Consider the following 56,218-nt stretch of genomic DNA (forward strand, 5'->3'; position numbering starts at 1 on the left):
GCCTGGAGGAACAGAATACGATATTAAAAAAGGCCACTGCGCTCTTGATGTCCGACTCGCTGAACGGTTCACGATAGTTGCCAGACTGAGCGACAGCCACACGGTCGTCAGCCTGTGTTCTGCTCTGGGAATACACCGCAGCAGTTACCGATACTGGCGAAAACGACGTGATACGGTTAATCCGGCGCGAGTCAGGCTGTGCAGCGAAATACGCCGGGCGTGGAATCAGAGCCGCAGCTCAGCAGGGGCGCGCACTCTGGCTGACATGCTGACCCAAAACGGCGTCCCGATGAGCCGTTACCGTGCGGGGCGTCTGATGAAACATCTGAACCTGAGCAGTTGCCAGCCTGGAAAACATCAGTACAAAAATGCCCGTCAGGAGCATACCTGCCTGCCGAATCTGCTTGAGCGCCAGTTCGCTGTGCCCGAGCCAGATCGGATATGGTGCGGAGATATTACGTATATCTGGGCAGGAAATCGCTGGTGCTATCTGGCGATCGTTATGGATCTTTTTGCCCGCAGGGTTATCGGCTGGAGTCTGTCAGCGCATGCCGATACCGCACTGATAAGCAACGCTCTGCGGATGGCTTATTAGACGCGTGGTCAACGGCATGATGTTATGTTCCATAGCGATCAGGGCAGCCAGTATACCGGTCTGAAATATCAACAACTTTTCTGGCGTTACAGAATTAAACAAAGCGTCAGTCGGCGAGGAAACTGCTGGGATAATAGTCCCATGGAACGCTTCTTCCTCAGTCTGAAAACAGAATGGGTACCGGTGAATGGTTACGCAGGCAAGGACGAAGTCCGACAGCAAATTAATGGTTACATATTGAACTACTACAACAGCGTCAGACCTCACTATTATAACGGTGGGTTGGCGCCGGAAGAGTCTGAGAACAGGTACCATTTTTACTGTAAAACCGTGGCCAATATTACTTGACCACTACAATAATAGATATTATATAGAGTTATCACACCTAAACGGGCATATTCATGATGTCCTGATAGGCCGCCACCAGCTTATTGCGCACCTGCACACCCATCTGCAATGAAACTGAAGATTTCTGTAAATCGACCATCACATCATTCAGGCTGATGCCCGGCACGCCCAGCTCGAAGTTCTGCGCCTGTTGACGCGCAGCCTGCTGGGTATCGCTGATTTTACCCAGCGCGGCGGTCAATTCACTGGCAAAACTGACTCCCTGCGGTACGCTATTCTGCCCGTTATTTCCCGCCTGAATCGCCATCGCCTGCATCTGTTGCAGTACGCCTTCAATACCCTGAATCGCCATCTTTTCCTCAATACTATCGTGATCGCCAGGCGCTATTTCACCCTGTACTTCTCCAATGCTGCACACCCTAACACAGCGATTTTTACTTAAAGCGGTTAATTAGCTGCAAAAAACCCGGCTTATCGGGCAATCAGAATCATCTGATAAGACGAATAATGGCCTGCCCAGAAATGGGAGCGCCGCTATTGAGAAAAGATGTGTATCAGGGAGTCTGTTTTGTCACATAACGCTATCCATACCGTTCGTCAGCACGCCAGCGCGCGTCGCCGCCTGAACGCCAGCGAAGGATACCGCCAACCATGAGTGCCTCGTTATCCGCCGGCGAAAGCCGCGACAACGGCCTGCAGGCCATCTGGAGCCGTCTGCGCGCCAATCCAAAAATACCGCTGCTGGTCGCCGCCTCCGCCGCTATCGCCATTATCGTCGCGCTGCTGCTGTGGGCGAAAAGCCCGGATTATCGCGTGCTGTACAGCAATCTGAACGATCGCGACGGCGGCGCTATCGTCACCCAGCTGACGCAGATGAACATCCCCTACCGCTTCGCCGAAAACGGCGCGGCGCTGATGATCCCGGCGGAGAAAGTGCATGAAACCCGTCTGCGCCTGGCGCAGCAGGGGCTGCCGAAGGGCGGCGCCGTTGGCTTCGAACTGCTGGATCAGGAAAAATTCGGCATCAGCCAGTTCAGCGAACAGATTAACTATCAGCGCGCTCTCGAAGGCGAACTCTCACGCACTATCGAGTCGCTGGGGCCGGTGCAGAATGCGCGTGTGCACCTGGCGCTGCCGAAACCCTCGCTGTTCGTCCGCGAGCAAAAATCCCCTTCCGCCTCTGTCACCCTGACGCTGCAGCCGGGTCGTGCGCTGGATGATGGCCAAATCAACGCTATCGTCTATATGGTATCGAGTAGCGTCGCCGGCCTGCCGGCGGGCAACGTCACCGTGGTCGATCAGGCCGGACGCCTGCTGACGCAGTCCGACGGCACCGGACGCGACCTCAACGCCTCGCAGCTGAAATATGCCAACGAAGTGGAAAACGGCTATCAGCGACGCATTGAAACCATCCTGGCGCCGGTGGTCGGCAGCGCCAACGTTCGCGCTCAGGTGACCGCACAGATCGATTTCGCCTCTCGCGAGCAGACCGACGAACAGTATCAGCCGAACCAGCAGCCCGAGAAAGCGGCGATCCGTTCGCAGCAAACCAGCAGCAACGAGCAAATCGGCGGGCCGCAGGTGGGCGGCGTCCCTGGGGCGTTATCCAACCAGCCGAGCGCGCCGGCCACCGCGCCGATTGAAACCGCTAAACCGGCGGCCAATAACGCCAACAACGCGACCAACACCCGTAGCGCCGCGGCCAACAGCGGCCCGTTAAGCACCCGACGCGACGCCACCACCAACTACGAACTCGATCGCACGATCCGCCATACCCAACAAAAAGCCGGGACGGTGGAACGTCTGTCGGTCGCCGTGGTGGTGAACTATAGCCTCAACGCCGACGGCAAAGCGCAGCCGATGAGTAAGGAACAACTGGCGCAGATTGAAGCGCTGGTGCGCGAAGCGATGGGCTACTCAAGCACCCGCGGCGATAGCCTGCAGGTGGTCAATACGCCGTTTACCGACAATCAGATGACCGGCGGCGAGCTGCCATTCTGGCAGAGCCAGGCGTTTATCGATTTGCTGCTCGAGCTGGGACGTTACCTTCTGGTGCTGCTGGTCGGCTGGGTATTGTGGCGCAAGCTGATTAAGCCACAGCTGCAGCAGCGTCAGGCCGCACAGCAAGCTGCGGTCGCCGCCGCCAGCGCGCCGGTCGCTAAAGCAAACGACAGCCATAAACCAAGCAATGAGGAGCTGGCGCTGCGTCGTAAATCGCAGCAGCGCGTCAGCGCAGAAGTCCAGAGCCAACGCATCCGCGAACTGGCGGATAAAGATCCGCGGGTCGTCGCTCTGGTAATCCGCCAATGGATGAGTAACGAACTATGAGCCTGACCGGAACCGATAAAAGCGCCATTTTACTGATGACGCTGGGCGAAGACCGCGCGGCGGAGGTGCTCAAGCACCTCTCCTCCCGCGAAGTCCAGCTTTTGAGCGGCACCATGGCCGGCATGAGCCAGGTCTCGCATAAACAGCTCGGCGAGATCCTGTCTGAATTTGAAGACGATGCCGAACAGTTCGCCGCCCTGAGCGTCAACGCCAGCGACTATTTGCGTTCGGTGCTGGTGAAAGCGCTGGGCGAAGAGCGCGCCGCCAGCCTGCTGGAGGATATCCTCGAATCCCGTGAAACCACCTCCGGGATGGAAACACTCAACTTTATGGAGCCGCAGAGCGCCGCCGATCTGATCCGCGATGAACACCCGCAGATCATCGCCACCATCCTGGTACACCTCAAGCGCGGCCAGGCGGCGGATATTCTGGCGCAATTCGATGAGCGCCTGCGCAACGACGTGATGCTGCGTATCGCCACCTTCGGCGGCGTACAACCAGCGGCGCTGGCGGAGTTGACCGAAGTGCTCAACAACCTGCTCGACGGCCAGAACCTCAAGCGCAGCAAAATGGGCGGAGTGCGTACCGCCGCCGAGATTATCAACCTGATGAAAACCCAGCAGGAAGAAGCCGTTATCGACGCGATGCGCGAATACGATGGCGAGCTGGCGCAGAAGATCATCGACGAGATGTTCCTGTTCGAAAACCTGGTGGAGGTCGACGATCGTAGTATCCAGCGCCTGCTGCAGGACGTGGACAACGAATCGCTGCTGATTGCTCTGAAGGGCGCCGAGCAGCCGCTGCGCGAGAAGTTCCTCAAAAACATGTCCCAGCGCGCGGCCGATATTCTGCGCGACGATCTCGCCAACCGCGGGCCGGTGCGCATGTCGCAGGTGGAAAACGAACAGAAAGCGATTCTGCTGGTGGTAAGACGGCTGGCGGAGAGCGGCGAAATGATCATTGGCGGCGGCGAGGACACCTATGTCTGATCGCATTAATTCCATGCCCTGGCAGCCCTGGTCGCTCAACGACCTTGGCGACGCGGCGCCGGCTTTCGAACCGCCGCTACCGACGTTGGATAACGAAGCCTTGCAGCCTGACGCTCAGGCGGAATTGCAGCAGCAGCTTGCCGCCCTGCGCGTACAGGCCGAGCAACAAGGCCAGCAATCCGGTTATGCCGATGGTCAGCAAAAAGGCTATGAAGCCGGATTTCAGCAGGGGCTTGAGGAGGGTCGCCAGCAGGGGCTGCTGGAAGCACAGCAGCAGCAGCAGCCGCTGACCGACCACTGGCAGCAGCTGGTGAGCGAGTTTCAGCACACCCTTGACGCGCTCGATTCGGTCATCGCCTCACGCCTGATGCAGCTGGCGCTGACCGCCGCGAAACAGGTGCTTGGCCAGCCTCCGGTCTGCGACGGCACCGCCCTGCTGACGCAAATTCAACAGTTGATCCAGCAAGAGCCTATGTTCAACGGCAAGCCGCAGCTGCGCGTACACCCGCAAGATTATGAGCGCGTTGAGCAGCAGTTAGGCACCACCCTCAGCCTGCACGGCTGGCGGCTGCTGGCGGACGGCGATCTACACCCCGGCGGCTGTAAGGTCAGCGCCGAAGAGGGCGATCTCGACGCCAGTCTCGCCACCCGCTGGCATGAATTGTGTCGCCTCGCCGCGCCGGGAGCGCTGTGATGACCGCCCGTCTCGGCCGCTGGCTGAATTCGCTTGAAGCGCTGGAACAGCGTATCGCCCGAACGCCGACCGTGCGACGCTACGGTCGGCTGACCCGCGCCACCGGCCTGGTGCTGGAAGCCACCGGCCTGCAGCTGCCGCTCGGCGCGACCTGCCTTATCGAACGCGACGGCGGCGACGGTGTGCAGGAAGTGGAAAGCGAAGTGGTCGGCTTTAACGATCAGCGGCTGTATCTGATGCCGCTGGAAGAGGTCGAAGGGATTGTGCCGGGAGCGCGGGTTTACGCCCGCAGCGCGGCGGACGGCCAGCACGCCGGTAAACAACTGCCATTGGGCCCGGCGCTGCTGGGACGCGTGCTCGACGGCGGCGCCAGGCCGCTTGACGGCCTGCCCGCGCCGGAAACCGGCTATCGCGCGCCACTGATTACCGCGCCGTTTAACCCGCTGCAGCGTACCCCTATCGAGCAGGTGCTGGACGTCGGCGTGCGCACCATCAACGGCCTGCTGACCGTTGGACGCGGCCAACGTATGGGACTGTTCGCCGGCTCCGGCGTCGGTAAAAGCGTACTGCTGGGCATGATGGCGCGCTACACCCAGGCCGACGTTATCGTCGTCGGCCTGATCGGCGAACGCGGCCGGGAAGTCAAAGACTTTATCGAGAATATTCTCGGCGCCGAAGGCCGCGCGCGTTCGGTGGTGATCGCCGCCCCGGCAGATGTATCGCCGCTGCTGCGCATGCAGGGCGCCGCTTACGCCACCCGCATTGCCGAAGATTTTCGCGATCGCGGCCAGCACGTGCTGCTGATCATGGATTCGCTCACCCGCTATGCGATGGCGCAGCGCGAAATCGCGCTGGCGATCGGCGAACCGCCGGCTACCAAAGGCTATCCGCCCTCGGTATTCGCCAAACTGCCGGCGCTGGTTGAACGCGCGGGCAACGGTATCAGCGGCGGCGGTTCGATCACCGCCTTCTATACCGTGCTCACCGAAGGGGACGATCAGCAGGATCCGATCGCCGATTCGGCACGCGCGATCCTCGATGGTCACGTGGTGCTGTCCCGACGTCTGGCGGAGGCCGGTCACTACCCGGCCATCGATATTGAAGCCTCGATCAGCCGCGCGATGACGTCGCTTATCGATGACGAACATTATCGCCGGGTACGCACCTTTAAACAGATGCTGGCCAGCTTCCAGCGCAACCGCGATTTGATAAGCGTCGGCGCCTATGCCGCCGGTAGCGACCCGCTGCTGGATAAAGCCATTACCCTGTATCCGCAAATGGAGACCTACCTGCAGCAGGGAATTTTCGAGCGCTGCGGTTATGACGAAGCCTGCCAGCAGCTACAGCAGTTGATTGTATAACGCCATCGGAGACGCCACGCGATGAAAGCACAGTCCCCTTTGATTACCCTGCGCAATCTGGCCCAGGAGGCCGTTGAACAGGCGGCGCAGCGCCTGGGTCAGGCGCGTCAGGCGCAACAGGCCGCCGAGCAACAGCTGACGATGCTGCTTAACTATCAGGACGAGTACCGGCAGAAGCTCAACAGCACCCTTTCCGGCGGCATGGAAAGCTCGCGCTGGCAGAACTACCAGCAGTTTATCGCCACTCTCGAACAGGCCATCGAACAACAGCGCCAGCAGCTGCTGCAGTGGGGGCAAAAGGTGGATCACGCCGTGAAGCAGTGGCAGGACCATCAGCAGCGGCTGAACGCCTACGACACCCTGCACACACGCGCGCAAAACGCCGAGCTGCAGTTGGAAAACAAACGCAATCAAAAATTGATGGATGAGTTCGCGCAACGCAGTACACAAAGGAATACCGCTTCATGAATCTCAATGCTTTGCCCGCCCTTAGCCTGCACGGCGACGCCAGCGCCCTGCCGGATCTGGCGCTCGATGACGTTCAGCTGTCGTCGGCCTTCGCGCAACTGCTTGGCGCGCGCTTCACGCCCGCGCCAAGCAGCACGCTGCCGCCCGCTGCGCTGAGCGCCGACGATGAAAGCGCCCCGCCGCTAAGCCGTAACCAGCTTAACCAACTGCTGGCCGCGCTCGGCGAACGCGGCGCGCTGCTGGTCAATGCGCTACCGGCATCGGCGGAAAACGCCGTCGACGCGACAGTGAAAAAAGAGGATGCCGACACGGATACGCCGCCGCTCAGCGAGGCGAAAACCGTAGATCCGGCGACGCTGCAGGCGCTGTACGCCATGCTGCCGGCGACAATCGTCGCTCAGCCGCCGCAGACGGCGCTACCGCAGGATCAACAACCTGCGCTTACCGGCGATAAAGCCGCGCTCCGTATCGGCAACGCGACTACTCAGGATATCGGGAATCTGCCGCCAGGCGAGCCGGCGGCGAAATTGCAGCAGGGCACGGATCCCCTTAGCGGGCAAAATCTGCCTTCCCCTGTCGCGCAGGCCGCGACCACGCCGCAGCACGATATGGCCGAACGCCCGGCGGAGAATGCTCCAGCGCAGCCAGCCGCCGTCGCTTTCGCCGCCGCCAGCCCCAGCCAAAGCGCCACGCCCGCCAATGCGCTGGTAACCGCGCCGCCGACGCCGCAGCTTAATGCCCAGCTCGGCAGCCCGGAATGGCAGCAGGCGCTGAGCCAGCAGGTGCTGATGTTCCATCGCAACGGCCAGCAGAGCGCCGAACTGCGCCTGCATCCGCAGGAGCTGGGCGCGCTGCAGATCACCCTACAGCTCGACGATAAACAGGCGCAGCTGCATATCGCTTCCGCACACGGTCAGGTACGCGCGGCGGTCGAGGCGGCGATGCCGCAGCTACGTCACGCGCTGGCGGAAAGCGGAATCAACCTCGGTCAGAGCAGCGTTGGCGGCGAGGCAACGCCGCAATGGCAGCAGCAAAACGGTAATGGTGAAGGCCGCGCCAGCTACGCGGAACGCCACGGCGGCGGCAACGATGGCGCGCCGATTGAGCCAGTCATCGCCCCGGCAGCCCTGCAGCGAATGGCCAACCAGCTCAACGGCGTCGATATTTTCGCCTGAGGGGCGCTAAACGGCCAATCTGGCCCCCATTTGCCCGTTTATTCCGGCTATTGCCTCGCGCGTTAGCCGCGATAATACCTTTATATGTCATACGTGCGGCGCCGCCGCGCGTGATGCCCGTCAGCAACGCGGCGGGCGGAACAACAGGAATTTGATTTGGCTATGTCTCAAAACTCCCTTCCGGCAACCGCGCCCAAACGTCCCTTACTGATCATCCTGCTGACGATCGTCGCCGTGGCCGCCTGCGCAGCCGCAGGCTACAGCTGGTGGCTGCTGCAACAGCGCGACAGCGGCGCGCAAACCGCCATCGAAAAGGAAAAACCGCCCGCGCCGCCAGTATTTATGCCGCTCGATACCTTCACCGTCAATCTGGTGACCCCGGACAACGATCCGGACCGCGTACTGTATATCGGCCTGACGCTGCGCCTGCCGGATGAAGCAACCCGCCGCCAGCTTAATGATTTTCTGCCGGAGGTGCGCAGCCGCCTGCTGATGCTGCTCTCGCGTCAGGAGGCCGGTCATCTGGCCAATGAGCAGGGCAAGCAGCAGCTGGTCGCGCAGATCAAAGAGACGCTGAGCGCGCCGCTGGTTAAGGGACAACCGAAGCAGGTGGTCAGCGATGTGCTGTTCACCGCCTTCATACTGCGGTAATCACCATGGGCGATAGCATTCTTTCACAGGCAGAGATCGACGCCTTGCTCAACGGCGACAACACGGGCGACGAGCCCGAGACGGTTGTCGGCGGTAAAGAGAGCGAGGTTAAGCCTTACGATCCGAATACCCAGCGCCGCGTGGTGCGTGAACGCCTGCAGGCGCTGGAAATTATCAACGAGCGTTTTGCCCGGCAGTTCCGCATGGGATTGTTCAACCTGCTGCGCCGCAGTCCGGACATCACCGTCGGGCCGATTAAAATTCAGCCGTACCACGAGTTTGCCCGCAACCTGCCGGTGCCGACCAATCTTAATCTGGTACACCTGAACCCGCTGCGCGGCACGGCGCTGTTCGTCTTCGCGCCGAGCCTGGTATTTATCGCCGTCGATAACCTGTTCGGCGGCGACGGGCGTTTTCCGACCAAGGTCGAAGGCCGCGAATTCACGCCCACCGAACAGCGGGTCATCAAACGCATGCTGCGCCTGGCGCTAGACGCCTACGGCGACGCGTGGAGCGCAATCTATAAGATTGACGTCGAATACGTGCGTGCGGAAATGCAGGTCAAATTCACCAACATCACCACCTCGCCGAACGATATCGTGGTGACCACGCCGTTCCAGGTGGAGATTGGCGCGCTAAGCGGCGAATTCAATATCTGTATTCCGTTCGCCATGATTGAACCGCTGCGTGAACTGCTGACCAATCCGCCGCTGGAGAATTCCCGCCAGGAAGATAGCCAATGGCGCGAAACGTTGGTCAAGCAGGTGCAGCACTCTGAGCTGGAGCTGATTGCCAACTTCGTCGATATCCCGATGCGCTTATCGAAAATACTTAAGCTGCAGCCTGGCGACGTTTTACCGATAGATAAACCGGATCGCATTATCGCCCATGTCGACGGCGTGCCGGTGCTGACCAGCCAATATGGCACCTTAAACGGGCAGTACGCCCTTCGTGTTGAACACTTGATTAACCCTATTTTGAATGCTCTGAGTGAGGAACAGCCCAATGAGTGATCCTAAGCAACCGTCTGGCGCAGGAAAGGAATCCGTAGACGATCTGTGGGCTGATGCGCTTAATGAACAGCAGTCGTCTGAAAAATCCAGCGCCACCACCGATGGGGTGTTCAAATCGCTGGAGGCCCAGGATGCGCTCGGCAGCCTGCAGGATATCGATCTGATCCTCGATATTCCGGTGAAGCTGACCGTTGAACTGGGGCGCACCAAAATGACTATCAAAGAGCTGCTGCGCCTGTCGCAGGGATCGGTTGTCGCGCTGGATGGCCTGGCGGGCGAACCGCTGGATATCCTGATCAACGGCTATCTGATAGCCCAGGGCGAAGTGGTAGTGGTGGCCGATAAATTCGGCGTGCGTATTACCGATATCATTACCCCGTCCGAACGTATGCGTCGGTTGAGCCGCTAATGACCGCCCCCGTTACCGTGCAGGCCAGCCAACCGGTTACCGAACCGGCAATATCCGGCGGCTCGGCGCTCATGCAGGTGAGTAGCGCGCTCGGCGCGATTCTGCTCCTGATCCTGCTGGCCGGTTGGCTGTTCCGCCGCCTCGGCTTTGCGCCGCAGGCGCGCGACAGCCGGCTGCTTAACCTGCGCGCCAGCAGCCAGGTTGGCCAGCGCGAGCGCGTGGTGGTAGTGGAAGTCGATAATACCCTGCTGGTGCTGGGCGTTACCGCCCAGCAGATCACCCCGCTTCATCAGTACCCGGCGCCGCCGCGCGATGAAGATACTCCGGCGGTCACGCCTGCGAACGACTTCCGCCAGCTGATGCGCAACGTCCTCAACCGCCCGGAAAAATAGCCATGTTCCCTACTCTGTTCGCTTGTCTCCGCCGTCGGGCGCCGTGGCTCGCCGCCGCGTTACTGCTGCTGAGTCCTGCCGCCTTCGCACAGCTTCCGGGGCTTATCAGTCAGCCGCTGGCCAACGGCGGCCAGAGCTGGTCGCTGCCGGTGCAGACGCTGGTGCTGCTGACCTCGCTGACCTTCCTGCCGGCGATGCTGCTGATGATGACCAGTTTTACCCGCATTATCATCGTATTGGGTCTGCTGCGTAACGCGCTGGGCACGCCTTCCGCGCCGCCGAACCAGGTGATGCTCGGGCTGGCGCTGTTCCTGACCTTCTTTATCATGTCGCCGGTGTTCGACAAGGTCTATGAGAACGCCTACCTGCCCTTTAGTCAGGACAAAATCGGCCTTGATGCGGCGCTGGATAAAGGCGCGCAGCCGCTGCGCGAATTTATGCTGCGCCAGACCCGCGAAAGCGACCTGGCGCTGTACGCTCGCCTGGCCAACCAGCCGCCGCTGGCCGGGCCGGAGGCGGTACCGATGCGTATTCTGCTGCCCGCCTACGTCACCAGCGAACTGAAAACCGCTTTCCAGATTGGTTTTACGGTGTTTATTCCGTTCCTGATTATCGATCTTGTGGTCGCCAGCGTGCTGATGGCGCTAGGGATGATGATGGTGCCGCCGGCGACGATCTCGCTGCCGTTTAAGCTAATGCTGTTTGTGCTGGTGGATGGCTGGCAGCTGCTGCTCGGCTCGCTGGCGCAGAGCTTCTATTCCTGAACCGCCGGAGAACAATCATGACGCCGGAATCCGTGATGGCCATTGGCACCGAAGCGATGAAGGTTGCCCTGGCGCTGGCCGCACCGCTGCTGCTGGCGGCGCTAATCAGCGGGCTGGTGGTCAGCCTGCTGCAGGCCGCCACCCAGATTAACGAAATGACCCTGTCGTTTATCCCCAAAATTCTCGCGGTAGTGGCGACGATTATTATCGCCGGGCCGTGGATGCTGAACCTGCTGCTGGACTATATGCGCACGTTATTCAGCAACCTGCCTAATATTATCGGCTAGCCGTGATCCCCTTTGACAGCGCCCAGCTTAGCGAATGGCTCAGCCAGTATTTCTGGCCGCTGCTGCGTATTCTGGCCCTCATCAGCACCGCGCCGGTGCTGAGTGAAAAGCAGATAAGCAAAAAGGTGAAAATCGGCCTCGGCGGCCTGATTGCAATACTGATCGCCCCAACGCTGCCCGCCAACGCGATCCCCATTATCTCTGCTGCCGGTTTATGGCTGGCGGTTCAGCAGATCCTGATCGGCGCGGCGCTGGGGCTGACGATGCAGCTGGCCTTCGCCGCGGTACGCCTCGCCGGCGAAGTCATCGGCATGCAGATGGGGCTATCGTTCGCCACCTTCTTCGACCCCAGCGGCGGCCCCAATATGCCGGTGCTGGCGCGGCTGCTGAACCTGCTGGCAATGCTGCTGTTTTTAAGCTTTGACGGCCACCTGTGGCTGATCTCGCTGCTGGCCGACAGTTTTCATACCCTGCCGATCCAGAGCCAGCCGCTAAACGGCAACGGTTTCCTGGCGCTCGCCCAGCTGGGTTCGTTAATCTTTATCAACGGCATGATGCTGGCGTTACCGCTGATTTGTCTGTTGCTCACGCTCAATATCGCCCTGGGTCTGCTCAACCGTATGACGCCGCAGCTATCGGTATTCGTGATCGGGTTTCCGGTGACCATGACCTTTGGCATTATGACCCTCGGCATGATGATGCCGATGCTGGCTCCCTTCTGCGAACATCTGTTTGGCGAAATGTTCGATCGCCTGGCGGCCGTTATCGGCGGTATGTCGTTTTAACCCTGCCGTTATTTCCCTCTTTTTCGCCGGACAAAATGGCAATAAAACCCGTTTACTGGGATAAAAGCCTGGAAAAACGTTTTTATTGCTACTAAGGCCCGAATATTCATAGCGGCTTGAATTAAAAAATAGCCACCCTACAATAAAGCCTGAATTTAATTGTTAGTGAATTTTATTTTTTAGAAAATCAAAACCTCGGGAAACGCAGAATATTTTCCTGCGTGGGTTTAGTGCATCTTTAATAAAATAAGGAGCGACATCATGATTAAGGCGAAAGGTAACCGTATAGCGCGGCGCATATTAGGCCTACCCCACTGGGAAAGTAACCGATTTAAAATCGTGCTGGCCGACACCGCCGCTGGCGGAAAATGGAAAGTGGTGAAGAAAAAGAAATAATCCTGACTGGCAATTGAGCTATCCGCAACATAATTGCACATTGCTGTAGCCCCGGTAAGCGCTAGCGCCACCGGGGATTTTGAGGCCACCCACACCGGCAGTTTCAGCAAGCATGGTGAATAAATTAAAGGCAGGCCGCACTGTTATCAGTGTGCAACTTTTTTAAGGGTTTTTCCCGGACGCGGCGCGTTGCGCCTTCTCCGGGCTACCAAATCGCAAAGCGCAGTAGCCCCGGTAAGCGGCAGCGCCACCGGGGATTTTGAGATCTCCAGCACCAGTAGTTCCGTAGGTCGGGTAAGGCGCTAGCCGCCACCCGACAAAAATATTCCTGCTGGTTTCCATTCTACATTTGACCATAGAAGATATAGATATTGCCTGGTTCGGAAAAATAAAAGAGTTAATAATATCGTCAAGGAAAAACAACTCCTCTTTACTCTATAATTACTTTCTTTAAACGAATACACTCACACAGCCTGACGCAACGCCCGAATTCCTTTTCCAGTCTGACGTCGCAGCAGCGCAAGCAGCGTTGACACCTCCGAATAACCCACGTCAGCGGTAATCGACTCTATATCTTTCCCCTCGGCAAGCAGCTGCTTTACTCGCTCGATCCGTAATTGCTGAAAAAAAGCCAACGGTGATTTACCCAGCGCGACCTCCGTTCTGCGCTGCAAGGTGCGTGGATGCACGTTAAGCGCGCCGGCAGCCGCCTGCAGGGAAAATCCCTGCGCCAGATGCGCCCGCGACCAGTGCTCAAAGCGGTTTATCAGGTCATCGACATGCGGAGAATAACCTGCCGGCGAGCGGGAAACCTGAGGTTGGCGTGTACCACCCGCCATCGCTGTTATAAGCAAATCCGCAAGCGGCGGGCTGCTCTGGCGAATCAGCCACAGCGCCAGCTCCACATGACCCATCATAGCGCCGGGAAGGATTGGCGGCGCCGCATTGAGCCATGACGTTGTGGCGGCCTGTTCATTGAGCAAACGGCTATCAGCCAGGATGAAGGTATTTAAACAGGCCGCGGCAATTTTAACGCCGTTCTTCGCCATGTTTTGCAAAAACCGCTTAGCGTCAGCAATATCGTGCCAGCCATCCGGTGGCGATTGTCGTGCGTGAACATTGAGCGCCGGTACCACAATCCAGTCAGGAGAATCCAAACCCGATGCCTGATGGGCAGGAATACTCAGCCCATGGGCTGATTTAACCTGCCCGGTCATTGCAATCATCTGTACCTCAAAGCGAGAAATATTCATGCTCTGGCGTCGCGCCATATCATTGGCCGCGGCGAACGTATCCAGCAACGTCGCTAAGCCGGTATCGAACACGCCATCCAGAGTCAGAATATTTATCTTCATGTCGTTAATGGTATTAAAATTGTCATTTTTGCATATGGTTCTATTTTAACCTTAGCCATAGACTTTCCTCTATCGCTATTAATTACCAGAGTCAATTGCCATGAAAAATAATCCTGAACTGATTATCCTTACGTTAATTTGTCTGCTAACGGTTATGATGTGGATCCCCTATATTATTGCCAGAGCCACGCGTGCTAACGCCGCGTCCGCAGCGGGGAGTGCTCATTCGCAATCAACCGGTCCAGCGCCCTGGGTGCAACGTGCGCAAAAGGCGCATGCCAACGCGGTAGAAAACCTGGTTATTTTTGCCCCACTGGTGGTGGTCGCCGCGTTGCTTAACGTCAATAACGCCATAACGTTAATTGCGGCTTCAATATTTTTGCTCGCGCGCATCGTCCATTATATTGCGTATACCGCCGGGATCCCCGTTATCCGAACGCTCGCCTTTCAGACCGGTTTTGTCGCGACGGTTACTATTGCGATAGTTATTTTAAGTTCGGTTTTTTGAGGTTAAAAACTCCCGGCATCCGCTGCCAATGCCAGGCTTTGTAGCGCCGTCTTCAGCCATTTGGTTGCTCCTCGCTGCCCGCCGCGTTTATGGGAATAGATCTTCACGGTGAACGGGCTTATGGTGAACGGCAAAGGAAAAATCGCGATCGGGGCGGCATGAAGGAACTTCTCTGCGGCATAACGAGGAATCGCCATTAACAGATCGCTTTGCGCCACAATAAACGGCGCGCTGAGCATTGAGGGAGTTTTGAGCGCTATTTGCCGCGTATAGCCTAATTCCTGCAAACGTAAATCCAACACCCCCTGCTTTTCGTTCCACGGCGTGACCACCAGATGCCGCGCGGCGAGATAATCCGCCAGCGTCAGCGCCGTGCGACGGGTATTGCTAATAACCACATACTCATCTTCAAACCAGTCAATTTCGTCCAGTTCATGATGCCGGATATCTTCAGCGGTGCTGAAGCCCAGCGCCAGATCCACCTCCCCCGCCAGCAGCTCCGTCAGTGCCGGGCTATGTGGCAAATAACGGAGCTCAAAACGCAGGCCCGGCGCTTCATGCTGCAGCTTTTGCATCAGCGCAGGGAAAATGCATAACGCGGTGAAATCGGTAATGGCTATCTGGATCCGCTCGGTGCTGTCGGCGGCACTAAACTCTGGCTGTCGCGTGAGTTCCTGATTAAGTAATTTCAATACTGAAGCAATGGAGGGCGCGAGCTGAGTGGCATAGACGCTCGGGCACATCCGATGCCCTTCGCGAAAAAACAACGGATCGTTCAGCGCCACGCGCAGCCGCGACAGCGCGTGACTCAACGCGGAGGTACTCATCGCCAGCTCATCGGCGGCGAGACGAACGGAACTGTGGCGATAGATGGCATCAAAAACGAGCAACAGATTGAGATCGAGGCGTCTGAGCGCCGGATGCATAATATTCATCATTGGGTGATTTCATTGCACTTAATTCTTCTGACAATACCCCCTATGCTTAGCGTCATCAATATCGTTAACGTGTGAAAACGACAGGAAAAATGATGAGTATTACGATTAGACAGGCCCGTGCGGATGACGCTTCTGCCATCTACAACATGATTTATGAGCTGGCGGTGTATGAAAAAGCTCCACAGGAAGTGGTTACCACCCCCGAAGAGATCCGCGAAACCCTGTTTGGCGACGACAGTAAGACCGAAGCGCTGATCTGCGAAATTGACGGTAAAACGGCGGGCTATGCCGTGTTCTTCACCAGCTATTCAACCTGGCTCGGACGCAACGGTATTTATATGGAAGATTTGTATATCTCACCGGATTATCGCGGCCAGGGCGCGGGTCGAGCGCTGCTAAAAACCATTGCCCGGTATGCGGTTGCGCGACACTGCGGACGCCTTGAGTGGAGCGTGCTGGACTGGAACCAGCCGGCCATTGATTTTTACCTCAGTATTGGCGCCGCGGCGCAAAGCGAATGGGTCCGCTATCGCCTCGATGGCGAAGCGCTGTTGAAATTTGCAGAGTAAAGCCGTATTTCCCCATCAGGGGCTTACGTTTGCAAGATGATGTGTCTGGAGTGCTCGAACCAGATGGCGGCATGGCTGAGCTACGTAGATCGCAGTGGGGACTTTACTCTGCCTGGAGATATCAAACCAAAGCCATGACGGTCAACTGCCGACATAATTAGTATCCCGGAAGAATTCTATCAGCGCATGGTTCGTTTTGCCGGGATACTTACAATACCATGTACAACAGGCGTTACCGTACCTTCGCATAAATCGCTTTTCTCCCCTCTCCTGCGGCTAAAAAGAACATTTCCTCCACGGGAAGTTAGTAACCCATTGTTACTATGCTGTTTTAGCCCTCTCGCCTCACAAAAACAGATCACGCATTTGACGAATGGGTGCTACTAACGCATACACAAATACCTGTGCTATTCAGTGAGCGGGTTATTTTCCGCGTTCAGGGCAATAATAAAATAAGGAATCAATTAAGATGATGATATCCCGGAGATCGCTTATCGGCAGCGCCATTGCCAGCAGCGCGCTAATGGCCGTAGCGAGTGGACGTGCGTTTGCGCAAAATGCGCCAGCGCAGGCGGCCGACAATAAGCCGAAGCTGCCTGCGTCAGCGTCGCCGATTTTGCTAAAGAACATCGTTATTGGAACGGCAAGCGCGCCAACGGATGTCCTGATTGCCGAAGGCAAAATAGCCCGTACGGGCCACGCCTTATCCGCCGCGAATGCGCAATCGATAGATTGCACGGGTTGTCTGCTGTTACCCTCTTTCATTGATACCCACGTCCACCTCGACAAAACGCGCTTCGGCGCGCCGGAGCGTCTACACCATATCGCCACCGCCAGCGTAGCGGAACGAGCGGCCAACGAACGCAAACTGCGCGTAGAGCTTAAACATGACCCCTACCTTTATGGCTCCAACCTTGTACGGCAGATGGCGGCAATGGGAACGACGCATCTGCGAAGCCATATCGACATCGACCCGCTTACTAAGCTGTCCGACGTTGAAGCCCTGATACGCATTCGTGAGGATTTTAAGGGCTACATGAGCATGGAGTTCGTCGCTTTTCCGCAATCAGGGATTATTAAATCGCCAGGCGTTGCGGATTACATGGCTCAGGCGCTGAATATGGGCGTGGAATACATCGGCGGCCTCGACCCGCAGGGTTTTGATAACGACCGCAAAGGCCACCTTGATGTCCTCTTTACCCTGGCGGAAAAGACCGGTAAGCCGATCGATATTCATTTGCACGAGCCGGGTCAGATGGGGCTGGATTCCATCAAAGAGATTATTGTTCGCGGCAAGGCGCTGGGGATGAAGGATAAAATCACTCTCTCGCACGCGTTTTCACTCGGACAAATATCCGAAAGCGAACTGAACGCCGTTCTGGCCGACATGGCTGACTTAGGCGTCCGCGTTATCGGCACGGCTCCGGGCAATGTCGCATTCCCGCCTATCGAACCACTATTAGATGCCGGAATTCTCTACGCTGCGGCGAACGACAATATTCAGGATATGTGGTCCCCCTGGGGAGATGGCGATCAGCTACAACGTGCGAAAACGTTCGCCTACAGCGCCAATTACCGTGCCGATGCGCCGCTAATGCGCCCCTTCGAGATGATAACGCGTATTCCGGCCCAGCATATTAATCTGCCGAACCACGGGCTGGAACATCTGAAGGAAGGTAACGCCGCCAACCTGGTGGTGCTGGAAGCCAGCGACGTGCCGGCAGCGGTGTTATACACGCCGCCGCGCAAGCTGGTATTGAAAGACGGAATTATTATTGGTCGTGACGGTAAGAGCGCGATACCGCAGAAAATCTGAGTTCAGGGGACAATCTGCTGCGGGCCGATCGCATTTTCTGGCGGCCCGTAGCGGAGCACCCCGGCATGAGATTGAACGGTTAGCAATAATCGGGTAGCATCCGCTCTTTCGGATAAAGAAAATGTCTGTTACCGATTCACTTCTCGCTTTTTCCCTTGCTGCGCTTTTGCTTACCCTTACTCCCGGCCTGGACACGGCACTCATTTTGCGCACCGCCTGTGCTGAAGGTGGTAAAAAAGCATTTCAGGCGGCGCTGGGCATTGATACTGGTTGTTTCATCTGGGGAGCGATTGTTGCACTGGGCCTCGGCGCCCTGCTGGCGGTTTCAACGTTGGCTTACACGATTCTGAAAATCGGCGGAGCCGCCTATCTGAGCTGGCTTGGCATACAGCTTCTGATGCGGCCTCGTTCGTCTTTCAACCACGATAATGGCAGCGTAGCTTCACACAACAACTGGTTTATCAGAGGGATGCTTGGGAATGTGCTTAACCCCAAAATGGGCATATTCTATATCTCGTTTTTGCCTCAGTTTATTCCTGCCGGGCACTCCCCTTTACTATGGACATTTATCCTGGTCAGCATTCACGTCACGATTGGCACTCTCTGGTCAGTGACGCTTATCTTATCCACGCATTTTGCTTCAACCATCCTGAAAAAAAGCAGCGTTGTTAGCATCATGGACAGAGCAACCGGCGGTTTATTTTTGTGTTTTGCGGCTAAACTGGCTATCAGTTCGAGATAATCCTGGCCGATAAATGATGCCCATCTCTGGCATCGCTCGGGAGAGATGCTTTACGCGAGAAACGGAAGCTGGAACTGCCGAAGCCATGCCTATTCACCCGTCCTCTTAGCGCAGACTCCTGCGCTTAACATCAGGCTGGAAAATTTCCCATGATATGTGCTTGATGGTTCAGGGTTTCTTTTATGTTATCGACTCTGACCTTCCTGATATCTGAACTGCGCGAAGATCCATAACGTAAAATCACCTGCTTTAAGTGACTGAATCTCGCCAAATACCGATAAGGTCAAGAAGTGAGTAGCGCAGGGTCGTCCATTCACGCTCTGAAACCATTTATGAACATCATATTGCAGAGGATTTAATGGTTGTACATGCATATTTAAGAGCAGGGGTAACAGCAAGGGACCACTTAACTCATACCAGATTTACCTAACAAAGAAGAGCAATTGAATCACATGCAGCACATTATCCTTATAAAAATAGACAAATAGTTTATTAGATCGAATATTAGATTATTCCGAGATTAACATCTTATTTGTGCAATATGAAATCCTGCAACCATCAGAGCCGACAAATGCACTCTGCATCAACTAGTTATGTATATACACCACACAATCCAATGCTTTTTAGCCCCCTTGAAATTCAACGGCTTAAATAAGCAATGCCTTGTAACTCTAAATACTAAACGAGTTGTATAAAAAAGTAATGAACCTAAACTTTTGCATTAGGCGATTCAATGGATAGATGATTACCAATCAAGGTAAAGACACTTGCTGTTAAATGCGAGTCATCTGCTGCATTAAAAAAAACAGCTATTGATATTAATCAATGGTGCAGGCATGCGTCTTAATAAATATGGTACATCTCTTAGATCAGCATTCCTATAACAGTCATAACGAGAGAGGTTTTTCATTTAAGTATTTTTAATCAAAAAAAACATGTAACGTCTACCGTGGATGTTTCAACTCTGCTTTATGATAAAAACAACCACAACACATCTATAAACTAATAAATTTAAAATGAAGAGGTTTAAATGAGAACATCTAATATTCTGTATGTTATAGCTGGCATTATCTTCATTATGTCAACAACGACTTACGCAAGCGAAAAAGTACCGAAAGGTGCGTTAGTTGTTCGTTACGGCGCCGCAAATATGGATGAGAATTATGAAAATCAGGATGGATACCCTGATAATTTGCAAAATGTTTCGGCTCTTTGCTCCCGAAAAGACTCTGGCGCGAACCAGGATTTAGTAAATGAGTTAATAGGCTCTGATAAGACCCGAAAGAGCATCTGGAAAAAAGCAGGAGCGACTAAAGCCTCAACTTTAATAAATAAAAATGCCAAAATTGAATCAGACCCGCTACCAAAGAATCCGAATCATTGTTTAATTAGCAACATTAGCTTAGCGAATATCAAAGGGACATGGGTTATTTATGTTAACCCCCCAGAGTTAAGTGTTCATGAACAATAACTCGCGGTCTTAAAAGAACTGCATTTGTTGGTATAGAACAAATGATGGATAGATATATGCCACGGGTTATCATGATTGGACTCTAATGTGTATCTACTATCAATTCAAAAAAAACACTTCACTAATTACGGAGGGGATATGCATTACTGAAAGATGTGATATGCTTATAAACATATATAATTAATGTGATTATTTTTAATTCGAGTGTTTCATTTTCAGCATAAGCGAAGGCTCAAACTATATGGCTAGTAATTTAACAAATAACTTGTCATGTAAGGTTATATCATCATCTACATCTAACCTAAATCAAATGATTTCATGTTGATTCCATTTGATGTTTAGGAAAAACAATATTATAGGAGTTTGCTATGTTCAATGAAAATGCAGTACAGTCGGCACATGAATATTTCAGAAAAATTTATGATTTAAAAGATGCTGAGGTTCTTTCAGAGGATCTTCCGCTTGTTCAAGGGCTTTCTAAGGAGGGCGCGGTTCAATATCAAACATATCAATTTAATGATGCTCCAGAAGCGTTGAAGGAACAGGTCAAAGTAGGCCGTTTATTAATGGAACGCTTCGTAGGTGTAGCCAGTGCGGCTGTTAATAAAAAGGCACCCAGCAGCACCGACAAGTATAATTTCGAGCAATGGCAAGAAGTCACTAAGCATCTTACTAATGCGTTTTTCACAGATCCTGTTTCAGGTGACAGAAGTTTAAATACGTCAGTACAAGGTATTGAGATTGCAAAAAGTGTAATTAACTTTGCATGTAACGTTATAGCAGGCGATGTTACAGCCTTCGCAAATTTCCTGAAGGGATTTGGTGACGGCCTCAGTGCACAAATGAGTAAAACGCAAGCTGCCTATAATTATTTATATGCATATTCTACTCATGATTTATTCAAAGATCAAAGCGGTAACGTATTTTACAAACCTAGCTTTCTTGTATATGGAACTTACTTTAGCCAGGAGCAAAAGAAAATATCTACATCCTGTGCTTCATATAATGAAGTCAACCTTAACTTTGGTGTAAACACAATCGGCGGGACATTTAAAATTGAAGAATACATGAGCAATGATAAGTTTAAGGCAGCAGTTGATGATTTTCTTGATAAATATGAAGGAAAATCAATTAAAGATACAGATTCATACTTTGACGGAATATTTAATAACTCATCCCCTTCTGCATCTTATCAATACAAAAAGTCAGAATAAGCATATTTACCCAATCAAGGTAGATGATCGACTTATTTAAAAGACTATAAGAGAGTAGGCATTATTTGCCTACTCTTGTTTTTACAAAAAGCACATCTCCGGCGTGTAAAAAGAGTCTGCTGCGATACGCCTGCTATACCAGCATTCGCTGACGGTAAAACGTGTACCAGCGAATACCTATCAAAGTAATGGGCACCGTGAAAGTACGCTCGCCGTCAGACACAGCCCAATGCCATAGGCCAGGTGCGCGAGCAGGCTCAGCGAACGCGCCAGCCACGGTCGGGGAAGCCGTGACGCCGCGATGCCAAAACCAAATGCGGGCTGCAGGATCAAGAACGGCGCCAATAAGGTTACGACCCCTGACAGCAGCGCTGTCGCCAGAGTGGGGGCATAAAACCAATCGGCGCCGCTCAACACAAGCGGCACCGCCGCAAAAGCGATACCGATTAAATAATGGCATAACCAGCCGATAAAACGCTCTCCGTGTAGCGGAGGGGTTGCGGTGATGGTGTTATGTCGCACTGTCCCCCGCGCAAGCCATAACGCCCAGCGACCGACCAGCGCATAGTTCAACGGCGCAATCTTGAGTATATGCTTCTGAAAGAGCGACCATAAATCCATGACTAACGTCGCGCCGATCCCCGTTACTAAAATTTGCACAACAACCATGATATTCAATTTCTTCTTCCTTTTTATGCGTCAATGCTACTCTGTCGAAGAGTGTGCAACTTAAAGCGAGGTTCAAGTCAATCATGAAAGAACTGGATATCCGCGAGGTCGCGACGCTGTCCGGCATTACGCCTTCAGCGCTGCGGTTTTATGAAAAGAAAGGCTTAATCAAGCCGATCGGTCGCCATGGTCTGCGAAGGCAGTACCATGAAAATGTGTTGAGTAAGCTGGAACTGATCGTGCTGGGACAGGCCGCCGGCTTTTCGCTTTCTGAAATAGCCGGGATATTTGACGCTGACGGCAAGATAGCCATTGATAACCAACGCCTTGAGCTGCGCGCGAAGGAGATTGATAACACCATTCGCCGATTACAGCTGTTAAGTCAGGGGCTAAAACACGCTGCCCGCTGTACTGCGCCGGAACATATGCAATGCCCTGACTTTAAAAAAATTGTGGCGAAGGGCATAAGATTGTTTAAATAAACACTCCAGCACTATGGCTTGATTGATGAGAATTAGCGCATTGAGGCGCAAACCATTATCGCCACGCCTTGTTCTGGAGTACCACCCTGTAGCCATCTGGATCAACGAACGTTTGGCCATTGATATCCCAATAAGGGTTAAAAGAATTCGTCAAGTTAAAGCCTGCTTCGCGCATTCTGGCGCAAGCATCTAACCACCCTTTCTTATCCGGGTAATACAGCACGAGTAGATCCTCCTCCGTCTGCAAGGGTTGTACTGGATGATATTGGCACCAGGTGAATTCTATATGCCAGCCCAATCCCTCTCGCCCTAACATTATTCCATTAAAACCATCGTGATCGTTGAATTCAGCAATTTTGTGTAAGCCCAATCCTTGACAGTACATCAAACAGGACCTTGCAAGATCGGTGACGGGTTTGGCGATACGCATATGAGTAAACATCCGGAATTCTCCTTGAGAGGATATGGTGTGAAGGTTGGGATCCGGTTTGAGTTTACACGCTATGAGGTGGTGAATTTGTCGCTGAGAGCCCCCCCACTTCCGCCTGATAAAAAAAGGGCACCTCACCCCGCGTACACAGAGAGAACGGGATGACGTGCCAAGGTGCTAAATGAAAAAGTGGTTATTCGTGATTAGCGATTCATCTGAAACAGCGACATACCCTGCATATCGCTGAAAGTTTTATAAGATGCCTGCAGCGCCGCCTGCTGCATAAAATAAGAAGAGATAGATTCCGCAAGGTCGGCATCGGTCAGGGCGCTCATCTGCAGCTGGTTGGTCATATCACGCTCTTTACCGATGCTATCGAGCTGATCCATTTCCTGCAGCTGGTTACCCAGCTCGGCGCGCACGCTCAATACCTTGTTGTAGGAGTTATCGAGGCCGCGATTAGCCTTCGCCAGCGCATCGTTCACCTGCTGTTTGGTGGCGTCATCGGCCCCCTGCAGCGGCGTTTTCAACGCTTCCAGCGCAATATCGATACTGGCGAACACATCGGCGACCGGCGCGCTGCCGTCCGGCTCTGGCTTCGGATTGCTGGTCAGCGCCATAAATACCGAATTACCGGTATGGCCGATGGTCATCGTACGGTTGGCGTCGACCTTCTGTTCAACGGCTTTATTGCCGCCCTGATAGCTAATCTTGCCGTTAGTATCGACAAACGGCGGCTTGTCATTCTCATAGCCGCCAAACAGGTAGCGTCCGTTGCCGTCGGTACTGTTGGCCTGGTTCAGCAGTTGATCCTTCAGCCCCTGTAGCTGGGTCGCCAGCGAATCGCGGTCGTTATCGCTCTCGGTGCCGCCGGCGTTAACGATCAGCGCCTTGATATCAGAAATCGTCGAGGTGGCTCCGGAAAGCACGGTCTCTTCCATCGATACGCTCTGGCGGGCGAAAGTACGCGCCAGGGTGTACTGATTGTTCTCGGCCTGCGATTGCGACAGCATCACCGTCCGCGATGCCGCCAGCGGATCGTCGGAGGGATTAATCACCTTCTTGCCGGTTGAAAGCTGCTCGGCGGCCTTCATAAACAGCGACTGATTGCCGGTGATGCCGGTCATGTTCTGTTGGTACATCATGCTGGTGCTCATGCGCATGCTGTCAGTTCCTCAATACAATCAACGAATATTCAGCAGCGCGTCGAACAGCGAGCTGGCGGTCTGGATCACCTGGGCGTTCGCCATGTAGTACTGCTGGAAACGCAGAAGCTCGCCATACTCTTCGTCGAGGTTTACCCCGGAGAGCGACTGCTGTTGACGGGCCAGTTGGGTGACGATACTGGACTGCGATTCGCTGCTCACCTTCGCAGCGGCGGTCTGGTTGCCCACGCCGCTGACGATCCCGGCGTAGGCGCCGCTGAGCGTCGCTTTGCCATCCACCAGGTTTTTGGTCTGCAGGTCGAGCAGTTTTTTAGCGTTATCGTTATCGCCGCGGCCGCTGTCATCTTTACCGGCGGCGGCGATTTTCGCTGAATCGGTAATCGCCACTTTCAGGTTGCCCGCCACGTCGCTGACCGGCTTCACCGTAAAGCTATCTTTCTGCTGCGGGTTGCCATCAATGCTGACTTCGAGACCATCAAAGCTCAGCGTCGGGTTACCGTCTGCATCTTTACCGGCGGTGGCGTTGACTTTGACGTTGTCCGGCAGACGGCTGACCTGCCAGTTGGCGCCGTCATACTCCACGCGGTAGTCGTTGGCTTTTACCTTGCTGGTATCGGTATACGAGACCGACAGCGAGGCATCGCCGGTATTGCGCGTATTATCAACCACCCGCGCGCCGCTGAAGCTGAAGAAATCGCCCCCCTGCTCACCGTTGAGATCGAAGCCCTCGCGGTGCTGTTGGTTAAAGCTATCGGCCATCGCCAGCGCCAGTTGGCCGAGCTGATTGCGCACGCCGTCCAGCGTCTCGCTGCGAAAACGCAGCACGCCGCTCAGGCTGCCGCTGGTGATTTGCCCTTCCGGCACTTCGCTGGCGCCGCTGCCGCGGTTATAGCCGAGAGTCAGGCGCGAAGGGTCGCTGCTGGAAGGGATCGCTTCCACCTGATAGCTGTTGTTGCCCTGCACCAGGGTCAGGCCGTTGGCGAAGGAGACGGTATAAGCGTCGCCGTCCTGCTGGGTTACCTGAACGCCCACCAGTTGGTTGAGTTCGCTGACCAGCTGATCGCGCTGATCGAGCAGCGCGTTCGGTTCGCCGCTGGCGCTGCCGCGCAGGCGGGTAATCTCATCGTTAAGACGGGCAATCTGCTGGCTATAGCTGTTAATCTGCTGGGCGGTGTCATTAATCTGCTGATTAACGCCGCTATCCATGTCGCGCAGATATTTATCGGTATTATTAAACTGGTTGACCAGGCCGTTAGCCTTACCCAGTACCGTCTGGCGCGCCGCGTCGTCGCCGGCGTTGCTCACCAGGTTCTGCAAATTGGTGAAAAAATCCTGCAGGCTCCCCGAGAGGGTATTAGTTTTGCTGGCCAGCAGGTTATCGATCTGCGAAATCTTTTCGTAGTAGGCGTTCTGCGAACCGGCCGCGCTCTGCGCGCCGCGCAACTGGTTAGTGATGAACTGGTTATATTCGCGGTTCACGCTGGTCACGGTCACGCCGTTACCGATAAAACCGTTCATGGTGGCCAGGCCGCCGTTTTGGGCCAGAATCGCCGTCTGCCGGTTATAACCCGCTACGTTGTAGTTAGAGATATTGTTGCTGACGGTACTGAGCGCCACCTGCGCCGCATTCAGTCCGCTCATCGCCGTATTGATTAAGCTATTGGACATCAGGGTTCCTTATGCTGCCAAGTCAATTCGCTCAGCTTGCCCTTGTTATCGGTCAGAGAAGTAAAAACTTGAGTAAATCTGCCTGCAAAATTCCGCAGCCGCTTTTATGCCGGATGGCGCTACGCTTATCCGGCCTACGCGCTGTGCGATTTGGTAGCCCGGAGAAGGCGCGACCTTCGAACCTAGAACAGATCGTTAATATCCGCGGCATAGGCTTTCACCGCCTGCGCCCCTGCGTGCTTCATCTGCTGAATCACGCTGACCAGCTTGCTGGCGTATTGCGGGTCGGTGGCGTAGCCCGCGCGCTGCAGCTCGTGCGCCGCCTGCTCCGGAGTCGATGCTTCAGCAACCGAGGCATAACGCGGGTTGTTGGTCAGCAGCTTGACGTAGTCAGCAATCGCCGAGAAATACGAATCGTAAACGCGGAATTTGGCCTTCACCTTCTTCGCCACCCCCTGTTCAAACTCAGTGGTGGTGATCTCGGTAACCGGCCCCTTCCAGTTGCCCCCGGCTTTAATACCAAACAGGTTGTAGCTCGGCGAGCCGTCGGCGGTCGGGATTTCGCGCTGCCCCCAGCCGGATTCCAGCGCCGCCTGGGCGACAATCAGCTGATGCGGGATCCCGCTGCGCTCACTGGCGGCGCGCGCCGGCATTGACAGACGGGCAACGAAATTGCCGTTGTTGAGCGATAGCGGCGCGGCGACCGGCGGCGCTTTCGGCACCGCCCGGCGGATCATCTGCTCCAGCGCCTGATTCGGCAGCGTCTGCAGCACCTCATTATCCAGCGCCATCGGCGCGGTGCCCGCCGTTTCGCTGGGGGCCGCGTTGGCGTTGCTCATCTGCTTGACCATCATGTCGGCCAGCCCTAATCCCTTTTGCGACATCTGCTGAGCAATCTGCTGATCGTACATCGAGGTGTAGAGCCGGGTCTGGTCGCTGCTGAGTACGCCATCCTGTGGTAGCGCGGCGCGCATGCTCTTTAGCATCATCTGTACAAACATGCCTTCGACCTGCTGCGCCACCTGCTTGAGGTTGCCCTGCGGATCGGCGGCGGCATCGCGCTTCAGGCCGTTCAGCGCCTGGGCGTCATAGGCGGCGCCCGACATCGCCATAACATCGCTGGCCATTAGATAATTTCCAGTTTGGCGCGCAGGCAGCCGGCGCTTTGCATGGCTTGCAGAATCGACATCAGGTCGATTGGCGTCGCTCCCAGCGCGTTCAGCGCGCGCACCACGTTGTTGAGGTTGGCGCTGGCGTTGATTTTCTGCAGTGAACCGCCCTGCTGCTGCATTGAAATCTGGGTATTCGGCGTGACCACCGTCTGGCCGCCGCCAAACGGCGTCGTCGGCTGGCTGACGCTGGTTTGTCTATCGACCACCACCGACAGGTTGCCCTGAGCCACCGCGCAGGAATCAAGGATCACCTCGCGATTCATCACCACCGAACCGGTACGCGAGTTGATGATCACTTTGGCGTCCATGGCGCCAACGTTAACGTTGATATTCTGGATCTCGGCGAGGAAACGCACCTGCGAGCTATTGCCCTGCGGCACCAGTACCTGAATAGTACGCGCATCGAGTGGCGATGCGGTGCCGCCGCCGCGCTGGCGATTAATCGCATCGCTAATCTGCTGCGCGAGGGTGAAATCTTCATCATTGAGCTGCAGGTTGAGCACCCCACCGCTGCCGAAAGTGGTCGGCAGTTCGCGCTCGATGGTGGCGCCGTTGCTGATGCGTCCGCCGGCCAACTGATTGACCTGCACGCTGCTGCCGCCCGCCGCCGCGCCGGCGCCGCCTACCAGCACGTTGCCCTGGGCCAGCGCATAAACCTGGTTATCCACCCCTTTGAGCGGCGTCATCAGCAAGGTCCCGCCGCGCAGGCTTTTGGCGTTGCCCATTGATGAGACCACCACATCGATATTCTGCCCCGCGCGCGCGAAGGGCGGCAGCTTCGCCGTGACCATCACCGCGGCCACGTTCTTAAGCTGCATGTTGGTGCCCGGCGGCACGGTAATACCGAGCTGCGATAGCATGTTGCTCAGGCTTTGGGTGGTAAACGGCGTTTGCATGGTCTGGTCGCCGGAGCCGTCGAGCCCCACCACCAGGCCGTAGCCGATTAAGGCGTTATCGCGCACGCCCTGTACCGTCACCAGATCGCGAATACGCTCCGCCGTCGCCGGTAAGCTGGCCGCGCCGATTAATAGCGCAATGATGAGTTTTTTAACCATGTGAATCTCTTTTCAGTAACAGCGCAAATGGCCCGCTCATTAGTATGGGGAGACGTTGAGGAAGAACCGCTGCAGCCAGCCCATCGTCTGCGCTTCATTGATGTAGCCGTTGCCGACATACTCGATGCGCGCGTCCGCCACCTGCGTTGAGGTAACCGAGTTGCTACCGCTGATGGTGCGCGGGTTAACCACCCCGGAGAAGCGGATGAACTCGGTGCCCTGGTTAATGGCGATCTGTTTTTCCCCCACCACGTGCAGGTTGCCGTTGCTCAACACCTGATTAACGGTGACGGTAATGGTGCCGTTGAAGGTGTTATTGGCGTTCGCCCCGCCTTTACCGCCGAAACTGTTATCGCCGGAAATATCCATATCGGCGCGGGCGTTGCCCAGCAGGCCGTCTAAGTAGCGCGGCGCGGTGGCGACGCCAAACTTGCTGGAACCGTTACGGCTGGCATTGGCGGAAGAACTCTTGCTGGCGCTGACGTTTTCCTGCAGCACAATAGTCAACGTGTCGCCAACATTGCGCGGGCGGCGGTCTTCGAACAGCGGCTGATAGCCGTAGTTCATCGGCTGCGCAGCCTGAAAAATTGAGCCGTTCGGTACCGGCGCGGTCGGCGGCGCGGGCTGCGCCGAGGTCGAACCATCGACCAACGGTTTATGCGGAATGTACGCGCAGCCGCTCAGCGTCAGCATCACCATGCCCGCCAGCAAGCGTTGTCCCTGGCGCGGCAGGGTGGCCATCGAATGTGTGGTTACCACGGGGTATCGCCTTTGTTACACCAAAAAAGCGACGGGCGCGGCAGGCGACGCCCGTCATCAAACATTACAGTTGGGTCAGCTTCTGCAGCATCTGATCCGACGTCGAAACCGCTTTGCTGTTGATCTCATAGGCGCGCTGGGTCTGGATCATATTAACGAGCTCTTCCGCCACGTTGACGTTAGAGGTCTCGACATAACCCTGGTAGAGCATACCGGCGCCGTTCAGGCCCGGTGTGCTCTCATTCGGCGCGCCGGAGCTTTCAGTTTCCTGGTAGAGGTTCTCGCCCACGCTTTCAAGGCCGCTGTCGTTAATAAAGGTGGTTAACGTCAGTTGCCCGACCTGCTGGGCGGCAGTCTGCCCCTGCTGGGTGACGCTCACGATGCCATCGCGGGCGATGGTAATGGTCAACGCGTTGGCCGGAATAGTGATCGCCGGCTGCACCTGGAAGCCGCTGGCGGTCACCAGCTGGCCGTTCTGATCGATCTGGAACGAGCCGTCGCGGGTGTAAGCCTGGCTGCCGTCCGGCAGCAGCACCTGGAAGAAGCCCTGGCCTTTAATCGCCACGTCTTTGCTGTTGTTGGTCTGCGACAAGTTGCCCTGGCTATGCAGACGCTCGGTGGCGACCGGGCGCACGCCGGTACCGATCTGCAGGCCGGAAGGCAGCGTGGTCTGTTCGGAGGACTGCGCCCCCGGCTGGCGCATGGTCTGATACAGCAGGTCTTCAAACACCGCGCGCTGGCGTTTAAAACCGTTGGTGCTGACGTTCGCCAGGTTGTTGGCGATCACGTCCATATTGGTCTGCTGCGCATCAAGACCGGTTTTCGCAATCCATAAAGAGGGAATCATTGGTTATTTCCTTTGGCCGCGGGCCGACTGGCTATCAGCTTACTGACAGCAGAGAGTTCGCCCGCTGTTCGTTCTCATCCACGCTGTGGATGACCTTCATTTGCATTTCAAAGCGACGGGCGTTGGCGATCATATCGACCATGGTCTCCATCGGCTTGACGTTACTGCCCTCCAGCACGCCCGGCATGACCCGCACCTGCGGGTCGTTGGCCAACAGATTGCCGCGGCGCTGCTGGGTTTCCGGGGTCAGGCGGAACAGGCCGTCATCGCCGCGCATCACTTCGCGCGCATCAGCTTTCACCAGCTTCAGGCGGCCAATTTGCGCGATGGTGTTCGGCGGATCGCCGGGGTTCAGCGCCGAAATCGTGCCGTCGGCGGCGATAGTGATTTCCGCCGACGGTGGCACCTCAATCGGCCCGCCGTCGCCCTGCAGCGGCATTCCCTGCACCGTCAACTGACCGTTAGCTGAAACCTGAATGCTGCCGTTGCGGGTATAGGCTTCGCCGCCGCCCGGCAGGCTGAGCGCCAGAAAACCGTCCTGCTGCAGCGCCACATCCAGCGGGCGCCCGGTATAGTTCAGCGCCCCCTGGCTCATATCGGCGCCCGGCGTCGAGGCCGCCACCAGCGTGCGGGTGGCGAGGCTCGGCCCGTCAACCGGCACCGCGCGTAGCGCGGCGAGCTGGGCGCGAAAGCCCGGCGTCGAGGCGTTGGCGAGATTGTTGGCGGTAATCGACTGTTGCTCCAGCGTCTGGCGCGCGGCGCCCATCGCGGTATAAATCGCGTGATCCATAACTCAGTTCCGTTAGCGCAGGCTGACCAGCGTCTGCAGGATCGAATCCTGCGTCTTGATGGTCTGGGCGTTGGACTGATAGTTACGCTGGGCGACAATCATGTTCACCAGCTCCTGGCTCAGGTCGACGTTGGACGATTCCAGCGCGCCGCTGGTCAGTTTGCCAAAACCGCCGCCGCCGGAGAGTCCCACGCGTGGCTGGCCGGACGCGCCGGTCTCCTGCCAGACGTTATCGCCCTGCGACGCCAGACCTTCCGGGTTGGAGAAGTTGGCCATCACAATCTGCCCCAGGACCTGGGTCTCCTGGTTGGAGTAGATACCGACGACGGTACCGTCATCATTAATCTGGAAGTTGGTGTATTCGCCGGCGGCATAACCATCCTGCGCCACTTTACTCACCGAATCGCTACCGACGTTCTGCTGCATACTACCGGCGAAGCTGAGCGTGAAGTTCTGCGCCGGGGCGCCGTCTTTCGCGCTCATCGGAATGGTCATGCTGAACTCGCCCGCCTGGCCGTTAACGCTGACCAGGTTGCCGCTGGTATTGAACTCCATGGTGCCCGCGCTGACCGCAGCCGCGCTGCCGTCCTGGGTATAGACCTGCCATTTGTTATCGTCGGTTTTCACGAAATAGGCGTTGATGTTGTGGGCGTTACCCAGCGAATCGTAGGCGGTGATAGTGTTGACGTAGTTGTAGCTGTCCTGCTTCGCCGGGTCGAAGGTTTTGTTCTCCGGCACTTTATGCGTCGACTTCAGGTTGGCGACCATTTCACCGGAAGTCGACGCTTTGGCGTTCATCATCCCTTCCGGTATGCTCAGCGGTACCGGATTGGCGCCCTGCTGAATGGTCGGCGGCGTGCCGGCAGCCGGATAGCCGGTAAGCTGCAGCCCCTGCATATTGGTCAGATTGCGGTTTTCGTCCAGCTTAAACTGACCGTTGCGGGTATAGAAAATACCGCCGTCTTTATCCTGCATGCGGAAGAAGCCGTTGCCGTTGATCGCCACATCCAGCGCGCGGCTGGTGCCGGTGGTGGTGCCGCCTTTAAAGTTCTGGGTGATCCCGGAAACTTTAACCCCCAGCCCGACCTGCGAACCGGCAAACATATCGGCGAACGACACGCTGCCGGATTTGAAACCCGCGGTCGCGGAGTTAGCGATGTTGTTGCCAATCACGTCGAGATTGGTGGCCGCCGCGTTTAAGCCGCTGACTGCCTGAGAAAAGGCCATGTTACTCTCCAAATATTTAGGGTATCGATAAAATCCAGATGCGAATTACAGGATCTGCCGCACTTCCTCGAGGCTGGCGTTACCGGCCAGGCCGAGATCCAGCTTCGCGCCGTTGCTGTCGTTAATCACGCCGTTAACCATGCCGAAGTGCAGGCTGCGCGCCACCAGTTGCTCGCCGTTGCCCTTGGCGTTAATCGCCACTTTATAGGCGCCGTCCGGCGCGGCGGTACCATCATCCAGCGAGCCGTCCCAGGTGAAGGCGTGCACACCGGCGGTGAGGCCGCCAATCTCAATGGTCCGCACCACCTGGCCGTTGGCGTTGGTAATGGTTGCCGTGACCTGATCGGCGGCCCGTTCCAGCTCGACGCCAAACGGCGTGGTGCTGACCTGGCCTTCTTTGCTGCCGACCAGAATGTTATTACCCGGTACCATCACGCCGTGGCCGATCAGCGCGCTGGCCTGCAGCGACTGGTTGCTGTTGATCTGCCCGGAGATCGCGCCAAGGGTGGTGTTGAGTTTTTCGATGCCCTGTACGGTATTAATCTGCGCCAGCTGCGAGGTCAGCTCGTTGTTCTGCATCGGGTTGGTCGGGTCCTGATTTTTCAACTGCGCCACCAGCAACGTCAGGAAGCTGTTATGCAGATCCTGGCTGGTGCTGCTTTTGCTGGCGGAATCAAGAACCGCGTTATTGGTCGATTCATTGGTGGTTGCGGCGATAGCCATCGGGATCTCCGGTTACTGACCCAATGTCAGGGTTTTCATCATCATCGACTTAGTGGTGTTGAGCACTTCGACGTTGGCCTGATAGCTGCGGGAGGCGGAGATGGTGTTAACCATTTCACTCACCACATCGACGTTCGGCATCCGCACATAACCCTTAGCATCAGCCAACGGGTTGCCCGGTTGATAAACCATCCGAGCGGGCGCCGGGTCATCGACCACCTGCGAGACGCGCACGCCGCCGGTCTGCTGCCCTGGCGCCGCGGCCACTTCGAACACCACCTGCTTCGCGCGATAGGGTTCGCCATCCGGGCCGGTGACGCTATCGGCGTTGGCCATATTGCTGGCGCTGACGTTCATCCGCTGCGACTGGGCCGAGAGCGCCGAGCCGGAGATATCAAAAATATTGAGTAAAGACATTCGCCTTATCCTTGTTGCAGCACCGACATCATCCCTTTGATCTGACCGTTGAGCAGCGTCAGGTCGGTCTGATATTTCAGGCTGTTGTCAGCGAAGTTGGTGCGTTCGCGATCCATGTCCACCGTGTTGCCGTCCATCGACGGCTGGTCCGGCACCCGGAACAGCAGATCCAGCTCCGGCGGCTGCATGGTTTGCGCCGGAATATGGCGCGCCGCCGTCAGGTTAAGCGCCATGCCGTTGCCGTTTACCCGCCCCTGTTGCAGGACTTTATTCAGTTGGCTGGCGAAATCGATATCCCGCGCCTGATAGCCCGGCGTGTCTGCGTTGGCGATATTGGCGGCCAGTATTTCCTGGCGCTGGGCGCGCAGGTTCAGCGCCTCCTGGCCAAAACGCAGAGCAGCGTCCAGTTTGTCGAGCATGCTCCCTCCGCAAGGTTAGAATTTGGAGCCGACAGCATAAACGCCCCCTGCGCCAACCTATCGCGGGAATAGGGGCAAAATGGGGCGCTATTTATCTGTTTAGTCCCTCGGGGCAGCCGTTACACTTAACCCCTTTCCGGGTGGCGTGAGGGGAACGCGATGAAAAGTAAAATCCTGCTGGTCGGCCTGCTGTGCAGCCTGAGCGCCCGCGCCGACACGCTGGCGACGCAAATCGAAAGCTTCATTAAAAGTAAATTCAACGATAATGCCGTACAGGTGAAAGTGCTGGTGCGCACGCCGCCCGCCCAGTGGCCGCCGTGTGAATTACCGCAGCTGTCGCTAGCGCCCAATGCGCGAATAGGCGGCAATATCAGCGTCTCCGCCCGCTGCGGGCAGGAGCGGCGGTTTATTCAGACCCAGGTGCAAGTATTTGGCCGTTATCTGACGGCGGCGCGCGGTATTAGCGGCGGAACGCCGCTGACCCCGGCGGATGTGGTGCTAAAATCAGGCAGGCTCGATACCCTGCCGCCGCGTACGCTGACCGACAGCAAAAAAGCGCTGGGCGCCGTGACGCTGCGAAATATCAGCCCAGGCCAACCGCTGACGCTGTCCATGCTGCGTCGCGCTTGGGTGATCAAAGCCGGTCAGCCGGTACAGGTCATGGCCGAGGGCGATGGCTTTAGCATCAGCGGTTCCGGTAAAGCAATGAATAACGCGGCAGCCGAAGATAGCGTGCGCGTGCGCATGGTTTCCGGCAAAATCGTCAGCGGTATCGCCGGGGAGGATGGCGCCATCCGTATTACGTTATAAAAAAGTAAAGGTTTGCCAGCATCTGCCGATAACCCCATTAGAAACCCATTTTGGAGATGGACCATGAGTATCGATCGCACCCAGCGGTTACAGCCGGTTTCCACGGTACAGCCGCGTGAAACCCCGGCCGACAACCCGCTTCAGCCGCGTAAGGCCGCCGCGGCGGAAACCGCCGTTAGCGCCACCAAAGTGAAACTGAGCGATGCGCAGGCGCGGCTGATGCAGCCAGGCACCCAGGATATTGATATGAACCGGGTCGAGGCCATCAAACAGGCGATTCGTAGCGGCGAACTGAAAATGGACGCGGGCAAAATCGCCGACGCCCTGCTGCAGGATGCGCACAACGATATCCAGCGCCTTGCCGGTAGCAAAACAGATAAGGCCTGATGATGGACAGATTACGCACTCTGCTGGATAAACTGGCGGAAACCCTGCGGGCGCTGGATGACGTGCTGGCGCAAGAGCAACAGTTGCTGTGTGCGGATGAACTGCCCGGCGTAGCGCTGCAGCGCGTCACCGATAGCAAGAGTCAACTGCTGGCGACGGTAGCCTGGCTTGAACAACAGCGTCCGGCGCTGGAAGCTAACCTTGCGCTACGCGCGCCTTACCCCGGCCATGAAAGCTTCGGCGAAAGCTGGCGGCAGATCCAACAGTTAAGCCAGAGCCTGCGTGAAAAGAATCAGCATAACGGCCTGTTGCTCAATCAACAGATCGCCCATAACCAGCAGGCGCTGGCAATTCTTAGCAAGAATAATAAATCGCTGTACGGGCCGGATGGCCAGTCGCGCACCGCGAGTCTGCTGGGCCGTAAAATCGGCGTCTGAATTCCTTTCTCTGTATTTCCCCAATGGCGACGGTTACCCGTAGCGCCGTGTTTTGTCAGGTGGCGCTACGCTTACCTGACCTACGCCGGCATGTGATCTGTAGGCCCGCGCAAGCGTAGCGCCGCCGGGCAATAACCGCGGGTAACGAGCCATTTTCGCGCCGGATGGCGGCTGCGCCTTATCCGGCCTACGGTCTGTATTAATACAAAACTTTCCCCCGCAACTACTGATAATTAACGATAACCTGATTGGCAATCGCCCGCAGCGGCGGGTTTAACGGCCCGCGGGTCTGTACGGAGTAGACAAAACGCAGCGGCCCATCTGCCGCCTCGCCTGCCAACGCGTGGCTGGTACCGCTGGCGCTGGTCAGCGGAATACAGCGATTCAGGCTACATAAATGCACCTGCAGCCCCGCCGGCTCCGCTGACAGCAGACGATAGCGCCAGCTAACGGTCTCGATGCGCGCATTGCCGCCGGGTAGCGTATTGGGCGGCAGCAGCGCGGCGGAAGAATCACTCATCCCGCCCTGTTCAAGAGTGACGCCGGGCCCTTCGGCAATCCATGAGCCCGACGCCGCGCCGGCGGCAACCGGCAATAAAAGGCACAATAAAGGAAGAAAGCGCGTCATCAGGCCGCTCCAATGGTTGAGGTCATGCGAATCTGGCGATCGTCGTTGATCTCCAGGTTGGAAAGCACCGCCATCTGCGGCAGGCTACGACGCAGGAAGCGCGCCAGTAGCGGGCGCAGTGCGTGGTTAACCAGCAGCACCGGCGGCGCGCTGAGCATCTCCTGGCGCTGCAGCGCCTGCCGCGCCTGCTCAAGCAGGCGGTCGGCAAGCCCCGGTTCGAGACCGCCGCCTCCCTGCAGCGCCTGTAGCAGCAGTCGTTCCAGTTGGGTATCCAGGCCGATAACCTGAATTTCGCCGTTGCCGGGGAACCACTGCTGGGCAATGGCCCGCCCCAGCGCCACGCGCACGACGGTGGTCAGCTCGTAAGGATCGCTTTGCGTCGGCGCATGCTCCGCCAGCGTCTCGATAATGGTACGCATATCGCGGATCGATACCCGCTCGGCCAGCAGGTTCTGCAACACCTTATGCAGCGTGGTCAGCGACACCACGCCCGGTACGAAATCTTCGGTCAGCTTCGGCATCTCCTGCGACACGCGGTCGAGCAGTTGCTGCGTCTCCTGGCGGCCAAACAGTTCGCTGGCGAACTGGCCGATGAGGTGGTTGAGATGGGTTGCCACCACCGTACTGGCCTCCACCACCGTATAGCCCTGGATTTGCGCCTGCTCGCGCAACGCGCTATCGATCCACACCGCCTCCAGACCGAAGGCCGGATCGATGGTTTTATCCCCCGCCAGCTCGCCGATGGCATTGCCGGGGTTAATCGCCAGCCAGCGCCCAGGCTGCGCTTCGCCGCTGCCGATTTCCACTCCTTTCATCAGAATGCGGTAGCGGGCGGGCGCCAGTTCGAGGTTATCGCGAATATGCACCACCGGCGGCAGATAGCCCATCTCCTGGGCGAATTTCTTGCGGATCCCGCGGATTCGCCCCAGCAGCTCGCCATTTTGCTGAAAATCGACCATCGGGATTAGCCGGTAGCCCACTTCCATACCCAGCGGATCTTCCAACTGGACATCGGCCCAGCTGGCTTCCGCGGCCTGGGTGTTCTCCTGCACTATGGGTTCGTCGGCGGCTTTCGGCGCCTGTTTTTCACGGCCGCGCAGCCACCAGGCCAGCCCGAGCAGCGCGGCGGTAAACAGCAGGAAAACCAGGTTCGGCATTCCCGGCACCAGCCCCAGCAGCCCAAGTACCGCGGCACACAGCAGCATGACCTTTGGGTTATTGAATAGCTGGCCGACCATCTGTTCGCCGACATCCTGATCGGTCGCCACCCGGGTAACGATGACCCCGGCGGCGGTAGAGATCACCAGCGCCGGGATTTGCGCCACCAGCCCGTCGCCGATGGTCAGCAAGGTGTAGCTTTCCGCCGCCGCGCCCAGCTCCATACCGTGCTGCACCACGCCGACCAGCAGTCCGCCGACCACGTTAATCACCATAATCATTAACCCGGCGATGGCGTCGCCGCGGACAAACTTGCTGGCGCCGTCCATCGAACCGTAGAAATCGGCTTCCTGCGTGACTTCGGCGCGGCGTTTTTTCGCCTCTTCTTCGCCGATAAGCCCGGCGTTCATGTCGGCATCGATCGCCATTTGCTTACCCGGCATGCCGTCGAGCACGAAACGCGCCCCCACTTCGGCGATACGCCCGGCGCCTTTGGTGATAACCATGAAGTTGATCAGTACGAGAATGATAAACACCACGATACCGATGGCGAAATTACCGCCGACCAGGAAGTGACCGAAGGCCTCCACGACCCGCCCCGCGGCGGCGGCCCCGGTGTGCCCTTCCATCAAAATGATGCGCGTCGAGGCGACGTTGAGCGACAGGCGCAGTAGCGTCGAGAACAGCAGAATGGTCGGAAACGCGGCGAAGTCCAGCGTGCGCTGGGTAAACATCGCCACCAGCAGCACCATGATCGACAACGCGATATTGAAGGTGAAAAGCAGGTCGAGAATAAACGCCGGCAGCGGCAGCACCATCATCGACAAAATCAGCAGGATCAAGATTGGGCCTGCCAGCACCTGCCATTGTGTATCTTTAACATTCCCTGGCAAACGCAGCAGGGAGGCCAAATTAGCCATCAGAGTCACTCTCTTTTGCAAAATCCAGTGCTTCCGGCACCGGTAAACGTTGAGGTTTTTTCGGGATCAGGCCGCCCTCGCGCCGCCAGCGGCGCAGCTGATAAACCCAGGCCAGCACTTCGGCGACCGCGGCATAGAGGGTGGCGGGAATATGCTGGCCGATCTCGCTATGGCGATAGAGCGCGCGGGCCAGCGGCGGCGCTTCCAGCATCGGAATGCGGTGTTGCGCCCCCAGCTCGCGAATACGCAGCGCAATCTCCCCCGCCCCTTTAGCCAACACCTTCGGCGCGCTCATTTTTTTATCGTTGTACTGCAGAGCCACGGCATAGTGGGTCGGGTTAGTGACGATCACGTCCGCTTTCGGCACATCAGCCATCATCCGTCGCTGGGCAATCGCCCGCTGCTGTTGGCGGATCCGCCCTTTAACATGCGGGTCGCCTTCCTGATCTTTGAATTCGTCGCGAATATCCTGTTTGGTCATCTTCAGCTTTTTGAAGTGGCTCCACAGCTGATAAAAAACGTCAAATGCCACCATCGGCGTCAATCCGAGCACCACCAGAAATCCGCAATAGAGGATCATCTGCAGCGCATTGGCCAACGCGTCGAGCGGCTGTTGGGTCATCAGATGCAGCATCGCCGCCCAGTTGTGCCACAGGTACAACCCGGTTACCCAGCCGACCAGCGTGGCTTTGAGGATCCCTTTTAACAGCTCCGCCAGCACCTGGGTGGAGAACATGCGTTTCAGACCAGAAAGCGGATTCAGCCGTTTAAGATCGAATTTGAGCGACTTGGCGCTGAATAAAATGCCGCCAAGCAGCATCGGCGCGGCCAGCGCCACCAGCACCAGCCCGGCCATTACCGGCAGCAATGCCAGCACCGCCTGACGCAGCAGCATTCCCAGCTGGCGCAGCATTTGTTTGTCATTGCTGACCATCCCGTGGTCAAAGTGCAGGCCCTGCGTCAGCATCTCCGCCAGTTGGCGAGTGATATTGCTGCCGGACATCAGGATAATGGCGAGCCCGGCCACCAGCATCAGCACCGAGGTCAGCTCGCGCGAGCGCGGGATCTGGCCCTCTTCACGCGCCTTCTCCAACCGGTGGGCGGTGGGGGCCTCGCTTTTTTCCAGATCGCTGTCTTCGGCCAAGCCTGCAGTTCCTGTGTCGGGAGGGTAAAGAATGGCGGTCAGCATGCCAAAAAATTGGCGAAGTCATTGGCGGAACAACGGCGAAAAAGAGGGGTTATTTCACGGATGAGGGAAAGGAGGCTGGGGCGCAGCATCCTGCGCCCCGCCTGGTCAGAAACCGAGACTATCGAGCAGATCGTCAACCTGCGCCTGGTTGGCGATGACACCGACGCCGTTCTGGTCAAGCTGCGGGCCGTTGAGCAGGCTATCGTTGGCCCGTTTCTCTTTCACCGGCGGTTCCGGCATGTTTTCCATCAGCACCATCAGCAGCTGCTTTTCAATTTCCTGCACCACGTCCATCATGCGCTTGATAACCTGACCGGTCAGGTCCTGGAAATCCTGCGCCATCATGATTTCCATCAGTTGGGCGTTGGTAAAGGAAGTATGGCCCGGCACCCGATCCAGATACTCACGGGTGTCAGTCACCAGCGCGCGCGCGTCGTCCAGTTCGATCGGATTAGCGAACCACTCATCCCAGCGCGATTTTAGCGCGCTGGCGCCGGACTCCAGTTCGGCCTGGCGCGGCTGCGCCGCCTCCACGCAGCTCAACGCCCGTTCCGCCGCCTGCGCCGTCATGGTGACAACGTAATCAAGACGGTCGCGGGCATCCGGGATCGCCTCGGCCGCCTGGGCAATCGCCTGATCGAGCCCCAGCTCGCGCATGCTGTCGCGCAGCATGCGGGTGAGCTGGCCGATACGGGAGATTATCTCTCCCGCGGTCGCTGCATCGCTGGCAGGCATTGGAATCTCTCTCATCGCCCTCTCCTTACATGCCCAATTTTTCGAAAATCTTGTTGAGCTTTTCTTCCAGCGTCGCCGCCGTAAAAGGTTTCACCACATAACCGCTGGCGCCTGCCTGCGCGGCGGCAATAATATTTTCTTTTTTCGCTTCCGCCGTCACCATCAGTACCGGCATCGCCGCCAGCGCGCTATCTGCACGAATGGTTTGCAACAGTTCCAGACCGTCGACGTTGGGCATATTCCAGTCGGAGACCACGAAATCAAAGCTGCTGGCCCGCAGCTTATTTAGCGCGTCTGCGCCATCTTCCGCCTCTTCGACGTTGTTGAAACCGAGCTCTTTAAGCAAATTTCTGATGATACGACGCATGGTGGAAAAGTCGTCGACGACCAGAAAACGGAGATTCTTATCTGCCATTACTACCCCTGAACAGTGTCATTTTTAACTCACGTCACACCACGCCGCCGGGACATCCCGGCGGCGTGAAATTAAATTCGCAGCGCCTGGCCGCCGGCTATCTGCGCCAGCATGCGTTGGCTCATGCGCTCCAGCTCAACCACTTCGCTGACCCCGCCGCTGGCGATGGCCTCGCGCGGCATGCCGAACACCACGCAGCTCGCTTCGCTCTGCGCCAGGGTATAGGCCCCGGCGCGATGCATCTCCAGCATTCCCTGCGCGCCGTCGTTGCCCATGCCGGTGAGGATCACCCCCACCGCATTGCGCCCGGCGTGGCGTGCCACCGAGCGAAACAGCACATCCACCGATGGGCGATGGCGATTCACCGCCGGGCCGTCGTGCAACTTGACCTGATAGTTAGCGCCGCTACGCGCCAGCTCCAGATGGCGATCCCCAGGCGCGATATAGGCGTGTCCCGGCAGCACGCGTTCGCCCTCTTCCGCCTCTTTCACCGTGATCTGGCACAGCTTATTCAGCCGTTCGGCGAACGAGCGGGTAAATCCCGGCGGCATATGCTGGGTGATCAGCAGCGCCGGGCTGGTGGCCGGCAACGGTTGTAGCACTTGACGAATGGCTTCGGTGCCGCCGGTGGAAGCGCCAATGGCGATCAGCTTCTCGCTGCTCAGTAGCGGTCCGTGGCTTAAAATAGCCGGCGGCTGGCCATTGGCACGCTGCGGCAGCCGCGCCCGCGCGGCGGTGCGGATCTTTTCACCGATCAGTTCGCTGTAGGCCAGCATGCCTTCGCGGATCCCGAGCTGCGGTTTGGTGACGAAATCCACCGCCCCCAGCTCCAGCGCGCGCAGGGTAATTTCCGAACCTTTACCGGTCAGCGACGAAACCATCACCACCGGCATCGGCCGCAGGCGCATCAGTTTTTCGAGGAAATCGAGGCCGTCCATGCGCGGCATTTCGACGTCCAGCGTCAGCACCTGCGGGTTAAATTTTTTGATCAGATCGCGTGCGACCAGCGGGTCCGGGGCCACCGCCACCATCTCCATATCGGCGTGGCCGTTGACGATCTCGGTCATCAGTTGGCGCATAAGGGCCGAATCATCAACACATAACACTCTGATTTTACTCATTACTTCTCCTTGGTCAGCCCATACACGGTCTGTCCACGCAGGTAGAAATCCCGGCTGATCTGGCTGAAATTCTCGGAGTGACCGGCAAACAGCAGCCCCCCCGGTTTAAGCAAGGGGACAAAGCGGCGCAAGATGCGCTCCTGCGTCGGCTTATCGAAATAGATCATCACGTTGCGGCAAAAAATCGCATCGAACGGTCCCGGTAGCGCCCACTCCGCCGCCAGCAGATTCAGCGGCTGGAAGTTGACCCGCGCCGCCAGTTCCTGACGCACGCGCACCAGCCCCTGATGCGGCCCGGTCCCGCGCAGAAAATAGCGCTGCATCTGGATTGGCGTCAGAGTGCGCAGATCGTCATGGCGATAAATACCCGCTTCGGCTTTTTCCAGTACCTGGGTGTCAATATCGCTGGCCCAGACCTGGCAATTGCCCGCACGTTCCCCGAGCGCATCGCCGAGCGTAATGGCGATGGAATAAGGTTCTTCGCCAGTCGAGGCGGCGGTGCTCCACACGCTATAGTTCCCGGGACGCGAGCGCGCATGCTCCGCCAGAATCGGAAAGTGGTGCGCCTCGCGAAAAAAGGCCGTCAGGTTGGTGGTCAACGCATTGATAAACGCCTGCCACTCGGCGCTGTGCGGGTCGCTTTCCAGCAACGCCAGGTAGTCGCCGAAATCATGAATGCCCAGCAGACGCAAACGGCGCACCAGCCGGTTGTACACCATCTCGCGCTTATGCGCCGCCAGCACGATCCCGGCGCGCTGATAGATAAGCTGGCTGATGCGGCGAAAATGCGCGTCGGAGAGCGGCAGACGCTGGGCCATCTGCGCCAGCGCCGAGCCGCTTTCGCGCGGCGCGGTTGATGTTGTCTGCTTCATGCCGACGCACCGGCAAAATACGAGCGGTTTATGCGGTTTGACAATCCAGGGTCTCCTTTACCGTGGATGAGGTTTCCGGCGCGACGAAGTTGTCGTCCGCCAGACGGAATACCGCCACTGCATCGGCGAGGGTAATCGCCTGCTCTTCCAGCGCAGCGGCGGCGGAAGCCGATTCCACCACCAGGGCGGCGTTCTGTTGCGTGACCTGATCCATCTGGGTAACCGCCTGCGTCACCTGCTCAATGCCTCGGCTCTGCTCGTCAGAGGCGGAGGCGATTTCACCCATGATGTCGGTGACCCGGGTTACCGAGCGCACGATGTCCTGCATGGTGGCGCCGGAATTTTCCACCAGCACCGAGCCATGTTTGACGCGGCTGACGGATTCGTCGATCAGCAGCTTAATTTCTTTTGCCGCCTGGGCGCTGCGGCTGGCCAGGTTACGCACTTCACCAGCCACTACCGCAAAGCCGCGCCCCTGTTCACCGGCGCGCGCCGCTTCTACCGCCGCGTTAAGCGCCAGAATATTGGTCTGGAAGGCGATGCCGTCGATGACGCTGGTAATGGCGCCGATTTTTTGCGAACTGTTGGCGATGTCGTGCATCGTGGTGACCACATCATCCGCCAGCTCGCCGCCTTTGGCGGCGGTTGAAGAAGCATCACGCGCCAGCTGCGATGCCTGACGGGCATTATCGGCATTCTGTTTTACCGTCGCGGTTAGCTGCTCCATACTGGCGGCGGTTTCTTCCAGCGAAGCCGCCTGTTGTTCGGTACGCGAGGAGAGATCGTTGTTGCCTTCTGAAATCTCCTGCAGGCCGATAAGAATTGACTCCGCACCGTCGCGCACCGCGCCGACGGTACCAATCAGCGAGTGTTGCATGCGCTGCAGGCTGGCAAATAGCTGGCTGATTTCGTTGCGGCCATAGACCTCAATCGGCGCGGAAAGATCGCCGCTGGCGATACGTTCAAAGTGGCCACGAATAATATTCAGCGGCTGCACCAGCATGGTTCGCAGCCACCACATCGCGCTGAGGGTGACCACCAAGAGCATCAGCACCGCCCCGGCAACCAACCAGATTGACCAGCCGTAGGCCCGCTGGCTGGAGGCGCTGGCTTCATCGGTCGTCGCCTTCGCCAGTTGCAGATATTGCACAAAGTCGGCCTCGAAGCGGTCCTGTATTTTCTGCGTCGGCTGGTCCATAAAGGCCTGCAGGTTGCGATTTTCGAGGAACACGATCAGTTCGCGCAGCGCGCCGCGCAGCTTTTCGTAGCTGTCGCGCGTGGCATCGGCCAACTGCTGCTCCTGCTCATCCACGCGAGGCGTGTCGAGGAACTGGTTAAAGTAGAGATCGGCTTTTTGCAGCGAGCTGCGGGCGCCGCCCATCAGCGCATCCACCTGCTCCTGCGGCACCTTCAGCGCCGCGCGGGTACCGGCGCGGTTAAGGGTATTTCGCGCCTGCAGCAGCGATACCCAGCTGAGGCTAAGCGCATCGCGCTGCTGGCTACTGACGGTAATACGTTCAAGATTGTGGTTGTCGGCGCGCAGCGCGACGTAAGAGAGCCCGGTGCTGATCAGTTGCATGATGCAAAAGGAGATCAGCAGCAGGAAAAGACTGGTAGAGATACGGATTCGGTTAAACATAGCAATCTCCTTGGTAGCCGGTCTTGGCCGGCTTACAACGCAAGAGAGGCCGCCGCGCGTAGGGATGCGGCGGCCGGTACCCGTTAGAACGTCTCCCAGTTATCCTGGTAGTCGCTGGCGCTGGTTTTTTTATGCGTAGCGATGGCGGCAGGCGCGGTTTTATTGCTGACCGGCGCTTTATACTCTTCCTGCCCTTCCGACTTCAGACGGAAGACGGCAACCGACTGCGTCAGCAAGCTGGCTTGCTCTTCCAGCGCGGCGGCGGCGGAGGCCGACTCTTCCACCAGCGAGGCGTTCTGCTGGGTGACGCGATCCATTTCCGCTACCGCCTGGCCGACCTGGTCGATACCGCGGCTCTGCTCATCGGAAGCAGAGGCGATTTCGCCCATGATGTCGGTCACGCGGGTGACCGCATTGACGATGTCGCCCATGGTGTCGCCGGCGCTTTCCACCAGTACCGAGCCCATATCCACACGGTTGACCGAGTCCTCGATCAGCGCTTTGATCTCTTTGGCCGCCTGGGCGCTGCGCTGCGCCAGGTTGCGGACTTCGCCCGCCACGACCGCGAAACCGCGTCCCTGTTCACCCGCACGCGCCGCTTCTACCGCGGCGTTAAGCGCCAGGATGTTGGTCTGGAAGGCGATACCGTCGATAACGCCGGTGATATCGGCAATTTTCTGCGAGCTGCTGGCGATGTCGTGCATGGTTTCCACCACGTTAGCCACCACTTTGCCGCCCTTCTGCGCAGTTTCGGAGGCACTCAGCGCCAGCTGGCTAGCCTGACGCGCGTTTTCGGCGTTCTGTTTCACCGTCGCCGTCAGCTGTTCCATACTAGCGGCAGTCTCTTCCAGCGATGCCGCCTGCTGTTCGGTGCGCGAAGAGAGATCGTTATTCCCGGCGGCGATTTCCGATGCGCCGCTATAGATGGCATCCGCCCCCTGACGCACGCCGCTTACCGTTTCGATAAGCTCGTTCTGCATGTGCTTGAGGCTGGCGGCCAGCACGCCGATTTCATTACGGCTGGTCACCGGGATAGGCTGGGTCAGGTCGCCGGAGGCAATACGTTTGATGTGTTCAATCATGCGGTTCAGCGGGCGCACCAGGATATGGTGGATGCCCATCCACACGCCGACGATCGCCGCCAGCACCACGATGATGACCACAATTAAGGTCCAGATCGCCGAGCTATAAGAGCTGTTGCTACCGTCAACGGCGATTTGGTACAGCTTGCCGTTTTGCTGCAGATAGGCGTTATAAGTCTGCTCGAAATCGTCCTGGTATTTTTGCGTCGGCTGGTCGAAGAAGGCGTTGATTTTACCCTCGCCCAGCAGCTGGATCAGATCCGACAGCGCGCCGTACAGGATGCCATACTGCTGCTTAAGCTTTTCCGTCGCCTGCGGATCCTGACGCGGGTCCTGCGGGATTTTTTCATAGGCGGCGTAGTTACGTTCGGCGCGCGCCAGCTCTTCTTTCGCTTTCGCCAGCAGCTCGTCGATAGTCGCGCCGCTGCCGATTTTGTTGGTATCCATCATGTAGCGGATCCCTGCGCGGTTCAGGGAGTTACGCGCCTGCAGCAGATCGACCCGGCTTTCACTTAGCAGCAACTGCTGCTGACGGATGGTTTGCAGAACGGTGAAGTTCTCTTTATCGCTTTTCAGCGACGAAAAAAACAGACCGCCCGAAATCAGCTGCAATGCGCCAAATAGCACCAGCACTAATAAGAGACTGGTGACGACCTTAATACGATTAAACATGTTTCCCCTTCCTGGAAGCCTGAACGGCCAGGCTTTACGTATGTGACTGAAAGGGTTATCGGCGCGCGGGAGGGGAACTTTATGCCAGGCGGGGACTATTTTTACCGGGCGCGGCAGAGCGCGCCCGGTAGATTAGTGGCTTTTGGCGACGTTATCGACCAGCGCCATCTCTTCGCTGCTGAGCAGCTTTTCGATATCCACAAGGATCAGCATGCGCTCGCCGAGCGCGCCAAGGCCGGTGAGATACTCGGTCGCCAGCGTCACCGCGAATTCCGGCGCCGGGCGGATCTGTTCAGCGGTGAGAGACAGCACGTCGGAGACGCCGTCGACCACAATCCCCACCACCCGCAGGCCGAAGTTAAGCACGATAACCACCGTGTTTTCATCATAAGAGACGCCCTGCTGGGCGAATTTTACCCGCAGGTCGATAATCGGCACGATCACCCCGCGCAGATTGGTGACACCTTTGATGAAATCCGGGGTGTTGGCGATACGCGTCACCTGGTCATAGCCGCGGATTTCCTGCACTTTCAGAATATCGATGCCGTATTCTTCATTACCGAGGGTAAAAATTAAAAACTCCTGACCTACCGTTTCGCCAGCCAATTTGCTGACGGTTGCTAATCCTGCCATGGTCTGCACCTGTTAATTTTATGAGATGAGTCGTTATGCGGCCGCTGCGCTCAGCAGCTTTTCCCGGTTGAGCATTTGCAGCGCCGACACGTCGACGATCAGCGCCACGCTGCCGTCGCCGAGGATCGTCGCCGCGGAAATTCCCGGCACTTTGCGATAATTGCTTTCCAGGTTTTTCACCACTACCTGATGCTGGCCAATCAGTTGATCCACCAGCAGCGCGTAGCGGCGGCCGGCGCTTTGCAGAATCACCACGATGCCCTGAGTAGCCTCGGTTTTCGCCCCGGCGACGTCAAACACCCGGTAGAGCTCCACCAGCGGTAGATACTCGCCGCGAACCTGCAGCATCCGCTCGCCGCCGGCCATCGGATGCAGGTCTTCGGCCTGCGGCTGCAGCGATTCCATCACCGCGTTGAGCGGCAGAATAAAGACCTCTTCATTGACCTTGACCGACATGCCGTCGAGGATGGCGAGCGTTAGCGGCAGCAAAATACGAATCGAGGTTCCTTTGCCCGCGCGGGAATGGATTTCAACGTGACCGCCCATCTCCTGGATGTTCCGTTTCACGACGTCCATGCCGACGCCGCGGCCAGAGACGTCGGTCACCTGTTCCGCGGTCGAAAAGCCCGGCGCGAAAATGAGCATTCCGACCTCTTCATCACTCATGCTGTCGCTGACCGCCAGCCCCTGCGCCGCCGCTTTGGCGAGAATTTTTTCGCGATTGAGTCCGGCGCCGTCATCGATCACTTCGATGCAGATATTGCCGCCCTGATGTTCAGCGGAAAGAATCAGATTGCCCACCTCAGACTTACCTGCCGCCAGACGGGTTTGCGGATCTTCAATACCGTGGTCGAGGCTATTGCGCACCAGGTGGGTTAACGGGTCGATAATGCGCTCGATTAGGCTCTTATCAAGTTCGGTAGAGCTGCCCTGTAGCGTCAGTTCCACCTGCTTATTGAGCTTGCCGGCCAGGTCGCGCACCAGCCGCGGGTAGCGGCTGAATACATATTCCATCGGCATCATGCGAATCGACATCACCGATTCCTGCAGGTCGCGAGCGTTACGTTCCAGCTGGCTCATGCTATTGAGCAGATCGCCATGGGTTACCGGATCCAGGTTACCTGAGCGCTGCGCCAGCATGGACTGGGTGATCACCAGTTCGCCGACGAGGTTAATCAACTGGTCAACTTTCTCCACCGCCACGCGAATGCTGGTCGACTCGCTGGCCTTCGCTCTCGGCGCTTTAGGCGGCTCGACGGCAGCAGGCTGCGGTTGGACGACCGGCGACGGCACAGCTTCGGCCGACGGCGATGGTTTAGCGGCAGTGGTTGGCGGCGTGGTAAAGCTGATCTGTTCCGGCTCAAGAACGAAACAGAGCACCGCGCAGATATCCTCTTCGCTGGCGGTGGTCAGCAGGGTCACCTCAAGGCTATTGTCAGTTTGCTGCGGATCCTGAACCTCGCCGAGGTTGCCAAGCTCTTCCAGCATCAGCGGAATTTCATTGGCTTTAAGCCCGGTTAAGCTCACGCGCATACCGCCGGCGATGGCCGTCGGCGCAGGCTGGGCCACGACGGGCGGCGCGGCAGGCGCGTCCTGCTGCTGCGCTTCCAGCGCCAGCTGCCGCAGCGCCTGGCAGATATAGTCAAAGCTCTCAGCGTCAGGCTGCTGCGAGGTTTTATAGGCGTCCAGTTGCTCCTGCATAATATCTTTGGTTTCCAGAAACAGATTGATAATTTCGGTGCTCAAGCGCATCTCCTCGCGCCGGGCGCCGTCGAGCAGGTTCTCCAGCAGATGGGTGGTTTCCTGCAATACGGAAAAGCCAAACGTCGCCGCGCCGCCTTTGATCGAGTGCGCCGCGCGAAAAATAGCGTTTAGCGGTTCGATATCGGGGGCCTGCGGATCCAGCTCCAGCAGGTGTTGCTCCATGTCTGCCAGCAGCTCATCTGCTTCATCAAAAAAAGTCTGATAAAAAGCGCTAATATCCATGCTCATGGGGTCACCTCAGGGTGTGAATCGCGGTTAACCGGCGCGGGCGCGACCAGCTTTGGCAGCGCATCCGGCTGGCTAATCTCCAGCGCATTGCTTTCGCCATTTTCATGTTCGATGCTCTGCTGGGTCTCTTTGTTAAGCACCAGTACGGTAATGCGGCGGTTGATGGCATCATCAGCGCCGTGCTGCTTCAGGCTCATGGTCGCCGCCATACCGACCACCCGAAGCACCTTCCCTTCCGCCAGGCCGCCGGCAATCAGCTCGCGGCGCGAGGCGTTGGCGCGATCCGCCGACAGCTCCCAGTTGCTGTAACCGCGTTCGCCGCTGGCGTAGGGGATGTCATCGGTATGCCCGGAGAGGCTTATCTTGTTCGGCAAATCATTGAGGATTGGCGCAATCGCTCGCAGGATATCGCGCATATAGCTTTCAACCTGAGCGCTACCGGTTTTAAACATCGGGCGATTCTGGCTATCGATAATCTGAATGCGCAGGCCTTCGTCCATCATGTTGATCAGCAGATGCGGACGAAGCGCCTTCAGGCGCGGGTCTGACTCAATCAACTGATCGAGCTTGTCACGCAGTTTGTTAAGCCGTAGCTCTTCGGCGCGTTTATCCGCGGTATTGATCTGCTTGCTGACCAACCCGACTTCACGGGTCGGGTCTTCGCCGCCGCCGGGGATCGGGCTGCTTTCCGAGCTGCTTTTATCGCCGCTGGTCAGCGCCACTTTCAGCGGCGTACGGAAATATTCGGCTATTTGCGTCAGTTCCTGCGGGCTGGCGATCGCCAGCAGCCACATCACAAGGAAGAAGGCCATCATCGCCGTCATAAAATCGGCATAGGCAATCTTCCACGAACCGCCGTGATGGGCTGGCTGGTGTGATTTGCGCTTTCTGACCAGAACCACCGGGTGATTATGCTTCATGCTTCTTCGCTTTCCGTCGCCTGCGCGGCAGGCGCTTTCACCTGGCGTACGTGTTCTTCAAGCTCGACAAACGACGGGCGCTCGGTGGTGTATAACGTTTTGCGGCCAAATTCGACGGCGATTTGCGGCGCGTAGCCGTTGAGGCTGGATAGCAGCGTGACCTTGATGCACTGCATCATCTTGACGGTCTCGGCGCTTTTTTGCCGCAGCAGCGTGGATAGTGGCGAGATAAATCCATAGGCCAGCAGAATGCCGAGGAAAGTCCCCACCATCGCGTTGGCGATAAGCGCCCCGAGCTCCGCCGCCGGGCGGTCCGCCGAGGCCAGCGCATGCACCACCCCCATTACCGCCGCGACAATACCAAATGCCGGCAGAGAGTCGCCGACCATCGCCAGGCTGCCGGCGGGCACTTCGCTCTCCTGTTCGAAGGTTTCGATCTCTTCGTCCATCAGCGCTTCAATTTCAAAAGCATTCATGTTGCCGCTCACCATCAGGCGTAAATAATCGGTTATGAACTCCACCAGATGGTTATCGGCAAGGATGCGCGGATAATTAGCGAAAATTTCACTTTCCTGAGGATTGTCGATATCGAACTCAAGCGACAACATCCCCTGTTGACGGGATTTAGCGAGCAGCAGGAACAGCAGCGCCATGAGATCCATATACAGCGCCTTGCTGTATTTGGAGCGACGTACCATTTTGGGCAACGCCCGCAGCGTGGATTTGATGGCTTTGCCGTTGTTGCCGACGATAAACGCGCCGATGCCGGCGCCGCCGATAATCAGGAATTCCGCCGGCTGGTACAGCGCGCCAAGGTGGCCGCCCACCAGCAAATAACCGCCAAATACCGCTCCCAGGACCACGAGATAACCCAATATCACTAGCACACGCATACCTCAAATTAACAATGTGGATGGCGGGCGAGGCAAACGCGCCCTGGCGTACACCAGGCGGGGAATGGGGGGCGGCATGCCGCCCCTGCGTATTACACGTCGAAATGGATTGCCGTAAGTCGTCGGAACGGCGACTTACATGACGCGTTTAGCCTGCTCGTCCAGCAGTTGAGAGGTTATATCGGCCAGTTGCGGAGAAAGTTTACGTCTTTTTACGGCGCGTGAAGGCGGTTGGCATAATGTGCAGACGAAATCGTGCTGCGGATGATGCGCGTGGGTGATAAATGAGCCGCCGCAGCTATTGCAGGCGGAGAGCTGCAGCATACCGCTATCAACAAAGCGCACCAGCGTCCAGGCGCGGGTCAACGCCAGTAGCGGCGCTTCGCCCGCTTCTTGCGGACACTGTTCGAGATACAGGCGATAGGCTTTGATCACCGCTTCCACTCCGCTGCATTTACCGCTCTTCAGCAGGAACAAATAGGCGTTGTAGAACATCGACGAATGAATATTCTGCTCCCAGGTCATAAACCAATCGGTCGAGAACGGCAGCATCCCTTTCGGCGGCGGGCTTCCGCGCAGCTCCTTGTAAAGTTTGATTAAGCGCCCACGGCTGAGCTGAGTTTCACTCTCCAGCATCTGCAGACGCGCGCCGAGAGATATCAGCTCCATGGCGAGCTGAATATCCTTCGCTTCCTGAACAATACTTTTCTCAGCCATTATCAAACACTTTTCTTCGCTGCAGCGCCTTCTTTGGCGCGGAGCTCTTGCAGCAGGTGACTGGAAAGCAGGATACCGGTATGGATCTGCTGGAGGTCATCAACGCGCGACTCTTTGGTCAATTGCTCGATAGTCTGATGGTCGCTGAAGCGCAGATTGCACACCAGCTGATTAGTTTCAGCCAGTTTCACCATCTGCGGTAACGTCAGTTGCGCCAGGGTATCAACCATGGTTTCGTCAATTCCCAAACGAAACATCGCGGACACTTTCTCATCGTTGATCAGCCGCTGTGCTAAAAATAAATACGACAGGTTGAAGTCATAAATATGCTTAAGTAATTCGGAGGTACCCATAATCCCTATCCCGATAAGCCATGTTAGAAAACATACACGTGGCGTGTTACTTAATCGCCCGTGACCTCAGTTATTTCCCCAAGAGGCAATTAAAACACTCACTCGCGATAGCTAAAAATTCAGCTAATCGTCAAATTCGCCCCACTGTTAATAGTTTGTTACAGGTGCAAACCGGAGTGGAGGATGTAAAGAATTTGCTTCGAGAGAGTTGAATTGCCATGAAACTATTTTTAGAAATTCTATAAGAATATTCTTAAGGCGGCGCAACTCTACTCCCGAATCATTAGCACACACAATTAAGTATGGGGAAATTTTGAATGTAATGAGATATAGATCACAAAAACAAAAAATAATACCGGTAACAACACCTCATTTCGATCACTTTATAACCAACATTCGATCATTTAACGATCACAAGTAAATGAATTACCTTAAAAAAAGTGTTATCAACCATTACTATTAGTTTTTTTTGGTACATTTAGAACAAAAAAATAACATTATAAAAATTGAAGAATAAAAATCTGAACAAGCGGTAAATTCAACGCAAATCATTAGTTTTCACCGGAAAAAATAACCATGGTGTAATACAGGGATATTAGATCTAATACTCGAATAGCACCTATGGAAAAAGTATAAAAAACGTACAATAAAGCGATGGTATCGGCTAGTCTTTCATCGCGGATGATTGTACAAAATACAATCTAACAACCTCATATCGCGGCGCCTGACGCTATTTTCCCGCATCTTCTCGTGGCTGAACTCCTGCAGATATGGATAAAATTTCGATAACAATTACGGCCTGGCGCATTACCCAAAATGGGTATTTCCGCCGGGTTACTTTTCTAACATTCCTTTAACGAAACGAGCTTATTAACACGTTGTAATAATAAAAATCGAGAATCAATTAACGACGTTGAGCCCAAGTTTAAAGCCATCAAGAATATATTTTTAAACCGTATAAATACGGCGAAGTAATAATAATAAATAGATATATGAGGATTTTTCCTTCGGCAATAAGCGACCTATCGCTCTGCCCCCTCCCCTTATTATTGGTAGGTGAAAATGACAAAGACATTTGCAGCGCTGTAGTAAAGCGATAAGCGCGCAATATCGCGGCTGGATCACATTTTATCGTTGCCGATCTCATTTTCATCACTTCCGCGTTCCGTTGGATTTTCGGTTATGTTTAAATTAGCTAAACCGGTTTAACAAAGTTTAGCTAAAAGGATTATAAGTATGACCAGTAAAGTATGGGTACTCGGCGATGCGGTCGTCGATCTGCTGCCTGAGGGCGATGGCCGCTTATTACAGTGTCCGGGCGGCGCACCGGCTAACGTTGCGGTCGGCGTCGCGCGTCTTGGCGGCAATAGCGGGTTCATCGGCCGGGTCGGCGATGACCCTTTCGGCCATTTTATGCGCCAGACGCTACGACAAGAGAACGTGGATATCAGCCACCTTTCTTTAGACCCCGCACAGCGCACCTCAACCGTCGTGGTGGCGCTGGATGAACATGGCGAACGAACCTTTACCTTTATGGTTCGTCCGAGCGCCGATCTTTTTTTACAACCAGGCGATCTCCCTCAATTCGCGGCCGGGCAGTGGCTGCACGTCTGCTCTATCGCCCTCAGCGCCGAACCCAGCCGTAGCAGCGCCTTTACGGCGATGGAACAGATTAAACGCGCCGGCGGCAGCGTCAGCTTCGACCCTAATATCCGCAGCGATCTGTGGCAGGATCCCCAGCTGTTACGCCGTTGTCTCGAACGGGCGCTGGCATTGGCTGACGTGGTGAAACTGTCGGAAGAGGAACTGGCCTTTATCAGCGGTAGCGATGATATTGCCAGCGGTATTGCGCGAGTCCGCGAGCGCTTTCAGCCAAAACTGCTGCTGGTCACGCAAGGAAAAGCCGGAGTACAAGCAGTGTTCCATCAGCAGCATATTCACTTCCCGGCCCGTCCGGTGGTCAGCGTTGATACCACTGGAGCCGGCGATGCCTTTGTTGCCGGGCTACTCGCCAGCCTCAGCGCACACGGCTTTCCTGACAATGTCACCGCGCTGGAGCCGATCGTCGCGCTGGCGCAAACTTGTGGCGCGTTGGCGACTACCGCCAAAGGCGCGATGACCGCCTTACCGTATCAGAGCGATGTGAACCGCCAGTTTTAACGATGTAAGCAGGCAAAATAATTAAAACGTTTTAGCAAAATTAGCAAAGCGGCGATTCGGGGCATTCCAGGCCCCCAATAGCCCATGATGATGACAGACTTTGTAGAGGGTACTATGGATTTTCAACAGATTTCTCGCGCGCTGCTGCCGCTGCTCGGCGGCAAAGAAAATATCGCCAGCGCCGCGCACTGCGCCACCCGCTTGCGTCTGGTACTGGTCGATGACGCGCTCGCCGACCAGCAGGCCATCGGAAAAATTGAGGGGGTAAAAGGTTGCTTTCGCAACGCCGGGCAGATGCAAATCATCTTCGGTACCGGCGTGGTTAATAAAGTGTATGCCGCCTTTATTCAGGCGGCCGGTATCAGCGAGTCGAGCAAATCCGAGGCCGCAGACCTGGCAGCGAAAAAACTGAATCCGTTCCAGCGGATCGCTCGCCTGCTGTCGAACATCTTTGTGCCCATTATCCCGGCTATCGTCGCCTCCGGCCTGCTGATGGGACTGCTGGGAATGGTGAAAACCTACGGCTGGGTCGATCCGGGCAACGCCATCTACCTGATCCTCGATATGTGTAGTTCGGCCGCTTTTATTATTCTGCCAATCCTGATCGGGTTTACCGCCGCGCGTGAATTCGGCGGCAACCCTTATCTTGGCGCAACCCTCGGCGGTATTCTTACCCACCCGGCGCTGACCAACGCCTGGGGAGTGGCTTCGGGCTTCCACACCATGAATTTCTTCGGCCTCGAGGTGGCGATGATCGGTTATCAGGGGACGGTATTCCCGGTGCTGTTGGCGGTATGGTTTATGAGCCTGCTTGAGAAGCAATTGCGACGCCTGATTCCCGACGCGCTGGATCTGATCCTCACGCCGTTCCTGACGGTTATTATCTCCGGTTTTATCGCCCTGTTGATTATCGGCCCGGCCGGTCGCGCGCTCGGCGACGGCATCTCCTTTATTCTCAGCACGCTCATTGCCCACGCCGGTTGGCTGGCGGGGCTGCTGTTCGGTGGGCTGTATTCGGTGATTGTTATTACCGGTATTCACCACAGCTTCCATGCCATCGAAGCCGGGCTGCTCGGCAACCCGTCGATCGGCGTCAATTTCCTGCTGCCTATCTGGGCGATGGCTAATATTGCCCAAGGCGGCGCCTGTCTGGCGGTGTGGTTTAAAACCAAAGATGTAAAAGTGAAAGCCATTGCCCTCCCCTCCGCCTTTTCGGCAATGCTGGGCATCACCGAAGCGGCGATATTCGGCATCAACCTGCGCTTCGTTAAGCCATTTATCGCCGCATTGATTGGCGGCGCGGCGGGTGGCGCCTGGGTGGTCTCCATGCACGTCTATATGACCGCCGTCGGCCTGACCGCCATCCCCGGAATGGCTATCGTACAGGCCAGTTCCCTGCTTAACTACATCATCGGACTGGCTATCGCGTTTGTGGTCGCCTTTATCGTTTCGCTGACGCTCAAATACAAAACGGATGCTGAATAATGCCGCAGCCTTCTTTGTTACCGATGGTCCTGCAGGCCGTCATGAACCACCAGCCGCGCGCGCTGCGGGATAACCACTATCCGCAGTGGCATCTGGCGCCGGTATGCGGGCTACTGAACGATCCAAACGGTTTTATCCACTTCGACGGTCGCTATCATGTTTTTTATCAGTGGAATCCTCTTGCCTGCGATCACAGCTATAAAGGCTGGGGGCACTGGAGTTCGCCGGATCTGCTGCACTGGCGGCATGAACCGATTGCCCTGCTGCCAGACGAAGAATACGACCGCAACGGCTGCTACTCCGGCAGCGCGGTAGATAACAACGGCGTCCTGACGCTCTGCTACACCGGTAATGTGAAATTTAGCGATGGTAGCCGTACCGCCTGGCAGTGTCTGGCGACGCAAAATCCCGACGGTACTTTTCGTAAACAAGGCCCGGTGCTGGCGCTGCCAGCAGGTTATAGCGGCCACGTGCGAGATCCCAAAGTCTGGCGCGATGGCGAACGCTGGATGATGGCGCTGGGCGCGCGCGATCTGGCCGACCGCGGCAAGGTTCTGCTATTCAGCTCCGCTGATTTGATGCAGTGGAATAGCCATGGCGAAATAGCCGGTAGCGGACTTAACGGCCTGAAAGACGCCGGCTATATGTGGGAATGCCCGGATCTGTTCCCCCTCGGCGATCGATATATTTTACTGAGCTGCCCGCAGGGATTGCCGCGCGAGGCACAGCGCTTCCTGAACACCTATCCGGCAGTCTGGATGCAGGGCCATTTCGACCAAACCGCCGCCACCTGGCGCCATGGCGCGATCGAAGAGCTGGATAGCGGCTTCGAATTCTATGCGCCGCAAACCACCCTGGCGGAGGATGGCCGCCGTCTGCTGGTTGGCTGGATGGGAGTTCCCGACGGAGAAGAGATGCAGCAACCTACGCGGGCCCACGGCTGGATCCATCAGATGACCTGCCTGCGGGAACTCAGTTGGCGCCACGGCACGCTGTATCAAAATCCCGTGCGCGAACTGGCGGCGCTTCGCGGCGAGGCGCAGGACTGGCAGCCCGAACCGCTGGCGCTGCAGCCGATGGAACTCGCCTTCGAGGTTGCGCCAGGCGATGCGCTGACGCTGGATTTCGCGGGTGCGCTGCAGCTTTCGCTGGACAGCCGCGGCGTACGCCTGGCCCGTCGAAGCCTGATAGCTGATACTGTCGATTACCGTTACTGGCGCGGCGCGGCGCATAAACTGCAGATCCTCATCGATCGATCCAGCGTCGAGATCTTTATTAATGATGGCGCGGGGGCGATGAGCAGCCGCTTCTTTGCCGATTATCCAGGTAAACTGGTATTCGGCGGCGCGACGCCGGTGGCATTCTGCTGCTGGCCGCTGCGGCCATGCATGGTAGAATAAGCGTTTTGCTTTCAGGCGCCTGGCTCGTGATGAAACCCAAACGCATTACCATAAAAGATATCGCCGAACTGGCTGGCGTCTCTAAAGCCACCGCCAGCCTGGTCTTGAACGGTCGCGGCAAAGAGCTGCGCGTGGCGCAAGAGACGCGCGAACGGGTGCTGGCTATCGCCCGCGAGCAGCACTACCAGCCGAGTATTCACGCCCGTTCACTGCGCGATAGCCGCAGCCATACCATTGGTCTGGTGGTACCCGAGATCACCAACTATGGTTTTGCCGTTTTTTCTCACGAGCTGGAAACCCTGTGCCGCGAAGCCGGCGTACAGCTGCTTATCTCTTGCACCGATGAGAATCCCGGTCAGGAGAGCATGGTGGTCAATAATATGATTGCCCGTCAGGTCGATGGTTTAATTGTCGCCTCTTGCATGCATAGCGACGCCGACTATCTGAAGCTCAGCGAACAGCTGCCGGTGGTGCTGTTCGATCGCAATCCAAACGATAGCGCCCTGCC

Annotated in this window: 59 protein-coding genes and 1 pseudogene (1 of these 60 cut by a window edge); 29 read left to right on the top strand and 31 right to left on the bottom strand. The window is 56.8% G+C overall.

Annotated elements, in window-relative coordinates:
- Positions 1–943, top strand: a pseudogene (locus PGR10_RS13885) (IS3 family transposase); the annotation flags it as partial.
- Positions 944–980: 37 nt separating this feature from the next.
- Here the strand turns inward: PGR10_RS13885 and fliE are convergent.
- The gene (fliE, locus tag PGR10_RS13890; protein WP_015367290.1) at positions 981–1,295 is read right to left on the bottom strand and encodes a flagellar hook-basal body complex protein FliE; all 315 of its coding nucleotides are present in this window, start codon (positions 1,293–1,295) and stop codon (positions 981–983) included.
- A gap of 299 nt (positions 1,296–1,594) precedes the next feature.
- On the opposite strand from fliE, the gene fliF reads away from it, so the two are divergent.
- The 14 genes from fliF (at position 1,595) to sra (ending at position 12,655) form a co-directional block, all read left to right on the top strand.
- Positions 1,595–3,271 (top strand): flagellar basal-body MS-ring/collar protein FliF, encoded by a 1,677-nt coding sequence (fliF, locus tag PGR10_RS13895; protein WP_271032310.1) that lies wholly within the window; start codon positions 1,595–1,597, stop codon positions 3,269–3,271.
- Positions 3,268–4,260, top strand: a complete 993-nt coding sequence (gene fliG / locus PGR10_RS13900; protein ID WP_430923644.1) for a flagellar motor switch protein FliG — start codon at positions 3,268–3,270, stop codon at positions 4,258–4,260. Before fliF ends, fliG begins: the two co-directional genes overlap by 4 nt.
- Complete coding sequence (gene fliH / locus PGR10_RS13905) at positions 4,253–4,954, top strand: flagellar assembly protein FliH (protein ID WP_113374248.1); 702 nt, start codon at positions 4,253–4,255, stop codon at positions 4,952–4,954. The genes fliG and fliH overlap by 8 nt, the downstream gene beginning before the upstream one ends.
- Positions 4,954–6,315 (top strand): flagellar protein export ATPase FliI, encoded by a 1,362-nt coding sequence (gene fliI, locus PGR10_RS13910; RefSeq protein ID WP_213317037.1) that lies wholly within the window; start codon positions 4,954–4,956, stop codon positions 6,313–6,315. The genes fliH and fliI overlap by 1 nt, the downstream gene beginning before the upstream one ends.
- 21 nt (positions 6,316–6,336) lie before the next feature.
- Entirely contained in the window at positions 6,337–6,783 is a 447-nt protein-coding gene (gene fliJ, locus PGR10_RS13915) for a flagellar export protein FliJ (protein ID WP_015367295.1), read from the top strand.
- Positions 6,780–7,958, top strand: coding sequence for a flagellar hook-length control protein FliK (locus PGR10_RS13920; RefSeq protein WP_430923645.1), 1,179 nt, complete (start codon positions 6,780–6,782; stop codon positions 7,956–7,958). The genes fliJ and PGR10_RS13920 overlap by 4 nt, the downstream gene beginning before the upstream one ends.
- A gap of 162 nt (positions 7,959–8,120) precedes the next feature.
- The gene (gene fliL, locus PGR10_RS13925; RefSeq protein WP_308958852.1) at positions 8,121–8,609 is read left to right on the top strand and encodes a flagellar basal body-associated protein FliL; all 489 of its coding nucleotides are present in this window, start codon (positions 8,121–8,123) and stop codon (positions 8,607–8,609) included.
- Positions 8,610–8,614: 5 nt separating this feature from the next.
- Positions 8,615–9,622: a flagellar motor switch protein FliM gene (gene fliM / locus PGR10_RS13930; RefSeq protein WP_015367298.1), complete on the top strand. Its 1,008-nt coding sequence runs from the start codon at positions 8,615–8,617 to the stop codon at positions 9,620–9,622.
- Positions 9,615–10,031, top strand: coding sequence for a flagellar motor switch protein FliN (gene fliN, locus PGR10_RS13935; RefSeq protein ID WP_015367299.1), 417 nt, complete (start codon positions 9,615–9,617; stop codon positions 10,029–10,031). Before fliM ends, fliN begins: the two co-directional genes overlap by 8 nt.
- A complete protein-coding gene (fliO, locus tag PGR10_RS13940) occupies positions 10,031–10,423 on the top strand; it encodes a flagellar biosynthetic protein FliO (RefSeq protein WP_430923646.1) in 393 nt (130 codons plus the stop codon). Before fliN ends, fliO begins: the two co-directional genes overlap by 1 nt.
- Before the next feature lie 2 nt (positions 10,424–10,425).
- Positions 10,426–11,187: a flagellar type III secretion system pore protein FliP gene (fliP, locus tag PGR10_RS13945; protein WP_113374253.1), complete on the top strand. Its 762-nt coding sequence runs from the start codon at positions 10,426–10,428 to the stop codon at positions 11,185–11,187.
- Positions 11,188–11,204: 17 nt separating this feature from the next.
- A complete protein-coding gene (gene fliQ, locus PGR10_RS13950; RefSeq protein WP_015367302.1) occupies positions 11,205–11,474 on the top strand; it encodes a flagellar biosynthesis protein FliQ in 270 nt (89 codons plus the stop codon).
- Positions 11,475–11,476: 2 nt separating this feature from the next.
- Positions 11,477–12,259, top strand: coding sequence for a flagellar biosynthetic protein FliR (fliR, locus tag PGR10_RS13955; RefSeq protein ID WP_430923647.1), 783 nt, complete (start codon positions 11,477–11,479; stop codon positions 12,257–12,259).
- Positions 12,260–12,520: 261 nt separating this feature from the next.
- A complete protein-coding gene (sra, locus tag PGR10_RS13960; protein ID WP_015367304.1) occupies positions 12,521–12,655 on the top strand; it encodes a stationary-phase-induced ribosome-associated protein in 135 nt (44 codons plus the stop codon).
- A 464-nt stretch (positions 12,656–13,119) separates the two neighbouring features.
- Here sra and PGR10_RS13965 read toward each other — a convergent pair whose 3' ends face one another.
- The gene (locus PGR10_RS13965) at positions 13,120–14,010 is read right to left on the bottom strand and encodes a GlxA family transcriptional regulator (RefSeq protein WP_430923648.1); all 891 of its coding nucleotides are present in this window, start codon (positions 14,008–14,010) and stop codon (positions 13,120–13,122) included.
- A gap of 100 nt (positions 14,011–14,110) precedes the next feature.
- On the opposite strand from PGR10_RS13965, the gene PGR10_RS13970 reads away from it, so the two are divergent.
- Positions 14,111–14,518, top strand: coding sequence for an MAPEG family protein (locus tag PGR10_RS13970; protein WP_430923649.1), 408 nt, complete (start codon positions 14,111–14,113; stop codon positions 14,516–14,518).
- Positions 14,519–14,520: 2 nt separating this feature from the next.
- Here the strand turns inward: PGR10_RS13970 and PGR10_RS13975 are convergent, their stop codons facing one another.
- Positions 14,521–15,456, bottom strand: coding sequence for a LysR family transcriptional regulator (locus PGR10_RS13975; protein WP_087858092.1), 936 nt, complete (start codon positions 15,454–15,456; stop codon positions 14,521–14,523).
- 92 nt (positions 15,457–15,548) lie between these two features.
- Between PGR10_RS13975 and PGR10_RS13980 the strand changes: the two genes are divergently transcribed.
- From PGR10_RS13980 to PGR10_RS14000, 5 genes are all read left to right on the top strand, one after another.
- The gene (locus PGR10_RS13980) at positions 15,549–16,025 is read left to right on the top strand and encodes a GNAT family N-acetyltransferase (RefSeq protein WP_271032302.1); all 477 of its coding nucleotides are present in this window, start codon (positions 15,549–15,551) and stop codon (positions 16,023–16,025) included.
- 469 nt (positions 16,026–16,494) lie between these two features.
- A complete protein-coding gene (locus PGR10_RS13985) occupies positions 16,495–17,841 on the top strand; it encodes an amidohydrolase (protein ID WP_430923650.1) in 1,347 nt (448 codons plus the stop codon).
- Between the two features lie 121 nt (positions 17,842–17,962).
- Positions 17,963–18,583: a LysE family translocator gene (locus PGR10_RS13990; RefSeq protein WP_087858095.1), complete on the top strand. Its 621-nt coding sequence runs from the start codon at positions 17,963–17,965 to the stop codon at positions 18,581–18,583.
- Between the two features lie 1,030 nt (positions 18,584–19,613).
- Positions 19,614–20,054 (top strand): hypothetical protein, encoded by a 441-nt coding sequence (locus PGR10_RS13995; RefSeq protein ID WP_213793857.1) that lies wholly within the window; start codon positions 19,614–19,616, stop codon positions 20,052–20,054.
- 368 nt (positions 20,055–20,422) lie between these two features.
- Positions 20,423–21,268, top strand: a complete 846-nt coding sequence (locus PGR10_RS14000; protein WP_087858097.1) for a hypothetical protein — start codon at positions 20,423–20,425, stop codon at positions 21,266–21,268.
- Between the two features lie 180 nt (positions 21,269–21,448).
- Here the strand turns inward: PGR10_RS14000 and PGR10_RS14005 are convergent, their stop codons facing one another.
- The gene (locus tag PGR10_RS14005) at positions 21,449–21,946 is read right to left on the bottom strand and encodes a DUF2938 domain-containing protein (protein ID WP_430923652.1); all 498 of its coding nucleotides are present in this window, start codon (positions 21,944–21,946) and stop codon (positions 21,449–21,451) included.
- Between the two features lie 74 nt (positions 21,947–22,020).
- Here PGR10_RS14005 and PGR10_RS14010 point away from each other — a divergent pair, with 74 nt between their 5' ends.
- Positions 22,021–22,419 (top strand): helix-turn-helix domain-containing protein, encoded by a 399-nt coding sequence (locus PGR10_RS14010; RefSeq protein ID WP_430923653.1) that lies wholly within the window; start codon positions 22,021–22,023, stop codon positions 22,417–22,419.
- Between the two features lie 55 nt (positions 22,420–22,474).
- Here PGR10_RS14010 and PGR10_RS14015 read toward each other — a convergent pair whose 3' ends face one another.
- The 12 genes from PGR10_RS14015 to flgB all read right to left on the bottom strand — a co-directional run bounded on the left by PGR10_RS14015 (position 22,475) and on the right by flgB (position 33,092).
- Entirely contained in the window at positions 22,475–22,861 is a 387-nt protein-coding gene (locus PGR10_RS14015) for a VOC family protein (RefSeq protein ID WP_087858100.1), read from the bottom strand.
- A gap of 191 nt (positions 22,862–23,052) precedes the next feature.
- Positions 23,053–24,012, bottom strand: coding sequence for a flagellar hook-associated protein FlgL (flgL, locus tag PGR10_RS14020; RefSeq protein ID WP_430923654.1), 960 nt, complete (start codon positions 24,010–24,012; stop codon positions 23,053–23,055).
- A gap of 21 nt (positions 24,013–24,033) precedes the next feature.
- Entirely contained in the window at positions 24,034–25,683 is a 1,650-nt protein-coding gene (gene flgK, locus PGR10_RS14025) for a flagellar hook-associated protein FlgK (RefSeq protein WP_015704937.1), read from the bottom strand.
- A 182-nt stretch (positions 25,684–25,865) separates the two neighbouring features.
- Positions 25,866–26,810: a flagellar assembly peptidoglycan hydrolase FlgJ gene (gene flgJ, locus PGR10_RS14030; protein WP_316424495.1), complete on the bottom strand. Its 945-nt coding sequence runs from the start codon at positions 26,808–26,810 to the stop codon at positions 25,866–25,868.
- A complete protein-coding gene (locus PGR10_RS14035; protein WP_015367323.1) occupies positions 26,810–27,910 on the bottom strand; it encodes a flagellar basal body P-ring protein FlgI in 1,101 nt (366 codons plus the stop codon). Before PGR10_RS14035 ends, flgJ begins: the two co-directional genes overlap by 1 nt.
- A 39-nt stretch (positions 27,911–27,949) precedes the next feature.
- Positions 27,950–28,651: a flagellar basal body L-ring protein FlgH gene (flgH, locus tag PGR10_RS14040; protein WP_015367324.1), complete on the bottom strand. Its 702-nt coding sequence runs from the start codon at positions 28,649–28,651 to the stop codon at positions 27,950–27,952.
- Positions 28,652–28,733: 82 nt separating this feature from the next.
- Positions 28,734–29,516 carry a flagellar basal-body rod protein FlgG gene (flgG, locus tag PGR10_RS14045; RefSeq protein ID WP_015367325.1) on the bottom strand — a complete coding sequence of 261 codons (783 nt, stop codon included), beginning with the start codon at positions 29,514–29,516 and terminating at the stop codon, positions 28,734–28,736.
- A gap of 34 nt (positions 29,517–29,550) precedes the next feature.
- Positions 29,551–30,306: a flagellar basal body rod protein FlgF gene (locus tag PGR10_RS14050; RefSeq protein ID WP_015704934.1), complete on the bottom strand. Its 756-nt coding sequence runs from the start codon at positions 30,304–30,306 to the stop codon at positions 29,551–29,553.
- A gap of 12 nt (positions 30,307–30,318) precedes the next feature.
- Complete coding sequence (flgE, locus tag PGR10_RS14055) at positions 30,319–31,533, bottom strand: flagellar hook protein FlgE (RefSeq protein WP_430923656.1); 1,215 nt, start codon at positions 31,531–31,533, stop codon at positions 30,319–30,321.
- Between the two features lie 45 nt (positions 31,534–31,578).
- Positions 31,579–32,256: a flagellar hook assembly protein FlgD gene (flgD, locus tag PGR10_RS14060; RefSeq protein WP_015367328.1), complete on the bottom strand. Its 678-nt coding sequence runs from the start codon at positions 32,254–32,256 to the stop codon at positions 31,579–31,581.
- 12 nt (positions 32,257–32,268) lie between these two features.
- Positions 32,269–32,673: a flagellar basal body rod protein FlgC gene (flgC, locus tag PGR10_RS14065; protein WP_015367329.1), complete on the bottom strand. Its 405-nt coding sequence runs from the start codon at positions 32,671–32,673 to the stop codon at positions 32,269–32,271.
- 5 nt (positions 32,674–32,678) lie between these two features.
- Positions 32,679–33,092 carry a flagellar basal body rod protein FlgB gene (gene flgB / locus PGR10_RS14070; protein ID WP_015367330.1) on the bottom strand — a complete coding sequence of 138 codons (414 nt, stop codon included), beginning with the start codon at positions 33,090–33,092 and terminating at the stop codon, positions 32,679–32,681.
- Between the two features lie 159 nt (positions 33,093–33,251).
- On the opposite strand from flgB, the gene flgA reads away from it, so the two are divergent.
- From flgA to PGR10_RS14085, 3 genes are all read left to right on the top strand, one after another.
- Complete coding sequence (gene flgA, locus PGR10_RS14075) at positions 33,252–33,902, top strand: flagellar basal body P-ring formation chaperone FlgA (protein ID WP_430923657.1); 651 nt, start codon at positions 33,252–33,254, stop codon at positions 33,900–33,902.
- Between the two features lie 63 nt (positions 33,903–33,965).
- A complete protein-coding gene (gene flgM, locus PGR10_RS14080; RefSeq protein ID WP_015367332.1) occupies positions 33,966–34,289 on the top strand; it encodes a flagellar biosynthesis anti-sigma factor FlgM in 324 nt (107 codons plus the stop codon).
- Between the two features lie 2 nt (positions 34,290–34,291).
- Complete coding sequence (locus PGR10_RS14085; RefSeq protein WP_162750210.1) at positions 34,292–34,726, top strand: flagella synthesis protein FlgN; 435 nt, start codon at positions 34,292–34,294, stop codon at positions 34,724–34,726.
- A 223-nt stretch (positions 34,727–34,949) separates the two neighbouring features.
- Here the strand turns inward: PGR10_RS14085 and PGR10_RS14090 are convergent, their stop codons facing one another.
- The 15 genes from PGR10_RS14090 to flhD all read right to left on the bottom strand — a co-directional run bounded on the left by PGR10_RS14090 (position 34,950) and on the right by flhD (position 50,665).
- The gene (locus PGR10_RS14090) at positions 34,950–35,354 is read right to left on the bottom strand and encodes a flagellar protein FlhE (protein ID WP_411325392.1); all 405 of its coding nucleotides are present in this window, start codon (positions 35,352–35,354) and stop codon (positions 34,950–34,952) included.
- Entirely contained in the window at positions 35,354–37,432 is a 2,079-nt protein-coding gene (gene flhA / locus PGR10_RS14095; RefSeq protein ID WP_020079225.1) for a flagellar biosynthesis protein FlhA, read from the bottom strand. Before flhA ends, PGR10_RS14090 begins: the two co-directional genes overlap by 1 nt.
- The gene (gene flhB, locus PGR10_RS14100) at positions 37,425–38,576 is read right to left on the bottom strand and encodes a flagellar biosynthesis protein FlhB (RefSeq protein WP_063410449.1); all 1,152 of its coding nucleotides are present in this window, start codon (positions 38,574–38,576) and stop codon (positions 37,425–37,427) included. The genes flhA and flhB overlap by 8 nt, the downstream gene beginning before the upstream one ends.
- A gap of 150 nt (positions 38,577–38,726) precedes the next feature.
- Positions 38,727–39,371, bottom strand: coding sequence for a protein phosphatase CheZ (gene cheZ / locus PGR10_RS14105; protein ID WP_087858106.1), 645 nt, complete (start codon positions 39,369–39,371; stop codon positions 38,727–38,729).
- 10 nt (positions 39,372–39,381) lie between these two features.
- Positions 39,382–39,771, bottom strand: coding sequence for a chemotaxis response regulator CheY (gene cheY / locus PGR10_RS14110; protein WP_213793862.1), 390 nt, complete (start codon positions 39,769–39,771; stop codon positions 39,382–39,384).
- Positions 39,772–39,842: 71 nt separating this feature from the next.
- Entirely contained in the window at positions 39,843–40,892 is a 1,050-nt protein-coding gene (locus PGR10_RS14115; protein WP_045397782.1) for a protein-glutamate methylesterase/protein-glutamine glutaminase, read from the bottom strand.
- Positions 40,892–41,764, bottom strand: a complete 873-nt coding sequence (gene cheR, locus PGR10_RS14120) for a protein-glutamate O-methyltransferase CheR (protein WP_430923658.1) — start codon at positions 41,762–41,764, stop codon at positions 40,892–40,894. Before cheR ends, PGR10_RS14115 begins: the two co-directional genes overlap by 1 nt.
- A gap of 28 nt (positions 41,765–41,792) precedes the next feature.
- On the bottom strand, positions 41,793–43,403 hold the full coding sequence (locus tag PGR10_RS14125) for a methyl-accepting chemotaxis protein (RefSeq protein ID WP_308958555.1): 1,611 nt from the start codon (positions 43,401–43,403) through the stop codon (positions 41,793–41,795).
- 83 nt (positions 43,404–43,486) lie between these two features.
- The gene (locus PGR10_RS14130) at positions 43,487–45,157 is read right to left on the bottom strand and encodes a methyl-accepting chemotaxis protein (protein ID WP_430923659.1); all 1,671 of its coding nucleotides are present in this window, start codon (positions 45,155–45,157) and stop codon (positions 43,487–43,489) included.
- 132 nt (positions 45,158–45,289) lie between these two features.
- On the bottom strand, positions 45,290–45,790 hold the full coding sequence (gene cheW, locus PGR10_RS14135) for a chemotaxis protein CheW (RefSeq protein WP_087858109.1): 501 nt from the start codon (positions 45,788–45,790) through the stop codon (positions 45,290–45,292).
- 33 nt (positions 45,791–45,823) lie between these two features.
- On the bottom strand, positions 45,824–47,782 hold the full coding sequence (gene cheA, locus PGR10_RS14140) for a chemotaxis protein CheA (RefSeq protein ID WP_213317017.1): 1,959 nt from the start codon (positions 47,780–47,782) through the stop codon (positions 45,824–45,826).
- On the bottom strand, positions 47,779–48,702 hold the full coding sequence (gene motB, locus PGR10_RS14145; RefSeq protein WP_042892855.1) for a flagellar motor protein MotB: 924 nt from the start codon (positions 48,700–48,702) through the stop codon (positions 47,779–47,781). Before motB ends, cheA begins: the two co-directional genes overlap by 4 nt.
- The gene (gene motA / locus PGR10_RS14150) at positions 48,699–49,589 is read right to left on the bottom strand and encodes a flagellar motor stator protein MotA (RefSeq protein ID WP_015704927.1); all 891 of its coding nucleotides are present in this window, start codon (positions 49,587–49,589) and stop codon (positions 48,699–48,701) included. The genes motB and motA overlap by 4 nt, the downstream gene beginning before the upstream one ends.
- Positions 49,590–49,730: 141 nt before the next feature.
- Positions 49,731–50,312: a flagellar transcriptional regulator FlhC gene (gene flhC / locus PGR10_RS14155; protein WP_045397765.1), complete on the bottom strand. Its 582-nt coding sequence runs from the start codon at positions 50,310–50,312 to the stop codon at positions 49,731–49,733.
- 2 nt (positions 50,313–50,314) lie between these two features.
- On the bottom strand, positions 50,315–50,665 hold the full coding sequence (gene flhD, locus PGR10_RS14160) for a flagellar transcriptional regulator FlhD (RefSeq protein WP_015367348.1): 351 nt from the start codon (positions 50,663–50,665) through the stop codon (positions 50,315–50,317).
- Positions 50,666–51,901: 1,236 nt separating this feature from the next.
- Here flhD and PGR10_RS14165 point away from each other — a divergent pair.
- The 4 genes from PGR10_RS14165 to PGR10_RS14180 form a co-directional block, all read left to right on the top strand.
- Positions 51,902–52,825: an aminoimidazole riboside kinase gene (locus tag PGR10_RS14165; RefSeq protein ID WP_213317016.1), complete on the top strand. Its 924-nt coding sequence runs from the start codon at positions 51,902–51,904 to the stop codon at positions 52,823–52,825.
- A gap of 114 nt (positions 52,826–52,939) precedes the next feature.
- Positions 52,940–54,310 carry a sucrose-specific PTS transporter subunit IIBC gene (locus tag PGR10_RS14170; protein ID WP_113374267.1) on the top strand — a complete coding sequence of 457 codons (1,371 nt, stop codon included), beginning with the start codon at positions 52,940–52,942 and terminating at the stop codon, positions 54,308–54,310.
- Positions 54,310–55,710 carry a sucrose-6-phosphate hydrolase gene (locus tag PGR10_RS14175; RefSeq protein WP_430923660.1) on the top strand — a complete coding sequence of 467 codons (1,401 nt, stop codon included), beginning with the start codon at positions 54,310–54,312 and terminating at the stop codon, positions 55,708–55,710. The genes PGR10_RS14170 and PGR10_RS14175 overlap by 1 nt, the downstream gene beginning before the upstream one ends.
- A 29-nt stretch (positions 55,711–55,739) precedes the next feature.
- Positions 55,740–56,218 carry the start of a LacI family DNA-binding transcriptional regulator gene (locus tag PGR10_RS14180; RefSeq protein WP_430919345.1) on the top strand. 535 nt of this gene lie beyond the right edge of the window, so only the first 479 of its 1,014 coding nucleotides appear in the window; its start codon is at positions 55,740–55,742; its stop codon lies off the right edge, out of view.

The sequence above is a fragment of the Klebsiella sp. 141198 genome, from assembly GCF_050600785.1.
In the GTDB taxonomy this organism is placed as follows: Bacteria; Pseudomonadota; Gammaproteobacteria; order Enterobacterales; family Enterobacteriaceae; genus Klebsiella; species Klebsiella aerogenes.

Bases quoted from the DNA above. Each gene is read 5' to 3' on its own strand.
- PGR10_RS14125 (WP_308958555.1), bottom strand. From the start codon at position 43,403: ATGTTTAACCGAATCCGTATCTCTACCAGTCTTTTCCTGCTGCTGATC.
- fliI (WP_213317037.1), top strand. From the start codon at position 4,954: ATGACCGCCCGTCTCGGCCGCTGGCTGAATTCGCTTGAAGCGCTGGAA.
- PGR10_RS13995 (WP_213793857.1), top strand. From the start codon at position 19,614: ATGAGAACATCTAATATTCTGTATGTTATAGCTGGCATTATCTTCATT.
- flhD (WP_015367348.1), bottom strand. From the start codon at position 50,665: ATGGGTACCTCCGAATTACTTAAGCATATTTATGACTTCAACCTGTCG.
- PGR10_RS13980 (WP_271032302.1), top strand. From the start codon at position 15,549: ATGAGTATTACGATTAGACAGGCCCGTGCGGATGACGCTTCTGCCATC.
- fliH (WP_113374248.1), top strand. From the start codon at position 4,253: ATGTCTGATCGCATTAATTCCATGCCCTGGCAGCCCTGGTCGCTCAAC.
- fliP (WP_113374253.1), top strand. From the start codon at position 10,426: ATGTTCCCTACTCTGTTCGCTTGTCTCCGCCGTCGGGCGCCGTGGCTC.
- PGR10_RS14035 (WP_015367323.1), bottom strand. From the start codon at position 27,910: ATGGTTAAAAAACTCATCATTGCGCTATTAATCGGCGCGGCCAGCTTA.
- flgJ (WP_316424495.1), bottom strand. From the start codon at position 26,810: ATGGCCAGCGATGTTATGGCGATGTCGGGCGCCGCCTATGACGCCCAG.
- PGR10_RS13975 (WP_087858092.1), bottom strand. From the start codon at position 15,456: ATGATGAATATTATGCATCCGGCGCTCAGACGCCTCGATCTCAATCTG.
- flgG (WP_015367325.1), bottom strand. From the start codon at position 29,516: ATGATTCCCTCTTTATGGATTGCGAAAACCGGTCTTGATGCGCAGCAG.
- PGR10_RS14050 (WP_015704934.1), bottom strand. From the start codon at position 30,306: ATGGATCACGCGATTTATACCGCGATGGGCGCCGCGCGCCAGACGCTG.
- flhA (WP_020079225.1), bottom strand. From the start codon at position 37,432: ATGGCTAATTTGGCCTCCCTGCTGCGTTTGCCAGGGAATGTTAAAGAT.
- fliQ (WP_015367302.1), top strand. From the start codon at position 11,205: ATGACGCCGGAATCCGTGATGGCCATTGGCACCGAAGCGATGAAGGTT.
- sra (WP_015367304.1), top strand. From the start codon at position 12,521: ATGATTAAGGCGAAAGGTAACCGTATAGCGCGGCGCATATTAGGCCTA.
- flgE (WP_430923656.1), bottom strand. From the start codon at position 31,533: ATGGCCTTTTCTCAGGCAGTCAGCGGCTTAAACGCGGCGGCCACCAAT.
- fliM (WP_015367298.1), top strand. From the start codon at position 8,615: ATGGGCGATAGCATTCTTTCACAGGCAGAGATCGACGCCTTGCTCAAC.
- PGR10_RS14115 (WP_045397782.1), bottom strand. From the start codon at position 40,892: ATGAGTAAAATCAGAGTGTTATGTGTTGATGATTCGGCCCTTATGCGC.
- flgB (WP_015367330.1), bottom strand. From the start codon at position 33,092: ATGCTCGACAAACTGGACGCTGCTCTGCGTTTTGGCCAGGAGGCGCTG.
- fliJ (WP_015367295.1), top strand. From the start codon at position 6,337: ATGAAAGCACAGTCCCCTTTGATTACCCTGCGCAATCTGGCCCAGGAG.
- PGR10_RS14165 (WP_213317016.1), top strand. From the start codon at position 51,902: ATGACCAGTAAAGTATGGGTACTCGGCGATGCGGTCGTCGATCTGCTG.
- cheA (WP_213317017.1), bottom strand. From the start codon at position 47,782: ATGAGCATGGATATTAGCGCTTTTTATCAGACTTTTTTTGATGAAGCA.
- fliL (WP_308958852.1), top strand. From the start codon at position 8,121: ATGTCTCAAAACTCCCTTCCGGCAACCGCGCCCAAACGTCCCTTACTG.
- cheW (WP_087858109.1), bottom strand. From the start codon at position 45,790: ATGGCAGGATTAGCAACCGTCAGCAAATTGGCTGGCGAAACGGTAGGT.
- PGR10_RS14175 (WP_430923660.1), top strand. From the start codon at position 54,310: ATGCCGCAGCCTTCTTTGTTACCGATGGTCCTGCAGGCCGTCATGAAC.
- cheY (WP_213793862.1), bottom strand. From the start codon at position 39,771: ATGGCAGATAAGAATCTCCGTTTTCTGGTCGTCGACGACTTTTCCACC.
- flgM (WP_015367332.1), top strand. From the start codon at position 33,966: ATGAGTATCGATCGCACCCAGCGGTTACAGCCGGTTTCCACGGTACAG.
- flhC (WP_045397765.1), bottom strand. From the start codon at position 50,312: ATGGCTGAGAAAAGTATTGTTCAGGAAGCGAAGGATATTCAGCTCGCC.
- fliF (WP_271032310.1), top strand. From the start codon at position 1,595: ATGAGTGCCTCGTTATCCGCCGGCGAAAGCCGCGACAACGGCCTGCAG.
- PGR10_RS13970 (WP_430923649.1), top strand. From the start codon at position 14,111: ATGAAAAATAATCCTGAACTGATTATCCTTACGTTAATTTGTCTGCTA.
- PGR10_RS14130 (WP_430923659.1), bottom strand. From the start codon at position 45,157: ATGTTTAATCGTATTAAGGTCGTCACCAGTCTCTTATTAGTGCTGGTG.
- PGR10_RS14010 (WP_430923653.1), top strand. From the start codon at position 22,021: ATGAAAGAACTGGATATCCGCGAGGTCGCGACGCTGTCCGGCATTACG.
- flgA (WP_430923657.1), top strand. From the start codon at position 33,252: ATGAAAAGTAAAATCCTGCTGGTCGGCCTGCTGTGCAGCCTGAGCGCC.
- fliO (WP_430923646.1), top strand. From the start codon at position 10,031: ATGACCGCCCCCGTTACCGTGCAGGCCAGCCAACCGGTTACCGAACCG.
- PGR10_RS14170 (WP_113374267.1), top strand. From the start codon at position 52,940: ATGGATTTTCAACAGATTTCTCGCGCGCTGCTGCCGCTGCTCGGCGGC.
- cheZ (WP_087858106.1), bottom strand. From the start codon at position 39,371: ATGAGAGAGATTCCAATGCCTGCCAGCGATGCAGCGACCGCGGGAGAG.
- PGR10_RS13920 (WP_430923645.1), top strand. From the start codon at position 6,780: ATGAATCTCAATGCTTTGCCCGCCCTTAGCCTGCACGGCGACGCCAGC.
- flgL (WP_430923654.1), bottom strand. From the start codon at position 24,012: ATGCGCATGAGCACCAGCATGATGTACCAACAGAACATGACCGGCATC.
- fliG (WP_430923644.1), top strand. From the start codon at position 3,268: ATGAGCCTGACCGGAACCGATAAAAGCGCCATTTTACTGATGACGCTG.
- PGR10_RS14090 (WP_411325392.1), bottom strand. From the start codon at position 35,354: ATGACGCGCTTTCTTCCTTTATTGTGCCTTTTATTGCCGGTTGCCGCC.
- flgC (WP_015367329.1), bottom strand. From the start codon at position 32,673: ATGTCTTTACTCAATATTTTTGATATCTCCGGCTCGGCGCTCTCGGCC.
- PGR10_RS14015 (WP_087858100.1), bottom strand. From the start codon at position 22,861: ATGTTTACTCATATGCGTATCGCCAAACCCGTCACCGATCTTGCAAGG.
- flgH (WP_015367324.1), bottom strand. From the start codon at position 28,651: ATGGCCACCCTGCCGCGCCAGGGACAACGCTTGCTGGCGGGCATGGTG.
- flgK (WP_015704937.1), bottom strand. From the start codon at position 25,683: ATGTCCAATAGCTTAATCAATACGGCGATGAGCGGACTGAATGCGGCG.
- fliE (WP_015367290.1), bottom strand. From the start codon at position 1,295: ATGGCGATTCAGGGTATTGAAGGCGTACTGCAACAGATGCAGGCGATG.
- PGR10_RS14000 (WP_087858097.1), top strand. From the start codon at position 20,423: ATGTTCAATGAAAATGCAGTACAGTCGGCACATGAATATTTCAGAAAA.
- PGR10_RS14085 (WP_162750210.1), top strand. From the start codon at position 34,292: ATGGACAGATTACGCACTCTGCTGGATAAACTGGCGGAAACCCTGCGG.
- fliN (WP_015367299.1), top strand. From the start codon at position 9,615: ATGAGTGATCCTAAGCAACCGTCTGGCGCAGGAAAGGAATCCGTAGAC.
- PGR10_RS13990 (WP_087858095.1), top strand. From the start codon at position 17,963: ATGTCTGTTACCGATTCACTTCTCGCTTTTTCCCTTGCTGCGCTTTTG.
- PGR10_RS13965 (WP_430923648.1), bottom strand. From the start codon at position 14,010: ATGAAGATAAATATTCTGACTCTGGATGGCGTGTTCGATACCGGCTTA.
- PGR10_RS13985 (WP_430923650.1), top strand. From the start codon at position 16,495: ATGATGATATCCCGGAGATCGCTTATCGGCAGCGCCATTGCCAGCAGC.
- motB (WP_042892855.1), bottom strand. From the start codon at position 48,702: ATGAAGCATAATCACCCGGTGGTTCTGGTCAGAAAGCGCAAATCACAC.
- cheR (WP_430923658.1), bottom strand. From the start codon at position 41,764: ATGAAGCAGACAACATCAACCGCGCCGCGCGAAAGCGGCTCGGCGCTG.
- flgD (WP_015367328.1), bottom strand. From the start codon at position 32,256: ATGGCTATCGCCGCAACCACCAATGAATCGACCAATAACGCGGTTCTT.